The sequence below is a fragment of the Desulfovibrio biadhensis genome, from assembly GCF_055388615.1.
Genome location: NZ_AP042477.1, coordinates 2,524,144 through 2,581,814, shown reverse-complemented (window position 1 = coordinate 2,581,814; position 57,671 = coordinate 2,524,144). Strand labels below are relative to the sequence as shown.

General features: G+C 55.5%; 47 protein-coding genes and 1 tRNA gene (2 of these 48 only partly in view). 36 read left to right on the top strand and 12 right to left on the bottom strand.

All coding sequences use genetic code 11. The annotated features are described in order from the left end of the window. Both ACZ5EH_RS11300 and ACZ5EH_RS11295 read right to left on the bottom strand, forming a co-directional pair. Positions 1-103, bottom strand: the start of a protein-coding gene (locus ACZ5EH_RS11300) for a hypothetical protein (RefSeq protein ID WP_464278232.1). It extends 146 nt beyond the left edge of the window; the window shows 103 of its 249 coding nt (coding positions 1-103); it begins with the start codon at positions 101-103; the stop codon falls past the left edge of the window. Positions 104-394: 291 nt separating this feature from the next. Then, the gene (locus tag ACZ5EH_RS11295) at positions 395-916 is read right to left on the bottom strand and encodes a DUF6790 family protein (RefSeq protein ID WP_464278231.1); all 522 of its coding nucleotides are present in this window, start codon (positions 914-916) and stop codon (positions 395-397) included. Between the two features lie 453 nt (positions 917-1,369). Here ACZ5EH_RS11295 and ACZ5EH_RS11290 point away from each other — a divergent pair, with 453 nt between their 5' ends. Next, on the top strand, positions 1,370-2,371 hold the full coding sequence (locus ACZ5EH_RS11290) for an ABC transporter substrate-binding protein (protein WP_464278230.1): 1,002 nt from the start codon (positions 1,370-1,372) through the stop codon (positions 2,369-2,371). Then, entirely contained in the window at positions 2,352-4,307 is a 1,956-nt protein-coding gene (locus tag ACZ5EH_RS11285) for a SpoIIE family protein phosphatase (protein WP_464278229.1), read from the top strand. The genes ACZ5EH_RS11290 and ACZ5EH_RS11285 overlap by 20 nt, the downstream gene beginning before the upstream one ends. 37 nt (positions 4,308-4,344) lie before the next feature. On the opposite strand, the gene ACZ5EH_RS11280 is transcribed toward ACZ5EH_RS11285, so the two are convergent. Continuing rightward, complete coding sequence (locus tag ACZ5EH_RS11280) at positions 4,345-4,659, bottom strand: hypothetical protein (protein ID WP_464278228.1); 315 nt, start codon at positions 4,657-4,659, stop codon at positions 4,345-4,347. A 237-nt stretch (positions 4,660-4,896) separates the two neighbouring features. Here ACZ5EH_RS11280 and ACZ5EH_RS11275 point away from each other — a divergent pair, with 237 nt between their 5' ends. From ACZ5EH_RS11275 to ACZ5EH_RS11265, 3 genes are read left to right on the top strand one after another with little or no spacing between them, the layout of a single operon-like run. Beyond that, on the top strand, positions 4,897-5,292 hold the full coding sequence (locus tag ACZ5EH_RS11275; RefSeq protein ID WP_464278227.1) for a hypothetical protein: 396 nt from the start codon (positions 4,897-4,899) through the stop codon (positions 5,290-5,292). A 17-nt stretch (positions 5,293-5,309) separates the two neighbouring features. Next, entirely contained in the window at positions 5,310-6,773 is a 1,464-nt protein-coding gene (locus tag ACZ5EH_RS11270) for a TrkH family potassium uptake protein (protein WP_464278226.1), read from the top strand. Positions 6,774-6,775: 2 nt separating this feature from the next. Further along, complete coding sequence (locus ACZ5EH_RS11265) at positions 6,776-7,417, top strand: potassium channel family protein (protein WP_464278225.1); 642 nt, start codon at positions 6,776-6,778, stop codon at positions 7,415-7,417. Between the two features lie 61 nt (positions 7,418-7,478). Here the strand turns inward: ACZ5EH_RS11265 and ACZ5EH_RS11260 are convergent, their stop codons facing one another. Beyond that, the gene (locus ACZ5EH_RS11260) at positions 7,479-8,117 is read right to left on the bottom strand and encodes a hypothetical protein (RefSeq protein WP_464278224.1); all 639 of its coding nucleotides are present in this window, start codon (positions 8,115-8,117) and stop codon (positions 7,479-7,481) included. A 232-nt stretch (positions 8,118-8,349) separates the two neighbouring features. On the opposite strand from ACZ5EH_RS11260, the gene ACZ5EH_RS11255 reads away from it, so the two are divergent. The 18 genes from ACZ5EH_RS11255 (at position 8,350) to ACZ5EH_RS11170 (ending at position 32,756) form a co-directional block, all read left to right on the top strand. Beyond that, positions 8,350-9,438 (top strand): AI-2E family transporter, encoded by a 1,089-nt coding sequence (locus tag ACZ5EH_RS11255; protein WP_464278223.1) that lies wholly within the window; start codon positions 8,350-8,352, stop codon positions 9,436-9,438. A 30-nt stretch (positions 9,439-9,468) separates the two neighbouring features. Continuing rightward, the gene (locus ACZ5EH_RS11250; RefSeq protein WP_464278222.1) at positions 9,469-10,275 is read left to right on the top strand and encodes a Mut7-C RNAse domain-containing protein; all 807 of its coding nucleotides are present in this window, start codon (positions 9,469-9,471) and stop codon (positions 10,273-10,275) included. Between the two features lie 311 nt (positions 10,276-10,586). Beyond that, positions 10,587-13,325, top strand: a complete 2,739-nt coding sequence (locus tag ACZ5EH_RS11245) for a PAS domain S-box protein (protein WP_464278221.1) — start codon at positions 10,587-10,589, stop codon at positions 13,323-13,325. Positions 13,326-13,471: 146 nt separating this feature from the next. Further along, positions 13,472-15,241, top strand: coding sequence for a sigma 54-interacting transcriptional regulator (locus tag ACZ5EH_RS11240; protein ID WP_464278220.1), 1,770 nt, complete (start codon positions 13,472-13,474; stop codon positions 15,239-15,241). 385 nt (positions 15,242-15,626) lie between these two features. Further along, positions 15,627-16,448, top strand: coding sequence for an ABC transporter permease (locus ACZ5EH_RS11235; protein ID WP_464278219.1), 822 nt, complete (start codon positions 15,627-15,629; stop codon positions 16,446-16,448). A 2-nt stretch (positions 16,449-16,450) separates the two neighbouring features. Beyond that, complete coding sequence (locus tag ACZ5EH_RS11230; RefSeq protein WP_464278218.1) at positions 16,451-17,239, top strand: ABC transporter permease; 789 nt, start codon at positions 16,451-16,453, stop codon at positions 17,237-17,239. 45 nt (positions 17,240-17,284) lie between these two features. Further along, the gene (locus tag ACZ5EH_RS11225; protein ID WP_464278217.1) at positions 17,285-18,430 is read left to right on the top strand and encodes an extracellular solute-binding protein; all 1,146 of its coding nucleotides are present in this window, start codon (positions 17,285-17,287) and stop codon (positions 18,428-18,430) included. A 180-nt stretch (positions 18,431-18,610) separates the two neighbouring features. Beyond that, complete coding sequence (locus ACZ5EH_RS11220; RefSeq protein WP_464278216.1) at positions 18,611-19,711, top strand: ABC transporter ATP-binding protein; 1,101 nt, start codon at positions 18,611-18,613, stop codon at positions 19,709-19,711. 19 nt (positions 19,712-19,730) lie between these two features. Then, positions 19,731-20,765 (top strand): proline racemase family protein, encoded by a 1,035-nt coding sequence (locus ACZ5EH_RS11215; RefSeq protein WP_464278215.1) that lies wholly within the window; start codon positions 19,731-19,733, stop codon positions 20,763-20,765. Next, on the top strand, positions 20,762-22,396 hold the full coding sequence (locus tag ACZ5EH_RS11210) for an amidohydrolase (RefSeq protein ID WP_464278214.1): 1,635 nt from the start codon (positions 20,762-20,764) through the stop codon (positions 22,394-22,396). Before ACZ5EH_RS11215 ends, ACZ5EH_RS11210 begins: the two co-directional genes overlap by 4 nt. 31 nt (positions 22,397-22,427) lie before the next feature. Then, positions 22,428-23,747 (top strand): 4-aminobutyrate--2-oxoglutarate transaminase, encoded by a 1,320-nt coding sequence (gene gabT / locus ACZ5EH_RS11205; protein WP_464278213.1) that lies wholly within the window; start codon positions 22,428-22,430, stop codon positions 23,745-23,747. 149 nt (positions 23,748-23,896) lie between these two features. Continuing rightward, on the top strand, positions 23,897-25,249 hold the full coding sequence (locus ACZ5EH_RS11200) for an aminotransferase family protein (protein ID WP_464278212.1): 1,353 nt from the start codon (positions 23,897-23,899) through the stop codon (positions 25,247-25,249). Between the two features lie 14 nt (positions 25,250-25,263). Continuing rightward, on the top strand, positions 25,264-25,968 hold the full coding sequence (locus ACZ5EH_RS11195) for a CoA transferase subunit A (RefSeq protein WP_464278211.1): 705 nt from the start codon (positions 25,264-25,266) through the stop codon (positions 25,966-25,968). Next, entirely contained in the window at positions 25,952-26,602 is a 651-nt protein-coding gene (locus ACZ5EH_RS11190; RefSeq protein WP_464278210.1) for a 3-oxoacid CoA-transferase subunit B, read from the top strand. Before ACZ5EH_RS11195 ends, ACZ5EH_RS11190 begins: the two co-directional genes overlap by 17 nt. Before the next feature lie 21 nt (positions 26,603-26,623). Continuing rightward, positions 26,624-27,925, top strand: coding sequence for an ArgE/DapE family deacylase (locus ACZ5EH_RS11185; RefSeq protein WP_464278209.1), 1,302 nt, complete (start codon positions 26,624-26,626; stop codon positions 27,923-27,925). 65 nt (positions 27,926-27,990) lie between these two features. Continuing rightward, positions 27,991-29,202, top strand: coding sequence for an acetyl-CoA C-acetyltransferase (locus ACZ5EH_RS11180; protein WP_464278208.1), 1,212 nt, complete (start codon positions 27,991-27,993; stop codon positions 29,200-29,202). A gap of 194 nt (positions 29,203-29,396) precedes the next feature. Then, the gene (gene ablB, locus ACZ5EH_RS11175; RefSeq protein WP_464278207.1) at positions 29,397-30,263 is read left to right on the top strand and encodes a putative beta-lysine N-acetyltransferase; all 867 of its coding nucleotides are present in this window, start codon (positions 29,397-29,399) and stop codon (positions 30,261-30,263) included. A gap of 15 nt (positions 30,264-30,278) precedes the next feature. Next, positions 30,279-32,756: a radical SAM protein gene (locus tag ACZ5EH_RS11170; RefSeq protein ID WP_464278206.1), complete on the top strand. Its 2,478-nt coding sequence runs from the start codon at positions 30,279-30,281 to the stop codon at positions 32,754-32,756. Positions 32,757-32,780: 24 nt separating this feature from the next. On the opposite strand, the gene ACZ5EH_RS11165 is transcribed toward ACZ5EH_RS11170, so the two are convergent. Then, on the bottom strand, positions 32,781-35,063 hold the full coding sequence (locus tag ACZ5EH_RS11165; protein WP_464278205.1) for a PAS domain-containing protein: 2,283 nt from the start codon (positions 35,061-35,063) through the stop codon (positions 32,781-32,783). A gap of 629 nt (positions 35,064-35,692) precedes the next feature. On the opposite strand from ACZ5EH_RS11165, the gene ACZ5EH_RS11160 reads away from it, so the two are divergent. After that, positions 35,693-36,910, top strand: a complete 1,218-nt coding sequence (locus tag ACZ5EH_RS11160; protein WP_464278204.1) for an ABC transporter substrate-binding protein — start codon at positions 35,693-35,695, stop codon at positions 36,908-36,910. Beyond that, on the top strand, positions 36,900-39,155 hold the full coding sequence (locus ACZ5EH_RS11155; RefSeq protein WP_464278203.1) for a PAS domain-containing hybrid sensor histidine kinase/response regulator: 2,256 nt from the start codon (positions 36,900-36,902) through the stop codon (positions 39,153-39,155). The genes ACZ5EH_RS11160 and ACZ5EH_RS11155 overlap by 11 nt, the downstream gene beginning before the upstream one ends. Before the next feature lie 109 nt (positions 39,156-39,264). Here ACZ5EH_RS11155 and ACZ5EH_RS11150 read toward each other — a convergent pair whose 3' ends face one another. The 3 genes from ACZ5EH_RS11150 to ACZ5EH_RS11140 are packed head-to-tail and all read right to left on the bottom strand — an operon-like array spanning position 39,265 to position 43,807. Continuing rightward, positions 39,265-41,313, bottom strand: coding sequence for a response regulator (locus ACZ5EH_RS11150; protein WP_464278202.1), 2,049 nt, complete (start codon positions 41,311-41,313; stop codon positions 39,265-39,267). Next, the gene (locus ACZ5EH_RS11145) at positions 41,313-41,681 is read right to left on the bottom strand and encodes a response regulator (RefSeq protein WP_464278201.1); all 369 of its coding nucleotides are present in this window, start codon (positions 41,679-41,681) and stop codon (positions 41,313-41,315) included. The genes ACZ5EH_RS11150 and ACZ5EH_RS11145 overlap by 1 nt, the downstream gene beginning before the upstream one ends. After that, positions 41,678-43,807: a transporter substrate-binding domain-containing protein gene (locus ACZ5EH_RS11140; RefSeq protein WP_464278200.1), complete on the bottom strand. Its 2,130-nt coding sequence runs from the start codon at positions 43,805-43,807 to the stop codon at positions 41,678-41,680. The genes ACZ5EH_RS11145 and ACZ5EH_RS11140 overlap by 4 nt, the downstream gene beginning before the upstream one ends. A 924-nt stretch (positions 43,808-44,731) precedes the next feature. Between ACZ5EH_RS11140 and ACZ5EH_RS11135 the strand changes: the two genes are divergently transcribed. The 6 genes from ACZ5EH_RS11135 to ACZ5EH_RS11110 all read left to right on the top strand — a co-directional run bounded on the left by ACZ5EH_RS11135 (position 44,732) and on the right by ACZ5EH_RS11110 (position 49,626). Beyond that, positions 44,732-45,418: a VPLPA-CTERM sorting domain-containing protein gene (locus tag ACZ5EH_RS11135; RefSeq protein ID WP_464278199.1), complete on the top strand. Its 687-nt coding sequence runs from the start codon at positions 44,732-44,734 to the stop codon at positions 45,416-45,418. A gap of 412 nt (positions 45,419-45,830) precedes the next feature. Further along, the gene (locus tag ACZ5EH_RS11130; RefSeq protein WP_464278198.1) at positions 45,831-46,712 is read left to right on the top strand and encodes a formate/nitrite transporter family protein; all 882 of its coding nucleotides are present in this window, start codon (positions 45,831-45,833) and stop codon (positions 46,710-46,712) included. A 2-nt stretch (positions 46,713-46,714) separates the two neighbouring features. Then, positions 46,715-46,849 (top strand): hypothetical protein, encoded by a 135-nt coding sequence (locus tag ACZ5EH_RS11125; RefSeq protein ID WP_464278197.1) that lies wholly within the window; start codon positions 46,715-46,717, stop codon positions 46,847-46,849. Between the two features lie 68 nt (positions 46,850-46,917). Then, positions 46,918-48,072, top strand: coding sequence for a molybdopterin-containing oxidoreductase family protein (locus ACZ5EH_RS11120; RefSeq protein WP_464278196.1), 1,155 nt, complete (start codon positions 46,918-46,920; stop codon positions 48,070-48,072). Continuing rightward, entirely contained in the window at positions 48,069-49,034 is a 966-nt protein-coding gene (locus tag ACZ5EH_RS11115; RefSeq protein WP_464278195.1) for a molybdopterin dinucleotide binding domain-containing protein, read from the top strand. The genes ACZ5EH_RS11120 and ACZ5EH_RS11115 overlap by 4 nt, the downstream gene beginning before the upstream one ends. A gap of 10 nt (positions 49,035-49,044) precedes the next feature. Beyond that, positions 49,045-49,626 (top strand): 4Fe-4S dicluster domain-containing protein, encoded by a 582-nt coding sequence (locus ACZ5EH_RS11110; protein ID WP_464278194.1) that lies wholly within the window; start codon positions 49,045-49,047, stop codon positions 49,624-49,626. A 1,209-nt stretch (positions 49,627-50,835) separates the two neighbouring features. On the opposite strand, the gene ACZ5EH_RS11105 is transcribed toward ACZ5EH_RS11110, so the two are convergent. After that, positions 50,836-50,925: transfer RNA gene (locus ACZ5EH_RS11105), tRNA-Ser, on the bottom strand. Between the two features lie 255 nt (positions 50,926-51,180). On the opposite strand from ACZ5EH_RS11105, the gene ACZ5EH_RS11100 reads away from it, so the two are divergent. From ACZ5EH_RS11100 to ACZ5EH_RS11080, 5 genes are all read left to right on the top strand, one after another. Continuing rightward, positions 51,181-51,318 (top strand): hypothetical protein, encoded by a 138-nt coding sequence (locus ACZ5EH_RS11100; RefSeq protein WP_464278193.1) that lies wholly within the window; start codon positions 51,181-51,183, stop codon positions 51,316-51,318. A gap of 184 nt (positions 51,319-51,502) precedes the next feature. Next, the gene (metK, locus tag ACZ5EH_RS11095; RefSeq protein WP_464278192.1) at positions 51,503-52,672 is read left to right on the top strand and encodes a methionine adenosyltransferase; all 1,170 of its coding nucleotides are present in this window, start codon (positions 51,503-51,505) and stop codon (positions 52,670-52,672) included. Between the two features lie 147 nt (positions 52,673-52,819). Continuing rightward, positions 52,820-53,137, top strand: a complete 318-nt coding sequence (locus ACZ5EH_RS11090; protein ID WP_464278191.1) for an HdeA/HdeB family chaperone — start codon at positions 52,820-52,822, stop codon at positions 53,135-53,137. Next, positions 53,137-53,769, top strand: a complete 633-nt coding sequence (locus ACZ5EH_RS11085; RefSeq protein WP_464278190.1) for a hypothetical protein — start codon at positions 53,137-53,139, stop codon at positions 53,767-53,769. Before ACZ5EH_RS11090 ends, ACZ5EH_RS11085 begins: the two co-directional genes overlap by 1 nt. A 27-nt stretch (positions 53,770-53,796) precedes the next feature. Continuing rightward, positions 53,797-54,147, top strand: a complete 351-nt coding sequence (locus ACZ5EH_RS11080; RefSeq protein ID WP_464278189.1) for a hypothetical protein — start codon at positions 53,797-53,799, stop codon at positions 54,145-54,147. 47 nt (positions 54,148-54,194) lie between these two features. On the opposite strand, the gene ACZ5EH_RS11075 is transcribed toward ACZ5EH_RS11080, so the two are convergent. The 3 genes in view from ACZ5EH_RS11075 to ACZ5EH_RS11065 are tightly spaced (at most 3 nt apart) and all read right to left on the bottom strand, a layout consistent with a single transcriptional unit that may run on beyond the window. After that, positions 54,195-55,169 carry an FAD binding domain-containing protein gene (locus ACZ5EH_RS11075; RefSeq protein ID WP_464278188.1) on the bottom strand — a complete coding sequence of 325 codons (975 nt, stop codon included), beginning with the start codon at positions 55,167-55,169 and terminating at the stop codon, positions 54,195-54,197. A gap of 1 nt (position 55,170) precedes the next feature. After that, positions 55,171-57,480: a xanthine dehydrogenase family protein molybdopterin-binding subunit gene (locus ACZ5EH_RS11070; RefSeq protein WP_464278187.1), complete on the bottom strand. Its 2,310-nt coding sequence runs from the start codon at positions 57,478-57,480 to the stop codon at positions 55,171-55,173. A gap of 3 nt (positions 57,481-57,483) precedes the next feature. Then, positions 57,484-57,671: the 3' portion of a (2Fe-2S)-binding protein gene (locus ACZ5EH_RS11065; RefSeq protein ID WP_464278186.1), read on the bottom strand. The gene runs 448 nt beyond the window's last position; the window shows 188 of its 636 coding nt (coding positions 449-636); its start codon lies off the right edge, out of view — the gene reads right to left on this strand; it ends in the stop codon at positions 57,484-57,486.

Below are 57,671 nucleotides of genomic sequence, written 5' to 3'. Positions count from 1 at the left end.
CGCCGCATGCACCCTTTTTTTTGGCCATCAGTTCCATATACGCCAGCCCTTCTTCGAGCTCCACACTCTTGAAACCCGCCGTCAACAATTCGGGTTGTGACATTTATTTTCTCCTGTTTCTCACAGATGGCGCCGCTATAACCCGCCGCAGCCCAGTTACGGGGCAAGCCATCCCTTTTTTCCGGACGATGTACATCGTGCGTGCGGTCTGTCTCAAACCATCGCAACACCAAAGTTGGCGGCTCACCGCACCATGCAGGGGTAGCCTTACCACGCAACCAGACGGGGACAAAATAGAATCACCCCTGAAAGTATCTGTAACTGATCCCGGGCAAGCACCCCTTACAGTGGACGCTACGCAAGGAGGCAGGCCGTCGGAGATGTTTTACGCCCACTACTCGCCTTTTGGGGGAAAAATCCTGCCATAGCGCCATTTGAGCATGACAAATCCGATGAGCGGCACCGCAATATCGGTCCAGAACACACTCCCGGCATTTCCCGGTGCAAAGTTTCCTGCAGTGATCATTTGATAGGCGTGTCCGCAGGCAGCGCCCCAAAGGAACATGGCCGGAGCCACGATGGCCGCAAACCGTATCCCATGCCCCCCGCGAAAGGCGAACAGGCCAACCACGCTGAATCCGAGACTGGCGTACCCCACTTCTGCTTGGAACGGGCTGTTTGCCCAGCCGATGAACCGCGCCAGCGTTTCGCCATAAAATACATGGCCGACAAAATTATAGAACAAATACACGCCGATGACGATGAAACAGTACCACCCCAGGAAACGCTCTGCCACAGCATGCGATTCCCTTGATTTCGGCAGCCTTGCCACCGCGATGCCGGCAACCAGCAGCCAGATAAGGCAGCAGACAACGGGGACGTTGGAAAGCACCAACCCAATCAATTCACCGATCATTTTTCCTCCATGCTGTAAGCGCAACACTTCATGACCATTGCCTCAATCTTATACAAAACTGTCAAATACCAGAGCACCGTGGCAACAATCCACGATGACCGCATGGAAAGTGTGGTTGCTGTAGCCCACACCCACCGGCGCAACTGCCCCCTGGGGAAGCATCATGTTTTTGTTTACGATCCAATACAGGTAATGAGAAAATATGCTCATTTGATGACGGGCCAACTGCCCAAGAGCAAGCGATTTAGAACAAAATTCATCAACAATGTCCAGATAACGAACAAGTGAAGATAGTCCTATATTTCCTTACTGAAGATACATTCCCCCTTGAGCCCACTGCAGCATCCTGTTCAAGTCGCCTGAACACCCCTTTCTCTGCATCAAAGACGGCGTCTTACCTTTCTAATTCAATTGGCTCTTTTCAAGTGGCAGGATTCGTTGTAGTTGAACTCCATGGATTCTTCTCGCCTATGCCCGCATCATGTGGCGGCCGTTGTTTTGCGGCTGTGCGCGTTTTTAGTCCTGCTCGCAACAGCTTCGACGGGGCACGCCTTTGAGTTGAAGGAAGCCACCCTGATGACCCAATGGTCGCCCCAGGCGCAGTTCGCCGGCATCTATGCGGCATCGGACCTGGGGTTTTACGCCAATCACGGCGTTGATTTACGTGTTGTGCACGGCGGCCCCAACGCTTCTTCCTCCCAGAAACTTTCCACGGGAGAAGTGGATTTTGCCACCCTGTTCCTGACAACGGCGGTGAAACTGGCGTCACAGGGCGATAACGTGGTGAACCTGGCGCAACTGGTGCAACGCTCATCGCTCTTGCTTGTGGCCAAAAAATCCCGAGGCGTTCTTGCTCCCAAAGATCTGATGGGGCGCGCCATATCTTCCTGGGGGCCGGAGTTTTTCCTCCAGATCGACGAATTTCTTGGCAAACACGGGCTGCATGTGGAGGTATTTCCCCAAAGCGGCACCGTGAACCTGTTCCTCCGCGATGGAGTCTATGCGGCCTCCGCCATGCTCTACAACGAATACCACACCATTCTGAATAGTGGATTGGACGCTGACGAACTGGCGGTCTTCCATATGGCCGATTTTGGGCACAACTATCCTGAAGACGGCGTCTATTGCCTCAAATCCACCTGGGAGCGCGACCCTGAGATGGCCTGCGCCGTTGCGCAAGCCACACTCGAAGGCTGGCGCTGGGTTTTTGACAATCCCGATGCTGCCTTGAAAATGGTCATGCGCAGGGTCAACGCAGCGAACCTGCCCACCAATCTGGAGCATCAGCGCTGGATGCTTACGCACATAAAAGAGGTCATTTTACCCAAAGAAGGTGAAACCTTTGGGAGTCTGGACCGCAAAGCCTACGACGGAGTGGCGCGTTCAATGCAAGCTGCCAAGCTGATCAGCGCATACCCTGCTTACGAGGAATTCCATGCCCAGTGCCGGAAATAGTCCGAGAAAAGTCGGCCTGGCCTTCAAGCTCGCCCTTTTCATCCTCACAGGAACCGTCTGCATTTTCGCTGCAGGCTTTACCTACAACTATTACTCTTCCAAAGAAATCCTGCTGAAGAATGCGGTGCAGCAGGCCAACTACCTGACCCACTCTGCGGTGAACCGTATCGAATCCGTATTGCAGGAAGCCGGGCAGGTACCGGATTTCCTGGGCAAGGCATTTGAGAGCGCGCCTCCCGGTAAAGAGCGCCTGGAGCAATACTTGAAGGCTTTCGTCGCTTCCACACCGGTTATTTATGGCACCACTGCAGCCTTTGAGCCCTATGTATTCGACGCCCGTTTGAAGCGATACGCCCCATATGCTTTCCGCAAGGATGATGGCAGCATAGAGCTGCTGCAACTGGGGTGCGAACAATACGACTATTTTACCCAGGACTGGTACCTGGTGCCCAAAGTGCTGGACAAACCCATGTGGAGCGAGCCTTTTTATGACGAAGGCGGCGGCAACGTGGTCATGTCCACCTATAGCGTTCCCTTCAAGCGTGAACTCGCCGGCGCAAAGATATTTGGCGGCGTGGTCACAGCAGACATTTCTCTGGACTGGCTGCAGGAATTCGTTTCTGAAATCCATATTTTCGAGACTGGCAGCGCCTTTCTGCTCAGCCAGAACGGCGTCTTTGTCTCTGCTCCCAAGCGAGAGCGCATCATGCGTGACAGTATCTTCAGCATTGCCGAAAGGCTGAAAGACCCTGCAATTCGCGAGGTTGGCAAACGCATGATTGCCGGGGAATCCGGGTTTGTTGCAGTGCCTGCAACCCTCTTTGGCATGCCTTGCCGCTTGTATTACGCCCCCATGCCGTCCACAGGGTGGAGCCTGGGGGTCATCATCCCGGAAGACGAACTCTTCGCCGATCTGCACGAGCTGAGCCACAAGGTCATTTTCATCTGTACAGCCGGCGTACTGCTGCTTCTGGCCGTCATCGTGACCATTTCCACATCCATCACGCGCCCCATCAAGTTGCTGGCCTCCAAGACCAGTGAAATTGCCAGGGGGAATCTGGATGTGGATCTGCCAGCCAACAGGTCCAACGACGAGGTGGGCGACCTGACGCGCTCCTTCGACAACATGCGCGTGGCCCTCAAGGAGTATATCTCCAACCTTACCGAGACCACCAAGGCCAAGGAGCGTATGGAATCGGAGCTGAAGATCGCCAAAAGCATCCAGATGAACTTCCTGCCCAAGCAGTTCCCGCCCTTCCCGCATATCGAGTCCTTCACGCTCCATGCGGCGCTGGAACCGGCTTTGGAAGTAGGGGGCGATCTCTACGACTTTTTCCTGCTGGATGATAAGCACCTCCTCTTTTCAGTGGGAGATGTCTCGGGCAAGGGCGTGCCCGCCGCCCTGTTCATGGCAGTGACCAAGACCCTGGTCAAAGGCATTGCAGAAGATCACATGCCGCCCTCGGAAATACTGCGGCTGGTTAACCTGGAGCTTTGTCGCGACAACGAGGCAATGCTCTTCGTGACCATGTTCTGCGGCATTCTCAATGTGGAAACAGGTGAGATGGCTTTTTCCAACGCGGGACACAATCCTCCCCTGCTCATTCCAAAAGAGGGCGACATTTCCTGGTTGGAACTGCCCCCGGGCTTTTTCCTGGGCATCATGGACGAAGGCGTATACGAGACCCGCACCCTGACCATGCAGCCGGGTGACAAGATTCTGGTATTCACCGACGGTGTTACAGAAGCCATGGACGTAAACAACCAGCTTTACTCAGACGAGCGATTGAAGCAGGAAGCCGAACGCTTACGCGCCCTCGCCCCTGAGGCCATGGACGCGGCCATCATGACCTCCGTGCATGAATACGCGGGGAAGGCCCCTCAGGCGGACGACATTACTGTCCTTACCCTGGAGTACAAAGGAGGCAAGGCGTAGGGGAATTTATGCGGCGTTCGCCCCGGCGAACCGCTTCTCACATGTCTGAATCCACCACCCGGAATTGCTTCCGCAATGTGTGAACAGTGTCTTTAGAGGATGCGTAAGACACGTTGCGCAACTGCATGTCATACATTTCTATGAAATCGAGCAGCGTCTTGAATTCCCGCTCCAGCAAAAGTCCTGTGGACGCCTCATAATAACGGCACCGCACAGGCGTGGAGAGCTGGTCGATGGTGTTCCCTTTTACCGGCAACACCAGGATGTGGGGCAAGACCTCCACGGGATAGATTTTCTGGAAACCATGCTCGCCCCTTGCGGTCACATAGTCACTGAAACCGGATTTGTGCATAAAAGCCACCACTTCCATACTTCATCCCGCTCTTTCAGCCATTTATATCCTCCCTTTGGAGCAGACCTCAAACTTGTGCGGCCATTCTGACGGGCTGTGCGTATTATCCGACGCAAAATAGTGACGCCCCCTTTCGGGTATGGCGATTTACTACCATTTCAGGCTTGTAACTACTCTCCCATGCCTGTATGTTCCCTATTATCCCACTCCTACCTTCATTAACTCCGGAGGACCTGTATGACAAAACGCGTTACCCGCTTTTCTTTGACAACCGCGCTTCTTGCCGTCATGGCCCTTTTCACCGTAAGCGCATCCGCCCATGCTGCAGACGCGGTTTATATTATGGAAGGCAGATACGTAGGCAGTGAATCCGGGGACTACAGCTATCTTATCCTGGAATCCAACGGGCAGGAAGTCAGCTTTTTCTGCACCCCTATGATTACGGAATATTTGGATGCGCGCCCCCCTGCCATGCCCGTAACCATTACCTATGAAAAAGACCGCCAGTTTCTTGAAGGCACCAATGAAGAGGTCGACATGCTCATCGTCACCTCGGTTTTCATCCCTGACCAGTACGCCCCTCAATATGGCATTTCCATCATGGGGAGTGAAAAGCCCAAAGCAACCCCCTGACAGGGAGTCTCTTTTCCATGCCTGATACAGCAGGCCCTCTTTGCTACGCCGTACGTCCTAAGGTGTTGCGGTCGCTCCTTGGCCAATTCTGTTTTCTGCTGGCCATACTTGCGCTGCCGGTCGTTCTTGTGGCGGCGCTTAGTGGCGAATGGACCCCTTTTTTCGTGAATCTTTCAAGCGCCGCCACCCTTGGTCTGGCTGGCGTGATCTTCGGCAGGGGCCCATCCCCAAAGGACCTGCTACGCAACGAGGCCGTCACACTTGTTTGCCTGGTGTTCCTTCTGGGATCGCTGGCCATGGCCGTACCGCTTCTTTTTGACGGTATCAGCTTTCCAGACGCACTTTTTGAATCAATATCCGCCCTGACCACCACGGGGCTCAGCACACTGGCCACTGTGGAGGACAAATCAACCACGTTTCTCTTCTCCAGGGCCTGGCGGCAATGGTACGGAGGGCTTGGCATCGTGGTCTTTTCCCTGGCGCTGCTGCATCAATCCGGCGCTACGGCAAAGGGCCTTACGGTTCTGGAAAGCGAAGAAGACGACCTCGTCGGCGGGGTCAAGACGCACATGCGCGACCTATTGCGCATCTATGTCGTCCTCACCCTTGCCGCCATTTTGTTGATATGGCTTACCATTCCTGACTTCTTCACCGCTCTTGCCCATGCCTTGGCCGCAGTCTCCACCGGCGGTTTTTCCACCATGGACAACAGTCTTGCAGGGGGCGGTCCCTCCTTCGCCATTGCCGTTACCGTGGCAAGTGTGGCGGGCGCCTTTCCGCTGGTTTTTTTCTGGCGCAGCTACAAGCGCCAACGTCGCCATATCTTTTTATGGATTCAAGTAATCGGCGTTGTCATCCTTGGCTTGCTGGTCAGCTCCGGGCTGGCCCTCAGCCTCCACTTTCAAAGTGGAGCGGCGCCCCTTTCCTGGGGGGAGTCCATCTTTCAGGGAGCCATGATGGGCTTCTCCGCCCAATCAACTACCGGGTTCTCCACCATGCCCGTGGCCGATATGCCTGATGCCAGCAAGCTCATGCTCATTCTCGCCATGTTTGTCGGGGGCGGTGCAGGTTCTACTGCCGGCGGCGTCAAAGCTCTCAGATTCTTCATAGCCATCGCCATGCTGCATAGCATTGTCCGGCGCGCCTGCCTCACGCGTCACGCTTTTTATAAAACCAAACTGGCCGGCGTCACATTGGACAAAAATACCTTTGAAGACGCTTTGAGCCTGATATTTGTATATGTTCTGGTGCTGGCCCTATCCTGGCTGACATTTCTGGCCTACGGCTACCCCGCCCTGGACTCGCTGTTCGAAGTCACATCCGCCCTGGGCACAGCGGGAATTTCAAGCGGCCTGTGCGGCCCGGACCTGCCAATGACGCTCAAGGGCGTTCTCGCCGCCAACATGCTGCTCGGACGATTGGAAGTGATGGCCTGGCTCATATTGCTAAGCCCCTGGAATTGGACACCAAGGAGAAAATAAGCATGCGCATAGCATTCATTGGTGCCGGCGAAACCGCCATCCGCACCGTCAAGGCCCTGATCCAAGAAGGGCACGAAATCATCATGGTGGAAAAAGACGAAAAGCTTGTGAACGCACTCAGTGAAGAACTGGACTGCAGCTTTTTACAAGGCGATGGCAGCGAACCCAAAATACTGGAAGAATTAAGCCCGGAAGAAACAGAATTTCTCTTTTGCCTTTCATCCAGCGATCAGGACAACATCATCGCCTCGCTGGTGGGCAAATCCCTGGGATTCAAACGGGTCGTCACCAGCATCGAAAACACGTCCTACCTTTCCATCTGCATGGAATTGGGGCTGGAAGACACCATCGTACCCTCACAGACCATCAGCGACTATCTGGCGGATATGGTGCGCGGTCAGGAGAACCTTAAACTTTCAGCCATCACCCGCGACCAGGCAAGGTTCTTCTTTGTCACAGCGGAAAACGAAACAACGCAGCAGGATATTGCATTGCCCCAAGGAAGCAAGGTGATTTGCTTTTTCCGCGACGACACCTTCACCCTGGCCGAGGCCGATACGTCATTTAAAGCCGGTGACGAGCTTGTGGTGTTGGCCACCAGAAAGGCCTATGAAAAGTATCTGGAGCAGCAGGAAAAGGACTGAGAGCAAAGGGGCTTGCATTAATCAAGCCCCTGTCATGCCAGACGTTCGCACTAGAGCCAAATCAACGGTGCATTCGACCTCGCCCGCCAGGCCCCATGCCGTACCCCATGCCGGAACCGTGGCTGAACATGGTGTAATGCATCTCGGTTTGCAGCAGAATATAGTCCAGAATCTCGCCAGACATTTTATCCGAGGCATTGCTTATCAGCCATTCGTATTTGGGTATGAGATCAGCCTCCATGTCCATCGCCTTGCGATAGGCGTCTTCAGGAGACGCAAATGCCGTAACGGCAGGTCGCGGCGCATCCGGCTGCACGCCATACGCAGCAAACATTTCCTGAATCCATTCTATATGGTTGATCTCTTGCGGAATGACCATAAGATACGGGTGGCGTAAATTAAATTTGCGTGAATCCTTTTCGTATAGCGCTTGGGAAGATTTTTCCAATGACAATACTTCATCCAGCTTATTCAACCATTTCTGATTTTGGGGTTTTGGCAGCGTATCAGGCACCATATCCCTGGACTGATACTGCCCATTCCAATCGTGACCACACCATGGGCATTGATCCCCCCAGCGCTCATACCCCATGCCTGGCCCCATGTGTCTGCCGCCATGCATCTGCGCCAAGGCAAATCCAGAAAACAATGTAGTGGAGAGTATTACCGTGAAAAACAACATCAAATACGGGCGCCTCATACTGTCTCCCTTGAGCCTGCAACTTCAGACATCGCTTCACTGCAAAGCCTCTTCAGGCTCCACTATACTTATACATCTTCATCAATCCCATAGATACAGTGGTATTTCGGGTAGCATGGCCGCTTCCTGTGCGCAGACGCTCTAAACTAGCTCTTGAAGCACCGCCGGACTGCGGGTAAAGTGACTTCCGACCTTCCTGGTCAGTATTTTACAATACTGCAAAGAGGACCACATGCCGATCCGCCAGATATTGAAATCCTGGGGCGAGCGCTACTTTTTCGACGACGAGACAGTGTTCTTTGCCCTGCTTTTGGCTGGGCTGTTCGCCCTGGTCATCTTTTTCGGGCAAGTGCTGCTGCCCTTCCTGTTCGCCCTTGTCATCGCATTCCTGCTGCATGGCCTAGTGGAGTTGCTGACCCGTTGGAAGCTGCCGCGTCTTGCTGCGGTGCTTATCGCCTTCGGGCTCTTTCTCGGCATCGGCGCCGGCATGCTTTTATGGCTGCTGCCGCTGCTGTGGGAGCAGGTCATCGGCCTGACCCGGGAACTGCCCAACATCCTGCGCATGGTGCAGGAGTGGTTCTTCGAGCTGCAACAGCGCTATCCGCAAATTCTTTCCGAACAGTATGTGAACAACCTACTTTCCGAGGTCACACGGGAGTTGCGCCAGGCCGGGCAGTATGTTGTCAGCTTCTCCATGGCCAGCATTCCCAGCATGGTGGCCTGGATGGTCTACTTGGTGCTGGTGCCCATCTTGGTCTTTTTCATGCTCAAGGATGAACGCCAGCTCACGGGGTTTGTGTCCTCGCTGCTGCCCAAAAAACGCGTGCTTCTGAGCAAGATTTGGAAGGAAATGGACGCCCAGATCGCCAATTACGTCCGCGGCAAGGTCATCGAGATTCTTATCGTGGGCATTGTCAGCTGGATATCGTTCGCCTTCCTGGGACTGCGTTATGCAGAACTACTGGGCCTCATGGTCGGGCTGTCCGTCGTGGTCCCCTATGTGGGCGCCGCAGTGGTGACAATTCCCGTGGTGCTCGTGGCCCTGTTCCAATTCGGCTGGGGCAGCCAGTTCGCCTGGGTTGTGGGCGTGTATCTTGTTATTCAGGCGCTGGACGGCAACGTCCTGGTGCCGCTTCTCTTTTCCGAAGCAGTGAACCTGCATCCCGTGTCCATAATCCTGGCCGTGCTCATTTTTGGCGGACTTTGGGGATTCTGGGGGATATTTCTGGCCATTCCCCTGGCAACGCTATTCAAGGCCGTGTTCATTTCCTGGCCCCGGGCAAGCAATGGCGAGGCGCTGCCGTCTACCGGCCAGACGTGATGCACCTCTCCATAAGGGGGCGCACAGCCATTGCATACCGCCTTGTTCCTGCTTACCCTGCACGGTATGGACACTGATCCCGCCATAACGCGCCCCCCTGCACAAGCGGCCATCCGCTTCCACAAAGAACTTGCGCAACTGTTGCGTTGCAGGAACAACGACGGCCTCGTGCATTACGCCGTTACCCGCCGCGCCTCCATCAAGGATGTCATAGAAGCCTTGGGACCGCCCCACTCCATGGTGGGGAGCATCCACGTTAATACCCTAGAGACAGGGTTCGGTCATTTACTGCGGCCGGGTGAATCCGTTGATGTGTTTCCCCATGTCTATCCGCGGGATGTGACCCGCCCTTCCCTGCTGCGCCCTACACCTTTGCCCCAGGTTCGTTTTCTGGCCGACGCCAATGTGGGCAAGCTGGCGCAACGCATACGCCTTTTGGGGTTTGACACCGCCTATGACCGGGCTGCGGAAGACAGCATAGTTGCACTGCAGGCAGCCGAAGAAGGCCGCATCATTCTCAGCAAGGACAGAGGACTTCTGAAGCGCTCTGTAGTGGTGTTTGCACATCTGGTGCAAAGCGAGGAGCCGGACGCGCAATTGCGAGAAGTGCTCGCGGCCTTCGGGTTGCGCCCTCCCTTTGCTGTTTTCAGCCGCTGTCTGCGTTGCAACACCCTGCTGGAGCCAATCAGCAAGGAAGCGATCCTGCACAGGCTTCTGCCCCTGACAAAACGTCATTTTCAGAATTTCAAGCGTTGCCCCGGCTGTGACAAAATTTACTGGGCCGGCTCCCACCACGAAAAGCTGCACCACCGTCTGGCCGAAATGGGGGTACTCTGAATACAGGCCCTTTCCGCTGGCAATGGCATACGGCCCATGCCCCACCCGCTGGTCGACTGGACATAGCATCTCAGGTATGCTCTATTTCACACTGGTCTACATTCATATCACGCTAATATATGTGCCTATTTATTGGATTTTAACCGGAACGCCTCATATAAAATCGCGGCGATCAATAGTGCAGCTAGCATATAATAATTGCACATCAAGCCAACTATACAAAAAGTGGTATGAAATAACGTGTAAAAACACATACAGGTAGTCAGGCCGCCAGAGCAGCATTTTCCTCATCCTCTGTAACAGGATTCGCCATGCAGAAGAAAACAAATAATATGCATTGGTTAATTCCACTGGCCTATTTTGCGCTTGGCTCGCTCTGGATCCTATTTTCCGATGTTCTGCTTTTTGGTGAAAAAGTCACCCCTGAACTTGTCTCCCTTTCCACGCTCAAGGGCTTTGGATTCATCTTCGTCACCACGGTATTGTTGTACGCACTGCTTAGGCAGCAATACAAACGCCACCTTGCCCATCACGCCGCAATCTTGCAGCAAAGCGAATTTCACAGGGCGATCACCCGCGCCTCGCCCCTGGCTATTTACAGCCTGACGCCAGAAGGCAATGTCATAACATGGAACGAATCTGCGGAGCGTATCTTCGGCTGGACCAGGGAGGAAACGGTTGACGCATTCCTGCCCGTTGTCCCACAGCAGGAGATGGAAAACTTCCAGCAAATCCGCAAGCGCATTCTGGCAGGGGAGGCCTTTTCCGCCCTTGAGGTCACCCGGGTAAAAAAGGATGGCACCCCCGTACCTGTTTCCCTTTCCACCGCCCCCATAAGGGATAGCACCGGGAACACCGTCGCCATGATGGTTGTCGCAGAAGACATCTCAGATCGAAAGGAAGCTGCAAGGACCATTCACAAACTCAACCGTCTTTACCTGGTGCTCAGCAACATCAACCAGACGATCGTCCGTGTCCGCGACCTGAAGCAGCTTTATCATGAAGTGTGCAGAGTGATTGTGGAGGATGGTAAATTCACCATGGCGTGGCTGGGCGTTGTGGACGAATCTTCCAATACCCTCACCCCTGTGGCCTCTGCTGGTAAAGTTGGTCACTACCTCGACTCCCTGCGTATTGAACTGGACACATTGCCCCCAGCTGGCCCAACTGGCCCACCAGGAGAAGACGCTGCCAGGTCCCTGACGGCTGTGGAAAGCGCCTTTCTCACGGGGGAGCATGCCATCGTTGATAATGTGGCTGATGACGAGAGGATCGAACACCGTAGAGAAGAAGCCCTGGAAATGGGGTACCGCTCGTACGCCGCCTTTCCACTCATCGCCTGCGGCCAGGTAATGGGCGTTTTTTGCCTCTATTCCAACGAAACCGCTTTTTTTGATGCGAGCGAAACCCGGCTTCTGGACGAATTGGCCATGGACATCTCCCTGGCCATGGAAATCGCGGAAGAAGAACGTTTGCGCAAAAAGGCCGAATGGTCGCTCATGGAGAGTGAATCACGCTACCGTAGCATGTTTGAATACAATTTGGTCATTATGATGCTTATAGATCCGAAAAACGGCAACATCGTCGATGCCAACCCGGCGGCCTGCGCCTTTTATGGGTGGAGCAGGGAAGCCTTCAGAAAACTTTCCGTTTGGGAGCTCGACGACCGTGATCCGGAAGAAATAGAGGGAAGCCTGAACAAGGCACGCACCCTTGGCAAGAATCACTTTCTGCTCCCCCACAGGCTTGCTGACGGTACGTTGCGCAACGTGGAAGTTTTCAGCGGCCCTATCCGGCAGGGAGACAAAGAAATCCTGTATGCCATGATTTTCGACGTCACAGACCGGCTGGACGCCGAAGCAGCGCTTGTGGAAGCCAAGGAACATGCAGAAACGGCCAACAGAACCAAGAGCGAATTCCTGGCCAACATGAGCCACGAGCTGCGCACCCCCTTGAATGGCATAGCCGGCATGCTTCAGGTAATGCTGACCACGGACCTGAACAGCGACCAGAAGGAATACGCCCAGGTCGCCATCAACTCCACCAAGCGCCTGACGGTTCTTCTTTCCGACGTATTGGACCTCTCTCGCCTGGAGGCCGGCAGGATGACAGCCGCCAAGCTACCATTTGACCTGAAAAAACTCCTTTCTGACGTGGAGGAGCTGTTCAAACCCCACATCATGCAAAACAACGTGACCTTTAATCTCGAAATTGCGCCGGAATTGCCTGGCGCCGTTTCCGGAGACAGCGCCCGTCTGTTCCAGGTTCTCGCCAACCTGGTGGGGAACGCCTTCAAATTCACCGAAGAAGGGAGTGTCACACTACACGCTGCCCCGCTGCCACCCTCCGCCAGTGGCAGTCACAGGGTTCTCCTCACCATTATGGATACAGGCATTGGCATACCGGAGGACAAAATCGACGAACTCTTCGAACCGTTTACCCAGGCGAACGAAGGATTTACCCGCCAATTCCAAGGCGCGGGGCTCGGTCTGGCAATATGCCGCCGACTCACAGCGCTGATGGGAGGCTCCATCTCCATGACGAGCGAAGTGGGCAAAGGCACCACTGTCTGCGTTTCCCTTCCACTTGAAAGGGCGCCGGAGACCACCGTTGCCCCCCCTGTAGTGGCGCCCCCGTCCGGAAAGAACTCCCGTGATGACAAGCTGCGCCTCTTGCTTGCGGAAGACGACATGGTCAACCGTATCGCCATGACAAAAATCCTGGAAAAATCCGGCTGCAACGTCATGGCCGTGGAAGATGGAAGCCAGGCGCTTGAATTGCTCCAACGACACGACTTCGACGCAGTCTTCATGGACATCCAGATGCCTGTAATGGATGGGGTGGAAGCCACCCGCCACATCAGAGAAGGTGCGGCAGGCGAAGATAATAGCGACATGCCTGTGGTCGCCATCACCTCCTACGCCATGGCAGGCGACAAAGAGCGTTTCCTCGCCATGGGGCTGGACCACTACATTGCAAAACCCGTGGACCGGGATTTGCTGCTCCACATACTGCGCGACATAGCCCAAAGCACTGGCAAAACAAACTGATAGCAGACGCGCCACAGCCGCCCTCTACCGTCTTTTGCCGCCGTGTTGACGGAAACCTGGGCAAGTCCTTATTGTATCCCTATTCGTTACCCGCAGAATGAGGGCGTTTCTGAACCACACACTTCCAGACTCTTCTCCGAGACACCATGCCAGAGCACAATCAACTCCTGCTTTCCTACCTGGATGCCGTCAGCTACGCCATTGTCGCCATGGATACCGCCGGCATGGTGCTCTATGTAAACGGGCCGGCCCGCGATTTTCTAAAGCAAAGAGGGCGTGACTTTGCCACCTGCGTCGGGCGGCATGCCTCGTCCATCCTGCCCCTTGCCACCCCCATTGCGCTTAAAGCCATGACCACTGCGGACTTTGCCCAAGGCAAAGGGCGCATTGTCGACAAAGGCAAGGAGCTGTTCTTCGAGATAACGCCCCTCATGGTGCACGGAAAACTCCACGGGGCCATGGTCAGCCTGCAGCGTGAAGAACGCTTTGAAGAGGTGGCCAGCAAGCTGGAAACTTACAAGTCCCTCTTCAAGCAACTGCACGCCGTGTTCGAGTCCTCCAGCGACGGCATTTGGGTAACCGACGGTGACGGCGTTATCACCAATGTCAACAAGGCTTCCCTGGAACTCAACGGGCTCAAGGGAGAGCAGCTCATCGGCCAAAACGTCGCCACCATCGTGGCGCGTGGCGGCGTGGACCAGGCAGTGACCCTCGAGGTCATGAAGCGCAAACGGCAGATCAGCCTTATCCAGCATATAAAGAGCACAGGCCGCCAGATTCTGGCCACAGGCACCCCCGTCTTTGACGACAAGGGAGATCTCGCCCTGGTTGTGGTCAACGAGCGTGACCTCACAGAACTGAACAACCTGCGCAGAGACCTGGCCATTGCCAAGCAAAGCCAGGAAACCGTAAGCAATGAGCTCAAAAGCATACTGGTGCTGGAACAAGCCGGCAGCGGCATTGTTGCCGAGAGCAAAAGCATGCGCCAGGCACTGCACGCTACCTTGAAGCTGGCGCAGCTCAATGTCTCAGACATACTCATTACGGGTGAATCCGGCGTGGGCAAGGGCATGCTGGCCAAATTCCTGCACAACAACAGCCAGCGCAAGGACAAACCCTTCCTGAGCATAAACTGTGCGGCCCTGCCGGAAAGCCTTTTTGAAGCTGAACTTTTTGGCTATGAAAGCGGCGCGTTTACCGGTGCACGCCAAGGCGGCCGTATGGGGCTGCTGAAACTGGCCCGCAATGGCACACTTTTCCTGGATGAAATTGGCGAACTGCCCCTTTCGCAGCAGGCAAAACTGCTGACCTGTCTGGACCAGCACGAATTCATGCCCATTGGCGGCAACAAGCTTGAAAAAATGGACTGCTCCCTGGTTTTTGCCACCAACAAGGACCTGGAACACCTGGTGCGCAAAAAGCGCTTCCGCCGCGATCTCTACTACCGGCTGTCGGCCTTTACCCTGCACATTCCCCCTTTGCGGGAGCGCAGCGAAGACATTTTCGAACTGGCCCACACGTTCCTGGACAACTACAACAGGGAGTTCCACACCAAGAAATTTCTGAGCAGCGAAGCCCTGGACCTGCTCCAAGAACACCCCTTCCAGGGAAACGTGCGTGAATTACGCTCCTTGATACGCAAAGGCGTCGTCATGAGCGAGGAGGACGATCTAACAGGCTATCTGCGGCGTTGCCTGCTTCGGGAAACGCCCTCTGCCGCACAAAAAAGTGCTCCCGTAGAGAAACTGCCCGAAGCAGTGGCGCATCTAGAGCGTGAACTCTTGCTCAAAGCCAGAGCCCTGTACGCCAACACCCGCGATATGGCTGCCTATCTGGGGATCAACCAGTCCACAGTGGTCCGGAAAATGGCCAAGTACGGGTTGGGCAATGGTGAGGCGACAAATGATGCAATATAGCATCAAAAAACCCAGTACTCGCCAAAAACGATCAAACAATTTTTATGTCGAATATACAGATAAATAGAAAATAACAATGTGGAGTAAAACATCCTCTGACTGTATTGAAAAAGAACCCACCTTGCCATAAAAGACAATCCGATGCTAAAAGGCATCAAACATAATACCTTTACATTAAACACTTTTCCAACAAATAACTGATGTACAAACGCATCAAGACTTTTCCAACTCTCCCCACAAACTTCGCATTAGCCTGAAATTACTACATAAAACAATATTGGCAGATTCTTTGCCTAAAAAAGGGCTTAATCACTAACTTTTCAGAGAGTGCGCTTTCACTATGAAAAAAACCCAGTGGCAACCCTGGGCGCTCCTGGCGCCCTCCATGACCGCGGTTTTCCTTCTGCTGGTCGTTCCTGTGTGCTTTGTGGTGGTCTACAGCTTCTGGCTGCGCGCCTCCACCGGCGCCGACATCCCAGCGTTTCAAATGGGGAACTACGCCAAGTTTTTTGCGGATTTCTTCTACCCTTCCATCCTTCTGCGAACCATCCGCATTGCCCTTGAATGTGTCGCCCTGTGTCTGGTGATGGGCTACATCCCCGCCTATTTCTTTTACCGCACCACCAGCAAGTTCAAGCCCATTCTCATGCTGCTGATCATGCTGCCGTTCTGGATCAGCTTCATCATCCGCACTATGAGCTGGGTGAACATCCTGGGGGATACGGGACTTTTGAACCACATGCTGCTTTCCATAGGCATCATATCAGAACCTATTCAGCTGCTTTATAATGAGGGATCGGTGCTCATGGGGCTTATCCAGTACCTGCTGCCTTTTATGATCCTGAATATTTACGTAAGCCTGGAAGGCATCGACCGCAGCCTGCACGAGGCGGCCCGCAGCATGGGGTGCAACGAGTGGCAGGCATTCAGGGAAGTGACCCTGCCCCTTAGTCTGCCCGGGGTGAGCGCCGGGTGTCTTCTGGTTTTCGTGCTCACGGCCGGCACCTACCTGCCCCCCATGATTCTGGGTGGCCCAGGTGATGAAATGATCGCCAACATCATCTTCAAGCGTGTCATCGGTACGCTGGACTGGCCCTTTGGCTCGGCCATCAGTGTTATCCTGCTGACGCTGCTCGGGATCATTGTCTGGACCTACAACCGCTATCTCGGCATCAACACAATCTTCAAGGCCTTCAAGGGAGCGTGATCATGCTGAAAAATAGCGGCTGGTCCCTGATAAAACTGTATACGTTTCTGGTGTATGTGTTCATGTTCGCCCCCATTGTGGTGGTAATTGTCCTCTCGTTCAACCCGCAGCAGTTCGGTTGCTTCCCCATGGAAGGCTTCAGCTTCAAGTGGTATGTGAAGCTAGCCCACAACGACACCATTCTGCGAGCTTTCAAAAGCTCCCTGCTGCTCGGCTCGCTGACGGCCATCATCACCACCAGTATCGGCGTCATGGCGGCAATGGCTTTTGTGCGGTACGAGTTCCCCGGCAAAAATACGCTGAACACCCTGTTGCTCTCGCCCATCATGATTCCTGAAGTCGTGCTCGGCGTTGCGCTGCTGCTTTTCATCCGCTGGCTGCAACAGCCCAAAAGCTTTGCGCTGCTGCTCATTGGCCACGTGGTGCTAACGCTTCCCTACGTGCTGCTCATTGTGCAGGCCCGGCTTGTGGGTATCCAGCGGGTCTACGAGGAGGCCGCCCTCTCACTGGGGGCCAACCCGTTCCAGACCTTCAAGGAAGTGACACTGCCCCTTTTGATGCCTGCCATTCTTGCCGGCATGCTTTTCTCGTTCACCATTTCCTTTGATGACATTACGGCAACGCTGTTCTGGGCCACCGCTCAGAGCCAGACCGTGCCTGTTAAAATTTTCGGCATGCTCCGGAACTCGATCAGTCCGGAGATCAACGCGCTGGGTGCGGTCATGATCTTTCTGACCGTTTTCACGCCGCTGATGGCCGGATACCTGGCCCGGAAATTCGCTCGGGGATAGCGCGCGCACCCCCCACTGTCCGTTCAACCTTAGGAGGATGCATCCATGAAGAAGCAACTAGAGGCTGTGAAGGAAAAATACTCTGCCGGCGACATTTCCCGCCGTGACTTCATGAAGTATCTGGCCGTTGCAGGCGCCGTGGCCGGTCTTGCCGGTGGTCCATTCACCGCCGTACGCAAGGCAATGGCAGCAGATTCCATCCGCTTTGACGGATGGGGCGGCACCACTTCGGAGGCATTCCGCAAGTTCGCCTTCGAGCCTTTCACCAAAGCAACGGGTGTTGAAGTCATTGACGGCGAATTCGGCGACATGGACTCCTACCTCACCCGCGTCAAGGCTTCCTTTCCTCCGGGAGGCGAGTTCAACCTTGCCCACTTGAGCGGTGTTTTCGATTACGCCCGCTACGTTGGCCTGGGCTTTGCCAGCGAACTGGACGAGAGCAAGATTCCCAACCTCGCCAATGTAATGACCGCCATGGTCGAGCCGTACCGCAAGATCACCGATGGCAAGCTCTCTGCTGTTCCCTACGATCTGGGGCAGACAGGCATCGCCTACAATACCGATAAGATTTCCAAGGAAAAAGCCGAAAAGCTGGGCGCTTCCCTGCTGTGGGACGCAGAACTCAAAGGCAAGCTGGGCAGCTGGGGCGACTGGCGCACCAACATCTGGTACGCAGCCCTGCACACTGGGCAAAGCCCCAACGACATCAAGGACCTGGACGCCGTATGGAACGCCCTGCGCGAACAGGTGCCCATGATCAAAAAATACTGGGGCTCCGGCGCCGAACTCATGAGCCTGCTGGCCAATGAAGAAATCTACGCCACCGTGGCCTGGTCCGGCCGTGTTGCCCACCTGCAAAAGGAAGGACACCCCATCGGCTTCCTGGCTCCCAAGGGTTGCTACTCCTGGCAGGAGTGCATCTTCGTGCTCAAGGGCACCGACCTGGAAGTCGCCCAGGAACTGCTGAACTTCATGCTCGCTCCTGAGGCCTCCATCGCCGTGGCTGAAGGCCAGCAATATCCGCCGAGCCTGGACCCCACCAAGGTCAAAATGCCTGAGACCGTTACCAGCCTGCCCGCCTTTGACCCCACCGGCAAGCTGGATGGCTACCTGTTCGCCGACCCGGTCTACTGGAATGAAAAGCAGATCGAATGGACCGAGAAGTGGGACCGCATAAAAGCCGGCGCTTAGTTTGAACTGACATAATTTGCAAAGTGCCCGGGGGGAAACCTATCCATGGAAGGTTTCCCCCCTTTCCGGGGAATGTACCCGGAACGGAAAACGTGGCGCAAACGCGACAAGAACAACACTGAGTCTGTGATGCCTGTGTGTACAGGTAAAGGCTCACAACCGAAACAAGGAAGAGCTTTCGTGGCAAGCAAATCGACCACTCCTGCCGTGCAGCTTAAGGGCGTCTGCAAGCGCTTCGACAAGGTCGAAGCAGTACAAAAGACCGACCTGGACATCGAAGACGGCGCGCTGGTCACCCTTCTGGGGCCATCCGGCTGCGGCAAAACGACCATCTTGCGCATGGTCGCAGGTTTGGAAACCCCGAGCGAAGGCGACATCCTCATCAAGGGCAAACGTGTCAACGACATCCCCATCCATAAACGCAATCTTGGGATGATCTTCCAGAACTACGCCCTGTTTCCGCACAAGACCATCTTCGACAACGTGGCTTTTGGCCTCAAGTATCGTGACGTGGCCAAAAACGAGATCAAGCCCAAGGTCGAAAAGGCTCTGGAAGTAGTCCGTCTGCCTGGCGTTGAAAAACGCTATCCGGCGCAGCTTTCCGGAGGGCAACAGCAGCGTATCGCCCTGGCCCGGGCCATTGTCATCGAACCTGACGTGCTGCTCATGGACGAACCCCTTTCCGCCCTGGACGAAAACCTGCGCGAGGACATGCGCCGGGAAATCGACAACCTGCAGCGCATGCTGGGCGTCACCACCATCTTTGTCACCCATGACCAGCGCGAAGCCCTGAGCATGTCCGACAAGATCGTGGTCATGAAGACCGGCCAGGTATTGCAACAGGGCCCGCCGGAAGAGGTCTACAACATGCCGGCCAACAAATTCGTGGCAGACTTCCTGGGCACATCCAACTTTTTCAATGGCCAGGTGCTGGGCAAGGAAGACGACAACTATCGCGTCAAGCTTGAAACCGGAGAAGAGCTTCTGGCCCATCACCCCGGCACGTGGAAAGAGGGTGACAAGGTCGAAGTGGTTGTCCGCGCCCAGAAGTTCACCATCTATACCGAAGAAGAAGCCGCAGAAACAGTAGAGCCGAACATTCTCGAAGGCACCATCGTGGACCGCAGTTACATGGGGGGGGAAGTCAGCTATTTCATCCGCCTCAAAAGCGACCGTGAAATCCACGTTATCAGCCAGGTCAAGCTGCAGGCTCTCAAAATCGGCATGAACGTACTCGTTGAAGTGGCTCCCAGGCGTTGCGGTCTGCTGCCCCATGAGTAACAAACCCTGCGCATTTCAGATGAAACCGACCGATGCCATCCAACGTTTCCTCAAACGCTGCCCCAATCGCTGGACAACGGTGGATTCCCACACCATGGGGGAAGCCACTCGCCTTATTCTTGATATTCAGACGAATCAAGGCTTTATGGATATTCCCGGCGACACCATGCGCGAAAAGCGCGACCATTTTCAGAAGCATCTGGACCACGTCCGCAAACTGCTGACCCGTGAACCCCGCGGCCATCGCGACATGCTTGCCGCGGCAGTCACAGCGCCATGCACGCCCGGCGCTCATTTCGGTCTCATATATATGGACGCCAGGCGTTATCCCTTTCTCTGCGGCCATGCCACCATCGGCGCCGTAACCACCCTGATAGAACTTGGTCTGCTCCCCCCTCAAGAGCACATCACGGTGGATACGCCCTCCGGTCCCATGGAAACCCGCATCGAGATGGCAGAGGGGCGGGTCGCCAGCGTAGCTTTCAGTTCTGTTCCCGCCTTTGTCCATGGGCAGGGAATCCCCCTTTCCGTTCCCGGCCTCGGCGTGCTCACTGTGGATACCGTCTGTGTCGGGGGCTTTTTCGTCATGGTGGATGCAGACAAGGCAGGGCTGGACATGTCAGCGGCAAACAGGGCCTCGCTCATCCCCCTTGGTATGCGCATCATTGACGAAGCCAACCGCCAGATCAATGTTTCCCATCCGGAGCGTCCGGAAGTCTCTTCCGTGGATGTTGTTGAATTCTACACCGAACAAGACGGCGTAGGACAGGGTGTCGTGGTTTATGGCGAATCGCACATGGACCGCAGCCCCTGCGGCACCGGCACCACGGCCAAGGCAACCCTGCTGCACCGCAAGGGCAGGCTTTCTGTCAACGAACAATACGCCAATGCCGGCCCATTGGAGACCAGGTTCACCGCCCGCATCATAAAACAGACCACTGTGGGCGAGCTTCCTGCCGTGTGTGTCGAGGTTCAGGGAAGCGCCAGCATAACTGGTTGCCATACCTTCATTTTGGACAATACAGACCCCTTTTCGGAAGGATTCCTCCTATGACGAGCAAATGCGGGCGCGCATCGCTCATTCTTGAGAACGCCGACGTGCGCACCATGGACACCGTTACGCCCCGCGCCAGCGCCGTGGCCATCAGCGAAGGGCGCATCATTGCCGTGGGTGACACAAAAGACCTGGCCAGCCTGGCCACCCCTGAAACAAAGCGCGTCGATCTTGAAGGCAAATTGCTGCTGCCTGGATTCATGGATTCCCATTTCCACTACTTCCAATGGGCAATGGGGCGCTCTCAAATGAATCTGGACAAGGCCCAAAACTTTCCTGAATGCATGGCCATGATTGCGGAACGCGCCGCCAAGGCCGCCCCGGGAGAATGGCTGGTGGGACAGGGCTTCAATGAGTCCGACTGGCCAGAAAACCGCATGCCCCTGCGCGGGGACCTGGACAAGGTCGCGCCAGACAACCCATTGATAATCTGGCGCTGCGACCTGCATCTGGCCGTTGCCAACACCGTGGCCCTGAACCTCGGCAACGTGAGCGACACCACGCCCTCACCAGCCGGGGGCGCCATTGATCGTGAAGAACACGGTCGCCCTACAGGGGTGCTCAGGGAAGCCGCCATCAATCTGGTGCGCCACTCCATCCCAATGGTTTCCCTGGACGATCTGACCCGGATCATGGACGAAGCCCAGACGGCCGCCCACGCCATGGGGTTCACCAGCCTGCACGATGTGCGCCTGAGCGGCGTACAGCGCGAGGCCGCCCTGACACTGCAAGCCTGGCAACGCCTGCGCGACCAAAACCGCCTGCACCTGCGCTGCTGGACCTGCCTGCCGGGGGAATGTCGCGCCCAGGCGCAGGAACTGGGGCTGCGCAGCGGCTTTGGCGATGACTATCTGCGCATAGGGCACCTCAAATATTTCTTTGACGGCGGCATGGGCGCACGTACCGCATGGATGATCGACCCTTATGAAGACACGGGCGAGACGGGGCTCTGCGTTCACCCGCCTGAGGATCTTTTTCATGAAATGTGCGAGGCCCACGAAGCCGGCCTGGCCGTCATGGTCCACGCCATTGGCGACCGCGCCTCCCGGGAGTTGGTAACGCTTTACGAGCGTTTGCTCACGCCGGAGCGCAGGAGTATGGCGTACGCCCCTTCCATCAGCCACCGCATCGAGCATGCCCAGGTCATCCGGCAGGAAGACATCGTCAGGCTGGGCAAGCTTGACGTGCCTGTATCCATGATGCCGGCCAACCTGGTGCTGGACATCAACATGATCGAGCAATGCGCACCCAGGGTGGCGGGCTCGGCCTACCCCTTCCGCCCCATGCTGGATGCCGGCATCCAGGTCATGTTCAGCGCGGATTGCCCTGTCTGCGATCCCGACCCGTTGGTGAACATTCAGGGCGCCGTCACCAGGCAGCGTGAAGACGGCACGCCAGAAGGCGGATGGCATCCCGAGCTGCGGGTAAGCGTAGAGGAAGCCGTAAGGGCCTACACCTCCACCCCTGCTGTTGCCTACGGACAACAAGACGTAAGCGGCACCGTCACCCCCGGCAAACGCGCCGACCTGGTGGTGCTGGAGCGCAATATTTTCGAAATCGACCCGCTCGAGATCGTAAAGGCCAAAGCCGCCCTGACTGTGTTCGACGGCCGCATCGTGCACCAGGCCTGAGACTCGAGCAAACCAGAGAAGAGAATGGAAAATGAGTGCGAGTAACAAGTTATTGGCGGAACGCCGAGAAAAGGTTGTTGCGAAGGGCGTTTCCAACACTGCACCGTTCTTTGTGCAGCAAGCGTCCAACGCAACCATCACGGATGTGGAGGGCAACGAGCTCATCGATTTCACCAGCGGCATAGGCGTGGTCAATGTTGGGCACGCCCACCCAAAGGTGGCGGCAGCCGTTTCGGACCAGGTGAAAAAGCTGGTACACAGTTGTTTTCACATCGCAATGTATGAACAATACGTAGAACTGGCCGAAAAGCTGACCCAGGCGACCCCGGGCGATTTTTCCAAAAAGTGCGTTCTGCTGAACAGCGGCGCCGAGGCAGTGGAAAACGCCATCAAGATTGCGCGCCACGCAACGGGGCGCTCTGGCGTCATCGCCTTTGAAAACGGCTTCCATGGCCGCACCTTGCTGACCATGAGCCTGACCAGCAAGGTCAAGCCCTACAAGTTTGGTTTCGGACCTTTTGCGCCCGAAATCTACCGTATGATCTACCCCTACTGCTACCGCTGCCCCATGGGGCTTACGTACCCCTCCTGCAGCGTGGCCTGCGCTGATAAGCTGCGAGACTTTTTCATCAATCAAGTGGCTGCGGAAAACGTGGCCTGCCTCATCGTGGAGCCCATTGCCGGTGAAGGCGGTTTTCTTACGCCACCCCCGGAATATTTTCCCAAACTGCAGGAAATCTGCAAGGAACACGGCATCATCTTCATTGCGGACGAAGTCCAGGCAGGATTCGGCCGCACGGGCAAGATGTTTGCCATGGAGCACTGGGGCGTGGAGCCCGACATCGTGACCATGGCCAAAGGTATGGGCGGGGGTATGCCCATCTCGGCAGTGGTCGGCAAAAGCGAAATAATGGACCACCCGCAAGTGGGCGGTCTTGGCGGCACCTATGGCGGCAACCCTGTGTGCTGCGCCTCGGCCCTGGCTGTTATGGACATCTTCAAGGAAGAGAAGGTCCTGGACCAGGCCCAAGCTGCTGGGGAACGCCTGCGCGAAACCTTTGCCGGCTGGCAGGAGCGCTTTGAGATCGTGGGCGACGCCCGTGGCCTGGGCGCCATGCGCGCCATAGAGCTTGTGCAGGACAAGGCCAGCAAAACCCCTGCTCCGGAACTGGCCAAGGAACTGGTCGCCTACGCCAGGGAGCGCGGCCTAATCATCCTCTCCTGTGGCAACTACGGCAACGTTATCCGCGTGCTTGCCCCCCTGACCATAGACGACGCCTCCCTGAACAAGGGGCTGGAAATCATGGAACAGGGGCTGGAGGCCATTTCCGCAAAAGGCGGGGGCCGCTAGCGGTCCGTCATCGTTTTGGATTGCCATTCCCTGTGGCGCATTGCTCAGGGAATGGCGCAAGAATAGCCGATTTTTACCGCCTGCGCGGCCGGGACGCAGCATGCGTGCCGCCGGCCCCCTCCGGGCGCTGCATGAAATATGGAGCGAACATGGTACAGCCTTTTTACTCACCCTACCTCTACTACCAGACCTCTATGTCCAACCCCTTTGTTTCCAAAGGAGAGGGCGTTTACCTGTGGGATCATAATGGCAAGCAATATTTGGACGGCGCCTCGGGCGCTGTTATCTGCAATATCGGGCATGGCGACCCGCGCGTGCTTGAAGCCATAACCGAACAGGCCAAGCAGACATTCTTCTGCTACCGTACCCAGTTTGAAAACGAGCCTGCCCATAATCTGGCCAAGAAGCTGGTGGACAACTCGGCCGCGCATCTGAACAGGGTATTTTACGTCTCCAGTGGATCAGAAGCCGTGGAAGCGGCGCTCAAGCTCTGCCAGCAGTATTTTTACGCCAGGGGTGATTCCCGCAACCTGATCATCTCGCGCTTTCCCAGCTACCATGGCGCTACCCTGGGCGCGCTGTCCCTGACCTCATACGCGGTGCTGGAAAACCCCTACCGACAACTTTTGCGCGCCCATCCGCGCATTCCGGCGCCCTACTGCTATCGCTGCGAATACAATGAAACCTATCCCGAATGCGGGCTGCGCTGCGCCTGGGCGCTGGAGCAATGCATCCAGGATTACGGCAAGCGCAACATTGCGGCCTTCATCGCCGAACCAGTGACCGGAGCAAGCGGCGGCGCCCTGGTGCCCCCGCCCGAATACTTCGACATCATCCAGAGCATCTGCCGCAAGTACGACATTCTCTTCATCCTGGACGAGGTAATGACGGGGTACGGGCGCACAGGCAAGCTCTTTGCCTACGAGCACTGGAACGTACAGGCCGACATCGTGGCCCTTTCCAAGGGCATGGGGTCCGGCTACTTCCCCCTGGCCGCCACCATCAGCCGCCGGGAAATCGTGGACGCGGTAATGTCCGACGGCGGCTTCAAGCACGGACACACCAATGCCGGCGCGCCCATGGCTTGTGCAGTGGGTGAAAAGGTGCTGGACATCATCATGGAAGACAACCTTGCCGAAAACGCGGCCGCCATGGGCGAAGTCCTTGGAACAGGACTGCGCCAACTCATGGACAAGCATGAAATCATCGGGGACGTGCGCGGCATAGGGCTTCTGTGGGCCGTGGAATTTGTTGCGGACAGAAAAAGCAAGGCGCCCTTCCCTGCTGAATTGACAGTTGCCCAGGCGCTGACGGCCGAAGCCTTTGACGAAGGGCTCATCGTCTACCCCAGGCGCTCCATCAACGGGCACCGCGGCGACCATGTGCTGGTAACGCCTCCGCTCATCATCAATGAAGAACAGGTGGGCGAGCTGCTCGACAAGTTCGAACGCGCCCTTGTCCGGTTGGAAGAGCGCCTTTTTGCACGCCCTGCCGAGGTATAGCGAGGATATGTCAGATGCTGGATAAGACAGTGCCCCTGGATAGCGCCCTTGAAGGCATAAACGACGGCGCCGTCATCATGGTCGGCGGCTTCGGCATGCCCGGCACGCCCGCTACGTTGATTGCAAAGCTTCTTGAACGCGGGGTCAGGGACCTGACCATCATCAAGAATGAAGCTAACGAGCCCGGCATGGGCATCTCGCTGCTGGCCGAAGCCGGGCTCGTTTCCAAGATAGTGCTCTCCCATCTGGGACTGAATGGCGTTGTCATAGAGATGATGCACAAGGGCGACATTGAAGTGGAATTCCACCCGCAAGGCATTCTGGCGGAAAAAATCCGCTGCGGCGGCGCCGGTCTGCCCGGATTTCTCACCGACATTGGGGTGGACACCATCATTTGCGAAAGCCGTCAGACCATGGAATTTCAGGGGCAGAAGGTCATCGTGGAACCCAGCCTGCGCGCCGATGTCGCCCTCATTGCGGCACACAAGGCCGACCGCTCCGGCAACCTGGTCTATGAGAAGACGGCGCGCAACTTCAATCCGCTCATGGCCATGGCCGCCGACCTGGTGATTGCCGAGGCCGTTGATGTGGTTGAAACCGGCGAACTGGACCCTGACCACATCCATACGCCCTGCGCCTATGTGGACAGGATCGTGGATTTGGGCGGCAACCCCGGCCCCGGGCACAGCATATTGGAGCACCATGTCATACAAGGATAAAATAGCTTCCAGAGCGGCGCGGGAACTCCAGCCCGGACAGATCGTCAATCTCGGCATCGGCCTGCCGGCTCTTATCATGGGCTACATCACGCCCGAAACCCAGGTGCTGGTCCATTCCGAAAACGGTGTGCTGGGCATGAAAGGCCATGTGGAGCGCAATGCGTGCGACCCCATGCTCATCGACGCCGGCGGCGGATATATTTGTACGGCTGCGGGGGCTTCCTTCTTCGATAGTGCAACATCCTTTTCCATAGTCCGGGGAGGTCGGCTGGACATCGCCTTTTTAGGCACACTCGAAGTGGCCGCCAATGGCGATCTGGCCAACTGGATAATTCCTGGCAAATACGCCCCTGGCATTGGCGGGGGCATGGAACTGGCGCAAAAAGCCAGACGGCTCGTGGTTATGACCACGCATACGACCCGCAAGGGCGAGCCAAAAATACTTGAACGCTGCACCCTGCCTTTAACCGCAAAGGCCTGCGTGGACCGCATCATCACGGAACTGGCCGTGCTGGACGTAACCAGTGATGGGCTGACCCTGCGCGAACTGGCCGAAGGCGTGACGCTGGAAGAAGTGCAGCAGAAAACAGGAGCAAAATTCCTGATCCCAGAGGGCGAAATCCCTCGCTTCTGAGGCCAAAACCAGGAGCTTGTTATGGAACCTGATATGGACCGGATTACAGACGGAAAAGAACGCGCTGTCGTAGAGGCCGTAGAAGCCCTTTCAGACGACATCGTGGACCTCACACGCAAGCTGGTGGCCGAACCCAGCACCCTGGAGAACGAAGCCTCCGTAGTGAATGTGATGGAAGACGCCCTGCTCGGGCTCGGCTTCGATCCCATACGCATTCCCATAGACCCCAACCGCCTCTCCAGGCATCCGGGCTTTGCGCCCGTACCCTGGGAATACGATTTGGCTGTGGGGCGCAACAACCTGGTTGCCGTTGTCAAAGGACAGAATCCCGACGCGAAAAGCGCGCTTTTCAATGGGCACCTGGACGTGGTGAGCCCCACACCGCTGGAATACTGGGACTCCGACCCCTTTACCCCCCTGGTTAAGGACGGCTGGATATACGGGCGCGGCGCCGGAGATATGAAGTCGGGCGTTGCCGCCATGGTCTTTGCCGCTAAAGCCATAGAAAAAGCAGGCTTTGGCCTTGAAGGTGACGTTATCCTGGAAACGGTCATCGAGGAAGAATGCAGCGGCAACGGCGCGCTGGCCTGCCTGGATGCCGGTTATGATGCGGACGCTGTGCTCATTCCCGAACCTTTCGGCCCCACCATCCTCAGCAGGCAGGTGGGCGTGCTCTGGTTCAAGGTGGATGTCTCCGGCCTGCCCAGCCACGTGCTGGACGCCCAGGCCGGCTCCAACGCCATTGAGAAGCTCTTCCCCATCATCAGCGCGCTGCGTGACCTGGAACGCGAGATGAACCAGGAGCCCAGGCCGGAAGGGTACGACGCCATTCCCCACCCCCTGAATCTCAACATCGGCATCATCAAAGGGGGCGACTGGCCCTCCACCGTGCCGGCCTTTGCAGAGTTGCATGGACGCTTATCCTTCTACCCGGGACAAAGTTACGAAGCCATTTGCCAGCGCATTGTGGAGCGCGTGCGGGATGCCTCCGCGGCAGACCCCTGGCTGGCAGCCAACCATCCCAAGGTGGAATTCTACGGGTTCCGCTCCAGAGGGCACGCTCTGCCTATGGACAACCCCGTGTTGGACACCCTGGGTCACGCGCATCAATCCATTTGTGGCCAGCCGCCCGAGGAATACGTGTGCACCTGCACTACGGACCTGCACGCCTTTGTTGCCTACGGCAAAGGCAATGCCACCTGCTATGGGCCGGTAGCCAAGAATATCCACGCCGCCAACGAATGCGTGAGTATTGACAGTATTGTACATACAGCAAAAACATACGCCTTGTTCCTCGCCAGATGGTGCGGGCTGGCCCAATAGAGCGAGAGGCCCCAAAATCTGTCGTTAAAACTGTTCACCAACGTGCAAGCCACAGGAAATTTGAGATGAACGACGTTGTCATTGCCGGTTATCTGCGTACGCCCTTTTCCCGCTCCAAGCCCGCCAAGCCTGAGGTGGACTGGTTTCACAAACTGCGGGCCGACGAGCTTTTGCGCCTTATTCTGCCGGAACTGCTGACGCGCTGTGGCGTTGCAGCGGAAGAAGTGCAGGATTTCATAGTGGGCAGCGCCCTGGGCGTGAACGAGCAGTGGACATACGGGGGGCGCACGCCCGTCTTTTTGGCCAACCTTTCTGCAAAGACTTCCGCCAAGTTCATCGACCAGCAGTGCGGTTCCAGCATGGCTGCGCTGCATACCGGTTTTCTGGAGATCGCTTCCGGGTTTGCCGATGTGGTTCTGGTGGCAGGCATGGAGCACATGACACGCGTGCCCATTGGCCCTGCTTTGTATGAGTCCGGCTGGGCAGATGTGCACCCGTCTCTCTTTTACACGCCCGAATACACGCACTGGGATATGCGCACCACCATGAACATGGGGCTGACAGCAGAAAAGCTCTCCACCATGCATGGCTACACCCGCGAAGAGCAGGACGCCTGGAGTGTGCGCTCGCACAAGCTTGCCGCCGCGGCCCTGGCCGATGGCTTTTTTGGTGACGAAATTCTGCCTGTGGAGGCAGAGCAGGCAGATGGCGCGAGCCTTACTGTGGCGCAGGACCAGTGCATCCGCCCCAATGCGACCCAGGAATCACTGGCCGGTCTGAAACCCGCCTTTCGCGAAGATGGCGCCGTTACGGCGGGCAATGCCTCACCACTCAACGCCGGCGCAAGCTGCATGCTGCTTATGAGTCGCCAGGCCGCGGAAGACAGGGGAATCCCAATCCGCGCCGCGCTGCGCTCCATAGGCTTTTGCGGTGTGGACCCCACCCTGATGGGCACAGGGCCGATTCCCGCCGCAACCATGGCCCTGGAAAAATACGGTCTGGGCCCCGAGGCCGTGGACTATTGGGAAATCAACGAAGCCTTTGCCGTAGTTGTGTTGCACGCCATACGCACCCTGGGGCTGGACCCCGAGCGCGTCAATATCAAAGGTGGCGCTCTTGCCCTTGGCCATGCCATGGGCGCCACGGGCATCCGCCTGGTAGGCACCCTGGCCCGCATTCTGGCAGAGAAGAAAGGACGCTACGGCTGCGCCGCCGCGTGCATTGGCGGCGGACAAGGCATCGCCACACTTGTGGAAGGACTTTCCGCTGCAGAGTAGGGATGTAACCGGGGCAGCGCGAGGGGGAATATTCTGGCAAATGGGTATCTCTCCTCGCGCTGCCCCCTGATTATCCAGTAGATTGACAACAGTTCGCATACCGTATCGGGCAGCGATTCAAAACACATAGCGGGGGGGCATATCCGTAAACGCCCCCTCTAGATACTATTGCATAGCAACAGAGGGTCCATTCCATGCAGCCTGACGCCATCGTCACCATTGGGCGCTCATTAGTGCAGCACGGCAGCCACTCCGACCGGGTGTATTTGATGCGGTTGGCGCCAGAAGACTGCCCCGCCATTATTTCCGATTTGGAGGCCCTGGCCTCGCAAAAAGGTTACGGTAAAATATTTGCCAAGATCCCGGAATCGCTTACTAAAGAGTTTCTGGACGCGGGTTATGTTGCGGAAGCCATGGTCCCGGGGTTCTTTCCCGCGCTCACAGGGCAGGGGCGCGAAAACGGTTTTTTCCTGGCCCGCTACCTGGATGCAACACGCAGCATAGAGCCTGACCCGGCTCGTGTGCTGGATGTGCTGCGCAACGCCAAGGTACGCAAGCTGGTCTCCAAACCGCGTCGGGAGCAACAGCAATGGAATGTGGCCGCCATGACGCCCGATGACGCCCCTGCCATGGCGGCGCTCTACGCCCGTGTATTTGCCACCTACCCTTTTCCCATCACCGATCCGGAGTTCATACGCACCACCATGGACTCCCACGTGCTGTATTTCGCGCTCAAGGCGCAAGGTGAAATCGTGGCTTTAGCCTCCTGCGAAACAGAAGCGGAACACAACGTGGTGGAAATGACCGACTTCGCCACACTGCCGCAAATGCGGGGTGCTGGAGCGGCCTTTCATCTGCTGGGGCACATGGAGCGCAAAATGTGTGATCTGGGGTACCACACCGCTTTCACCATTGCGCGCGCCACCTCTTACGGAATGAACATCAGTTTTTCGCGCCACGGCTACCGCTATGCCGGCACCTTGACGCGCAACACGCAGATATCGGGGACGCTTGAATCCATGAATGTCTGGTACAAGCCGCTTTCCAACACAAAAACCTAAGGCACAGGCGCGACAATGACGACGACCAGCACCATTGAAATGCGTTTCGCCCATTCCGGCGAAACCGTGCTCGTAGACCAGGACCAACTGCACCAGGCAGTCACCAACTTTCTTGATTCCTATGGCGATGCCGCCTTTCTGGGCCAGGACTTTGGCGACGCCATTGGTCAGGGGACAGGAGAGGAAAAACTCGCAAGCCTTCTCACGCATTGCGACATGGATGAGCAGGCCTTTTTGAAAACCGTGCTCAAACAGCTGGAAACCGCCAACCACCATAGCGACACGCCGATCGTCGTCTCTGGATTGACGCTGCCCATGAATTTTCTGATGGCCATTCTGGAAGTCGTCATTCCTGGGAGCGGCTTTGCCACAGTCAAGGACGTGGCGCAGTACGAGCATTTGACCAACACTGCGGTGCCCCCGGAACAGCGAGACGACTTGCAACAGGTCATCGAGATGTATCCCGTGCGGCTTTCCAAACATGTGGTGCGCCAGTCCAGGCTTTCCAGCCGGGTTGCTTATCAGTTCATGCCCTTTGTGGAGGAACTGGACGAATCCGGCCACAAAAATACCTGGATCGGACAGTTCCACCAGGGGCTGCTCGAACAGATGTACCAGAACCGCCCCATCTTTGTGCTGCACATGAGCTGTCCGGTGTACTGCCGGTTCTGTTTCCGCAAGCATAAGGACTGCCGCAACCTGCCCACCCCCACGGTGGAGGACGTGGAAAAAGCTCTGCAATACATCCAGGGCGCCACCGACCTGAAAGAGATCGTGCTAACAGGGGGCGAACCCCTGATGAACAAAGATACGCTGCTCTGCGCCGTGGAAGGTCTGGGGGACATGCCCCACATTCAGACCATCCGTATCGCTTCGCGCTGCATCTCCTATTATCCGAACATGTTCTACAAGGAAGACGCCTTCTGGCTGCGCTACCTCATCGAAAAGAACAAGGACCTGGCCTCCCGCGGGAAACGGCTGGAGGTCGCCACGCACTTCATCCATCCGGATGAAGTCTCTTGCTACAGCCTGGACATCATCTCCCGTCTTGTACAAGGAGGCCTTCAGGTTTACACGCAAACGCCCTTTCTGAAGAACTGCAACGAAAGCGGCAAGGAGCTGGTGGAGCTTTACCGCCAGTTGCGCGGTGCGGGATCGGAGATGCACTACATCTACATCCCCTGCAGCCCCATCCAGGGGAACAACGTCTACTGGACGGAAATAGCCGAGGGCCATGCAGCGGCCGCCTATTTGCGGGCGCACCTTTCCGACCGCGCCATCCCTATCATCTGCACCGCCACCAAAATCGGCAAGATAGACTGGAACACCAGCGGCTGGGCCGTGCAGAAAAGTGCGGACGCCCCTGATGATATATGGATCCGTACGCCTTACAGCGAAGACTACTTCAAGAAATTCGCGCCCAATTTCACCTTGATGAGTGCGGAAGCCAACAAGAACGGGACGCTGGACGTGCCCTTCATGGCCAAGATAGGCGATGATTCCCTGTTTTTGGGGCACCTGGAAGATGCGGAAGAGACAGCGCCCCCGTTTGATGCTGACCGGCTGCGCAAAGCCCAGGAGACGTTGCTTGCAGACCAGCGCATCCCGCAAAGCATTGTAGCCACCGGGCTCGACTCCCTGTGGCGCATCCACGCCACCCGCGTGGAGCTCGACGCCGGCGCCCCCCAGGATTTGGAAAAGCAGTTAGCCTACATCGCAAAAGATCCCCGCATAACGGACGTTGTACTTTCCGCCAAAGACGGGTTGCTGGACAGGCTCGATACTGTGGCGACCATCGCCTCTCGCCTGGAAGACATCCGCCACGTCAATGCCCTGCGTTTGCGCAGCGTGGAATTCACCTACGCCCCGGAGCATTTCACATCCGCAGTCATCGAGCGGGTTGCCGCACTCAACGGGCTGCGCGTGGTCAACCCGCTGCGCCTGGAGATCGAAGCCCAATTCCTCCACTCCTCGGAATTCAACGATACGCACAGGGAGATCATTGCGGCTTTTCTCAGCAAAGGGGTCACGGTCTACAACAATATCATCCTGCTGGCGGGCGTGAATGACACCCCGGAAGAGATGAAAGCCATGTGCTACAAGTGCCGGCAGATAGGAATCGAGCTCTACCATTTGTACGCTGCCGGGTTGCCGCTGCAAATCGTCATGAACGGGGAGCGCCCTGTTTCCGCAACGGACGTGATCATCATCGCCACCCATTTGCGGCGGCATGAAAGCGGCCGCGAAATCCCGCTTTATGTGGTGCGTACGCCCCTTGGGGATGCCGATTTCAACCTCACCGCCATTGCGGCGCGGGCGGCAAAGAACGCAACGGCCTTCACGCTCAAGCCCTATTCGCTCGAATACTACCAGGCCCTTGACCCGGCATTTGCGTTTCCCGCCGGTGTGGAGACAGATGCCCAGGGGCACCCCATTGTGGAAGTGCCCGGCATTTCCGTAACGCGGAACAAGGAATTCTTTTTGCGGGGGTAAATACGCCGGATAAGGCGGCAGGCGTCAGTTTCCGGACAGGGAGCTTTCGCCTGCCGCATTGGCTGCAGGGCCGCGCTTACGGCTTCTTCCCGTCTCGGGGTTCCCCCCGTTTTTTGGCAGCAATACAGTAAACTGTGCGCTTTCATCCTTTTGGCTGAAGTCCAGAAAGCCATCCACATTTTTCAGCATACGGTAGCTCACGGCCAGATTCAGCCCCCCTTCTTCCATGTCAAAAGGCATGAGCATGCGTTCCTGACTGGGCAACGTGATTTTGAGCGGAGACAGCCGAATGTCGATGCCGATATGTTTGAGCGTTTCATAGGTGGAGATATGCATGGTACCGCCCTGCCCTATGGCGGACATGCCGTTGGAAAGCAGATTCATGAAAACCTGCGAAAGAACGTCCGGGTCCGAGTGGATAATGGGGACATCTTGATCGGTATCCACCACCAGATTGACAACCTGGCGCGACATGGCGCCGGCCAGCAAATCGGCGCTAAAGTTTAGCAGCACATCCACCTTGCATGGTTTGCGCGTCACGGAAACAGGCTCCAGGTAGCGGCGGATACGGTCCAGCAGCTTTTCCAGCCGCACGGCTTCTTCCAGAATTATGCCAGCTTCCACCAGCTCGGGCTGTTTGGAATGCAACCGCCTGGCATACCCGCCCAGGGCAAAGAGCGGGTTGCGGATTTCATGTGCCAATTCATCGGACATGGCGCCCAAGGTATTGAGCCGCTCCCGTTGCGCCAGCATCTTGTCCAGAACGCTGCGCTCGGTAACGTCCATGATAATGCCTTCCACCCTGTCCCAGGCGCCCGAAGAAGGGCGGCGTCCTGCCTGAATGGGGCGGGCCAGCAGATTGACCAGATACCCTTTGCGATGCTGAAACCGGAATTCCACTGAAGGGGTGCGCTCTTCCCTGTTCAACCGGCCTGAAAACATGATTTCCCGCACCCGCTCCCGGTCTTCGGGATGCACATGATCAAAAAACCAGCCCGGCTCTGTCAGTCCCTCTTCGGGGGTGTAGCCGAGCATTGTCTTGCACGTGTCATTTATGAAGACGAGCTCAAAATTATAATCCAGGGCGAAAATGATGATCGGCAGATTCTGGATCAGGTTGTAGTAGCGCTTCTCGGCATGGCGCAACATGGTGACATCGGCGCCCACGGCCTGGAATTCAACCAGCTCCCCATGCCCGTCGTGTATGCCCCGGATATTCCAGCGCAGCCAGCAATCTTCCTTGCCTTCAAACCATACGCGAAATTCCAGAGTCGTGGCGTTCTCCAGGGCTTCGCCACTGGAGACGGAATCCGACAGGCTCTCAAGGACAAGGAGATCATCATCCACTATGCCGGGAAAAAAGCGTTCACCTATCAAATCCTGGGGCCTCAGCCCGAAAAAGCGGCAAAACGCGCCATTGACGAAGTTGATCATCAAATCCGGAGAAAAGCGGCAGATCAGTTCGGTTTGATCTTCCACCACGGCCCTGAACCTGGTTTCCGACTCCCTGAGTTCCAGCGTGCGCTCCATAACGCGCTGCTCCAGTTCATCATGAGAGCGCCTGAGCACAATTTCCGCCTGCTTGCGCGCGGTTATGTCCATCCCGTGCAGTATAACCTGGAGCGTGCCCTCCGCATCGGTCATAGGGTGCGTATAGATGCGATAAAATTCGCCGCTTTCCGCTTTCCACTCCCATTCCAAAGGCGCTCCACAAAAAATATCCTGAAAAGCGGGGATATCGCCGAGTACGCTTGCATCGTCATAGCGTTGGAAAAACGCATTGCACTCGAAATTTTTGCCAAAAAACTTGCGGAATTGCCGGTTACTATAGGTAATTTGTCTGTCTTCGCCCACAATGAGCAAAAAGCCAGGCAGGGCTTCCATGAGAAAAATGTGGCGCTGGCGCTCCCTTCGCAATTCCTCATCCGTACGGCGTTCCTCTGTTATATCCCGCAATGGCAGCAAAATAGCTGCGCCCGTGCTGGTCTTTTTCTTCAAAAACACGCAGCGGCACGCATACACGCTCCCGCCTCGTTCAATCTCAAAAGAGACAGATCTTCCTTTGCGCAAATCATCCATGGTCTCCAAACAACTGCGTTCGCTCATATCTTCCTGGAGCATGAAGGACAGATCCTTTCCCACCACACCAGACGCATCCACACCGAGGATGGCGGCGGTTGCAGCGTCCATATGCACAATCCGCCCCTTGGTGTCCAAGGTCACCAGGGCCAGGCCGAGAGCGCTTGTGACACCACCCAGCGTTTCCAGACATGCAGCAGATAAGACCGATGCTTCTTTTTTAGACAAGTGTCCCCCCTTGCAAATGACACTTTCAAGTATCCTGCTTGTACATGAAATTTACCGTCAACGCCAACCTAAGAAAAAGAGCAAAGACAGAATAGGCAAAAAATGGTCGCTGCCTGGACTGCCTTCGCTTAAAATTCGTCTTTCCAAATCCTTACAGGTCACGACAGAATATTATTGCTGTCAGAATCCACAACACAAGTCAGCAAAGGCCATAGAACAGGGCTGTCCCATCCAACACAGACTACAGTCCATCTATACATATAAACCTGTTAGCCTCATGCGTGCTTTCAGGATACTAACGAAAAGCAAATATACACATGTCAAACAGCTGTACCCTTTGCATCACAACATTAACACCACGCAAGAAAACGACACACTCTGTATAATTGCGATATTATATATGACAGTTTTATTTACAACCGAACAAACTTTGCCAATGGTCATCGCCACCTTTTCCGCATGATCAATTTATACATAATGTACATGTGCTATCGTTACGGTTAATTTTTCCAACGTCGTGTACATCAGTTTTACTATCCAATTGTTCTTGAGCTTCACCCTTTCATAGTGTTATCCTACCTTTTCACAGGTATCTTTATCGTCAAATTGCGACTTTTGGGGATTACATCTTGTATCAAAAAATGGTGTTTGCCTCGTCGCTGCAGGGGGGCTTTTTTTCCTCCATATTACGTGCAGCGCTCCTGACAACCATATTCGTGTTCGTGTTCACGGTGCGTCCAGTATGGTCACAAAGCACTTCCCCATGTCTGAACACGGGAAGCAAATGGCGCATTGCCTATTACGAAGGCGGCCACTGGCCCGACTACAAGACCACGCTCCTGGCTACCATTAGCGCGCTCATGAAAATGGGGTGGATCGAGCACGCTCCCTTGCCCCAATCCGATGACCAGACGGATACCGCTGAGATATGGAACTGGCTGGCCACACACGCGCGCAGCGATTACCTCATATTCCCCGCAACGGGGTACTACTCCGCCGGGTGGGATGAGGACCAACGACAGAAGAATCAAACCCGCCTCATCCAGGAACTAGCACAAGGGCGTTACGACCTGGTGTGGGCTCTGGGCACCTGGGCCGGGCTGGACATGGTCAATGACAAACACCACGTACCAACCATGGTCATGTCCACCTCCAACCCCGTTACGGCCGGAATAATTCCCAGCCCTGAAGATTCAGGGTTCGATCATGTCCACGTACGCACCGACCCTACGCGCGTATTGCGGCAGGTTCTTTTGTTTCACGATATTTTTGCTTTCTCACGGCTTGGGATTATTTACCAGGACTCTAACTACGGCAGGGGGTACGCCTACCTGGACGAAGTAAAAGACGCGGCTGCACAGGCAGATTTTGAACTTGTGACCTGCGAAGCCACCAATGCAGAAGGCGCTACGAATTACGAGGAGTCCGTTGCGGAATATGTGTCCTGTGCAAAAAAACTGGCCCCTGTCGTTGACGCCTTCCTTTATGACGACCACACCTGCGCGGTTTCCAAAGAAGTGGGGCGCACACTCCCCATTTTCATCAAATCCCGCATACCCACATGGTCTATCCGGGGCAGTTCCCTGGTGCAGCGCGGTGTCCTCATGTCCACCGCCAAAAAGGATTTTATCCTTACCGGCCAATTTTACGCAGACACAATGGCGCGTATCCTGAACGGAGCATCCCCTGGTGATATTGAACAGGTATTTAGAGAAAGCTTTCGCCTGGCTTTGAACCTGAAGACCGCCGAACTGATAGGTTATACTCCACCGCCAAACCTGCTCATGGTTACGGACGATCTTTATACGACCATCTCGCCGCAGTTGGGGACAACAAATGAGCAGTAGGACATCCAGACGCCATATTGGCCTGATCTGTTTTGGCGGCGCCCTTTTTACGGGGGTGCTCTTCTGGGTGATAGACTCAGTGCTTGATTACGCGTTCTTCCACGAGAATTTGCGTTTTCTCCTGCTGGAAGGCCCCCAGAACCTGTTTGAAGCCCTTTTCACCAAAATCTCACTGGACAATCTGATCGACAGGCTTACTTTTCTGGCCTTTTGTGTGGCTCTGGGAGCCATGACCTATGTCTTTATCAATCGTAATGAAAAATCCAGGCAAATTCTCGCTGAAAAGGAAGACCAACAGACAATTGCCATGGAAATGTCGCGCATGGCGCCTTGGGAATTTGACCTGACCACCCACATCTTCACCTTTGGCGATCGCTTCTACGCCCTTTACGGAACAACCACAGAAGCAGAGGGCGGTCCTTTCATGTCCGCCGAGGTCTACGCACAGAGATTCCTGCTTCCTGAAGACGCCGGCATGGTAGCCACTGAGACAAACAGGTTTTTGGCAGGTGAAAACACAGGCTCGCCTGCGCAGGTCGAACACCGCATCCTTAGAAAAGATGGCGAAATCCGGCACATTGTCGTCCGGTTCGTCGTCATCAAGGATGAGGCAGGCAGGTTCGTAAAAAGCATTGGCGTCAACCAGGACATAACTGAACGCAAACGGCGTGAAGATGCGCTCAAAGAAAGCGAAATCAGGTTCAAGGCCCTGCATAACGCCTCTTTTGGCGGCATCACCATCCACGACAAGGGGCGCATCCTGGACTGCAACCAGGGGCTATGCGACATAACCGGCTACACCATGGAAGAACTCATCGGCATGGATGGACTTTTGCTCATTACCGAGCAAACCCGCGATCTGGTCCGCGGCAACATATACGCAGGGTACGAAGAACCCTATGAAGCCCGTGGGATCCGGAAAAATGGCGAAGAATACCCACTGCGCCTGCAGGCCAAGAACATTCCCTACAGGGGGAAGCAGGTCAGGGTTGTAGAATTCCGGGACATTACCGAGCAAAAAAGCGCTGAAGAAGCGCTGATCGAGGCCAAGGAAAAAGCCGAGGAGGCAAACAAGGCCAAAAGCGAATTCCTGGCCAACATGAGCCATGAAATCCGCACGCCCATGAACGGCATTCTCGGGATGCTCCAGTTGCTTCGCTCCACTGAAGATGCCCAGGAGCGTGATGATTTCATACACCAGGCCATACTCTCTTCTCAACGCCTGAGCCGTCTGCTTTCCGACATACTGGATCTCTCCAAAGTGGAGGCAGGGAAGTACACAATCACTATGGAAGACTTTGATTTTAAGGATTCCATACACGCTGTTGTGCAACTTTTTGCGCCATCTGCAAAAGAAAAAGGTCTTGAATTGCGTGTAGACATCAATCCCGAAATACCCACCGTATTGAAAGGGGACTGCACACGACTGCAACAAGTACTCATCAACCTTGTGGGCAATGCCCTAAAATTTACCAATACAGGGCATATTGCGATTATCGCCCATCCACTGGCCACAAATAAGGCGAATGAGTGCCGCATACTCTTTACAGTCACGGACACGGGGATTGGCATCAGTGACACTGTGCTGAACAAACTGTTCTCCCCGTTTATACAGGCAGAAAGCCACTATAAGCGCAGATTTCAAGGGGCCGGACTGGGATTGGCCATATCCAAACGCATGGTCTCATTGATGGGCGGCACCATTTCCGTCGAAAGTGAAGAAGGCAGTGGTTCTTCATTTCATTTCAGCATCCCCTTTGCCCTTTCCGATGCAACGGCTGCAATGCAACCGGCTGAGCAGGAAGCGCCCCACGCTGGCAGCCTTAACGTGTTGTTGGCTGAAGACGACAAGATTTCCAAGATGGTGGCGTTGAAGCTTCTTGAAAAACTCGGGCACCGGGCATTGGGCGTGGATGATGGGCGTCAGGCGATTGAAAAAATGCAGGAGAATTCCTTCGACCTGGTGCTCATGGACATTCAGATGCCGATTCTTGACGGCATGGAAGCCACAAAGATCATCCGCGCCGGTGAAGCTGGAGCAACGAACAGGGATGTCCCCATCATAGCCATGACCGCCTACGCCATGGATGGCGACAAAACAACTTTTCTTGAAGGGGGGATGAACGGCTATGTTGTCAAGCCTGTAGACCTCAACAGCCTGCAAGCGGAAATAAAAAGGGTGAAGGATATGGGCACGCAGCCCCACGGGCAATCCTGCACCACGGGCAGGAACTCATCCGTCTGATTGCAACGCACGCAACATCAGAAGAAAGACGCAGACCAATGAAAGCGGTTTGCGGCTGTCATCCGCGTTGTGCAGCCAAAAACACCGCCTGTAACCATGAGCGGCTGCCCTACTGCCTGGCGGCAAGCACCTTGTTCATTTCTTCTTGGATATCTTCAATTTCTACAGGCTTTGCCACGTATCCATCCATGCCGGCATCCAAGAACGTGTCCCTATCGCCCGTCATTGCATATGCTGTAATGGCAATGATGGGAATATTCATGTTCTCCGCCCCGGCATCACCCTTTCTGATCGCTTTAGTAGCTTCAACACCGTCTAGGATGGGCATTTGCACATCCATGAACACCAGATCAAAGGGCTTTTCCCGGAGTTTGGCTAGCGCTTTTTCACCATCGTTCACTTCCATGACATGATGCCCGAGCTTTTCCAGCTGTTTTCCAATGGCAATTCTGGAGAACACGGAATCGTCTGCAAGCAGCAATTGCAGCCCGGTTGCAACGGGCTCTTGCAAGCGTCTCTTGGGTTGGGGTGTTTCTGAAGCAGCTTTCTTGAAAGGAATACTGAAATAAAATGTCGCCCCTTCTCCTTCTTCGCTCACAACAGCCAAGGCCCCGCCCATGAACTCCACTATTCTTTTGGAGATGGCCAGTCCCAGCCCAGCCCCCTGAAACTTCCGCCTGTAGCTTCCTTCCGCCTGGGTAAACGGGGTAAAAAGTCGCTGGATCAGCGCATCAGACATGCCTATGCCCGTATCGGAGACAGAAAACAGCACACGGTACTCCCCTTCTTTTCCAGAAGGGAGCGGGTGTGCTTCAATTTCCACTCGCCCTTCGCTGGTAAACTTGATGGCGTTGCCCACCAGATTGTTCAGCACCTGTTGCAGGCGTGTTGTATCCCCGATTATCGATGCCGGGATTTCAGGATTGAAGTGCACTAGCAGATCAAGCCCCTTTTCCATGGCCACCGGTGAAAAAAGCTGGAACACACTGTCAATGGCGTCCTTCAAATCAAAGGGCTCCATAATGATGCTCATCTTGCCGGCTTCTACCGTGGAAATATCAAGGATATCCGAAAGAAGGCGTGTCAGCCGCTTGCTCGAAAGCAAAGCGATATCAATGTATTTTTGCTGCTCGGCGCTCAGTCCCGTTGTTTCCATCAACCGCAGCATACCTACCAGGCCATTGAGCGGCGTCCTTATCTCATGGCTCATGTTGGCAAGAAACGCAGACTTTGCGTTGCTGGCTTCCTCCGCGCTTTCCTTCGCATCAAGCAGGCTCTTTTCCGCACGTTTGCGAACCGAAATATCGCTGACAAAATCTTCGTAGCAGACTACCTTGCCCGCCTCATCCAGAAGGACGCGAGAACTCACTTCCACCCATAGGGCGCTGCCGTCCGCACGCCTGAAGACGCACTCCTCATTGCGTAATTCACCACGCTCGCCCAGCTTGTCGATGAGCCTTTTTCTATCCTGAGGATCGAAAAAAACATTCTGCACGCAATCTTCACAGCGCGCCTGCATATCCTCCGGCGAGGCATAGCCCAGTATCTCGGACATTCGCTCGTTCACGGTCTCAAGCCTGCCATCCGGGGATATGCGCATTATCCCGATGGTAGCGAACTCCACCAGTTTGCGATAGGTTTCTTCGCTCACTTCCGCACGCCGTCTTTCCAGGTTCACTTCCTGAACCTTCTTTTCCAGCTTTTTCCCTAGAATCGTGGAGTAGTCGGCATTCAGCTCGTTCCTGGGCTTGGCGACTTCAGACTTCACCTCCAGCCTGTTTTCACGGTATTGCTCCAGAACGATACGGATTTCCCTCAAAAAATCGTCCACTTCCATGGGTTTGACAATAAATTTCGAGGCGCCGACATCAAGCGCGTGCTGCTCATCCTCGGGGTTTGTATAGGTCGCCGTGTAAAACACAAAAGGAATGTTTTTATACCGCGGGTCGGACTTGCAATACCGGCACAAGGCATATCCATCCATTTCCGGCATCAGGATGTCCGAAATAATCAAGTCCACGTCATGACTGTGCAACAGCTCCACAGCTTCCTTGCCATGCGCCGCGGAGAGCACCTCATACCCCTGGCTGGTAAGCATTGCCTGCTGCAGCAGCCTGGAGTTCTCGTCGTCTTCGACAACCAATACCAGCGTAGGCATCACAGCTTCTCTAAAATTTGTTGAATTTGCTCCATAACCAGCAGGGGGTCGATGGGCTTTTCTATGTAGCCATCGCAGCCGGCAGCCAACAAACGCTCCCTGTCTCCAGCCATGGCGTATGAAGTTACCGCGATGACGGGGATGGTCGCGGTTTCCTTTTGCTCTCGGAGCCGCCTGAGCACTTCTGTGCCAGGAATATCAGGCAGTTGGATATCCAGCAGAATAAAATCCGGCAACTCCAGCAAGGCAGTTTCCACGCCTGCCTCGCCGTGTGTTGCGCTCAGGCAGGCATAACCGTTCGCTTTCAGAATAAAAGAGATAAGCTCAAGGTTGTTCTCGTTGTCTTCTATAATCAAGGCGCGTTTCATGCCTTTTCCTCCGGTCTGACGTCCTCATTCTTCCTGGCTTTTTCCAAATCCACAGGAATACACAAGCCGAACGTACTGCCCCGTCCAAGTTCACTTTCAACGAGAACGTCCCCGCGTAGCAGATCAGTCACCAGTTTGCTCGTCAAATACAGCCCCAAGCCTGTGCCCCCCGCTTTAACCTTCAGGTGCGAGTCGAACCGCTCAAAGGCATGAAAAAGTCTGGGCAGATCCTTTGCATCGATGCCGATGCCGGTATCTGTCACCCTAATCTCGACAAACTCTTGTTTTTTAACCACATCAAGTGTTATCTCTCCCTGTTCTGTATACTTCACTGCATTGGATAGCAAATTGATCAGACACTGCAAAACGCGCTTGCGATCTGTGCGCAATGCAACATCTCCATCCATATTCAGATGCAAGTCCAGACTTTTTTTCCTGATTTGCGATTCCACTGTGGTTACCGCCTCTTCAATAACCTCACCAAGGGAAAATTCCTGTACGTAAACGTCAATGCGCCCTGATTCTATCTTCGAGATATCAATGACGTCAGTGATAAGTTCCAGCAGGTGCCTGGATGCTTGCTGCACCCTTGTAAGCTGGTCCTTTTGCGTCGGATTCAAATCTCCCGCCAGCCCCTGCAACATAACTCCCGTAAATCCAATAATGGAGTTGAGTGGCGTGCGGAGCTCGTGGGACATGGACGCGATGAACATGGATTTCAGGCGATCCAGGTCTTGCAGGCTGTCATTTGCCTGCTGCAATTCAGAGGTATAGCGCTCCAGAGCGTCTTCGTAGCTTTTGCGCATGAGCGCGTTGGAGGAGTTTTTTTGCACAGCCACACGCAAGCCGGCTATGTCCTCGAGACCAGTAATAAACGGCGCATTACTCCGTGTGATGATCACGCGGTGGAATTGCGAATAGGGGCGGGAAAAAAGCAAGTAATCCTGCCGTTCTTCGGTCTTGCCAACACAAGGGAGAACATCAAGTTCTCCTTGCTTGATCTTTTTTGCAACGTCGACCCATTGTAGATCGGGCACACGTTGAAACTCTACGCCCAGACGCTCCGACAGCAGCTTCACGTAGTCTGAGACAATTCCGTTGTAGGAGCCATCCGCCCCCAGAAATTCATACGGTACGAATTCAGGATCAATGGCGTAACGGATAACCGGGTGATCTTTTACCCAAGCCCGTTCCTCATCGGTAAGGGCAACCTTTTTGCCCCCTCTGTCTGCGCGGTTTGGAGCGTGCGGCACGGAGCCAATGCTCAAATAACGATCCAGCGATTGATAATATATTGAATTATTGTCTTTTTTAAGTTCCCGTAGCCCATTGTCTATGGCCGCCTTGAGAACGGGCGTGCGTGGACTGTCCAAGGGAAAGGCAAAATGCAACTGTCTGGGGTTAAAAATGATGGGGGTCTTCTCAACGTTGTAGTCCATGGCGAACACAGCACCGAAAATCCTGTTCACCACGCCGGCGTCGGCCTGTTCGGTATCGAGCAGACCAAAGACTTCCTTGTAGCCGGCAACCTCAATGTATTCTTTCGGTTTTACACTGAATCGATCCAGAATGTTCTTGATGCCCTGCTCGCCCGAGGTGTGGATACTTCCCTGCATCACCGCCACACGCAGCCCCTGGAGGTCTGTCAGCCCTTCCACATTCAGACCGCCGCGCGTATACACCACACCCCAGTTGATGAACGTGCTTTCATCGCTGAAGGCAAATCGTCTGGCCCGTTGTTGAGAGTAGGCGACATCCACCATGACATCGATTTCTCTGGATTCCAGACGTTCGAGACACTCTGACCAGGTGCAGGGAACGTACTGGATTTCCCAGCCTTCCTTTGCGGCTATGGCGGAAACAATGTCAGGGAAAATACCGGCGTAGTTGCCTGAATCGTCTTTGAAAACCTTGGGGTAGTTCTCGTAGGCCCCCACTTTGACTACAACCGGGGCATTGCCATCGGCAGTGCTCCTTGCCTCACTGGAAGCAGGCAGGACCCAAAACGCACTTCCCCAGACAAAAACGGCGATCAACATGGAGAGCGCAAGCAACCGCTTTTTCCTTCCGGCTCGCAACAGTGCAGTCAGAATCTGCTTGCTATACGTGGCTTGCACTTCTTTCATGCCGCCCTTCCCCTCAGCAAATCCAGTTTAAACGACCTCACCAAAAAACGCCATTCTTGCAGGTGTGGCTTCTCGCATATTGGACGTATTTTCTCGAGCAGATCATGTCCATATTACAAGTACTTGCTCATGACAATCAGGCAACTGGATATTTGAACCCGATGTCTATTCAGGAGTATTATCCTGTCCACTGTATTCCACACCAGGAATCTTGCTTGTATTGTGACATTTCATACCAGGAATACATGCTGCCCTTTTGAACGACAACTATAAACAGCATGTTCTTTCGCCTCGAAAAGAACACTTCCTTGTTACTACAAGCTGCTTCGATTTCACAATATCTACCCTATGCCAAATCACTCCAGGTCAGCACTTCCGTAAAATCATTGCATGACACACAATGAGATACCTTATTGTTGCTGGAGCACGACCAGGAGTTCGCTATTTCTGAACCTCATCTGCCCATGCAGGCTCATTCCATCAAGCATTTGGTGCTTGCAGGTGAAACGTATCGAGTCCATGCGCAGGCATGTATAGACATAGCGCTTTGATTTTTCCATTTTTTCCAGACAATTACCGATCCATATATATTTCTTTTAAAAAAACACGTAATGTATCGAAAAAATAGATATATTCATTTTCTGCGTGAATTTACCAATTGGCGAGGGGGGGCAGACAATCAAACTAGTTTTTTTTAAGCATCTGTTTTGAAGAACAAAAATACATGAATCTGAAAAGGTAGCAGCGCCCACGAATTCTCCATGAGTCCTGTTTTTCCGGAAAAATGCATTCCCCCAAAATGGACCTCATAATAAAAACCGCTCAACTTATTGATGTTTAATAATCAGGTTCCATTTTTGCACATTATGCTGGACGGCAAATGGCAATTGAAGTTTCAATTTTCAATTGAGGAGGGCAGTGACCATGAGATTTTCCAGGGTTTTCTATGGGTTGGTAGCGCTATGCCTGGTTGGCGTTCTGGCAGGACATGCCAGCGCGTTGACCATCCAGGATGGCTACCTGGCTGGGACCGAGGATGGCGGGACACTTCGGTTCAAAAACCTTAAAGTTGGCGGATCATTCCCAAATACCGACATCTATCTCTTTGGAACAAATGTTGGTGACCGTACGAATGCTGAGTATAACTACCCCAGCATTACGTATTTTGATTTTTCCTATAACGTGAACACTGGATTGATTTGGGCTGGTTATGGCAACAGTGCCAATCCACAGGACATGACCTGGATGTCCTATGACATCATTGACCGTGATGACTATAACTACATGCAATTTTCCATGCGCGCCTATGATGTGGGGACATCCGTCGCGCTGAACGGGCTTGTCCTCAACGGGCAGTCCCTGGGGGATATCGGTGTTACATACGGAGATGGCTGGGTGGACTGGTTTCTTCAAGGCGTGAACTTGAGCGCTGGCTTCTCCATGCAAGGCATGCTCTCCATCGCTGGGGATTTTGTGCGCGGAGATGAATACAGTAAGGCGCAAATATCTTTTGGTCATAATCCATCCGCCACACCAATTCCTGGCGCCGTGTGGCTGCTCGGGTCCGGCCTTGCCGGCCTTATTGGATTTCGCCGCAAAATGAAACAGTAGTCCTTTCTTTCCCTGCCATAAAAGCCATGTCGGCCCCTGTTGTTTTGCTGTACAAGCAGTGAGACAGAACCAAAGGGGCTGGCATGGCCTTTTTCGTTCCGTTTACCTCACCCTTTTTTGCCTTTCCCTTGGTAACTTTTGTAGGGCAGCCACACATCAAACCGCGTTTGCATCCATGCACAGTACGAAAAACGTCCATAAAAACAATACACACCGCAAATGCCCATAAACACCAGACGTAAATTCAAAATAATCCATTGACTATTTATGTCGCCAGCAGGTACCTCTACATTTAGATATTCATTATAGGGAAATTCAATCCCGTTCATGCGATCAAGTCTGTTCCAGACTTAATATATATTGTTCTACAAAGTCTGTTCCTTGTTTTCCGACCAGGTTTATGGAGGTGGAAATGCCCGCAACCATTGATGACCTTGTCGTCCGCGTTGCTGACATCTGTAGTTACAAATGGGAAATGGTCAGAAACCGGCCATTAGCCTACCTGACTTCTGCGTTTATCGGAGGGGCCATGGTCGTGTTCGGCGCGACCCTGGCCCTTTCCGTTTCTGCAGGAGTTGGTGAAAACCTGGCGCCAGGCCTGGCCAATCTGCTCATGGGGCTCGTCTTCATGTTCTCCCTGGTGATCATCATGATGAGCGGCATGACCCTGGTAACCGCAGACATGTATATCGGCGTCATCGGCGTGTTCCACCGACGTATTGGTTGGGGCAGCTTTATATGGGGCATAACCCTGGGCTATATCGGCAACTTCCTGGGCAGCATGTTCTTCATGTGGCTGATCAGCAAAAGCGGCTCATACGCGGCCTGGCCGTGGCTGGCCAAGTCCCACGCCATCGGCGTTTCCAAAATGGGCTACACCGCCACGCAAATATTCGTCATGGGCATTGTCTGCACCTGGATGCTGCAGGTTGCGGCCATCCTTTTCGTCAAGGCAGAGGGCGACATCGCAAAAATTGCCATGGCCGCATACGGCCCCCTGGCGTTTGTGGCAGGCATGAGCGAACACTGTATCGCCAACATCGGATTTCTGGCGCTGCCACTCTTTCAGCAGGATATGTTCATGGCCCTGGCCCAGGGCAAGGGAATCGTCGACCCTGTCCTCCTGCACTGGGGCTTCGGGCAATACGGCTGGGCCCACAACCAGCTTTACACCGTGTTGGGCAACCTGGTGGGCGGCATCCTCTTTGTGGGCATCCCTTTTCAACTTGTCTCCAACCCCAAACACGTCCAGGAGATATATAATTCCAAAACCTCATACAAAATGAAGCTTTAGCCATGGAATACTCCGCGTTCAACTACACTGTCTGGGGGCTTTTCGCCGGATTCATATTGCTCACATGGGCAGCCGTGCGCCTGTTTCACAAGCGCAATCCCGGCTATCCAGGCGATATTCCAGACACGCTTGCGTAGCGTGCCTGAACCCTGTGCACATAGCGGCATACCCCATCCAGTGATGGGGGCAACGTAAGGAGGATATTATGGTACAGGATGGATGGCATCCAACAGTATGCTATCAGTGTAAGGCTGAATGCGCCATTCTTGCAAAAATCAAGGACGGCAAGGTCACCGAGGTAAAAGGCAACCCAAAATACGGGGGCAAAGCCTGCGTCAAGGGCATGGCCGGCGTGACCCTGCAATACGCCAAGGACAGGTTGACCAAACCCCTCAAACGTGTGGGCGAACGTGGCGAAGGCAAGTTCGAGGAAATATCCTGGGACGAGGCCCTGAACATCATCGAAGAAAAGCTGCGCAGTCTGTATGACCGTGGCGAGGCGCACAAATTAACCTACAGCTTTTTCCCACACTCCCTTACAGACCCGAAGTGGCACTTCCTCAACGCATACGGCGGCTACATCAATACCGGCCTGCCCCATTGCGATTCGGCAAAAATCGTCTCGGAAATCAAATGCTGGGGCGGTATCCCCAACCACCATATTCCCCCTGCCTGGTTCACCATGCCAAAGGGCGGCATCATTCTCCTGGTAGGGCGCCACGCCTTTGGATGCCTGGATGACGCCTGCGTGCCCAAAGACATAATGGAAGCCAAGGAACGCGGCGCAAAACTCATCGTGGTGGACCCCATCTTCAGCCCGGATGCTGCCAAGGCGGACTGGTGGATTCCCATCCGCCCCTCAGGTGATACGGCCCTGTTTTTGGGAATGATCAACCACATCATTGCAAACGACCTCTACGACAAAAAATTCGTGGAAGAATGGGTGCGCGAGGGCGATTTTGAAAAGGTCAAAGCCCACGTAAAAGACATGACCCCCGAGGCCATGAGTAAAATCTGCGACATTCCGGCAGAAGACATTAAAAAGCTGGCCACCCTCTGCGCAGAGGCCCCTGCCGTGGGTGTCGACGGCTTCAAGTCCATCATGCTCGGCCAGGCCTTGGACTTCGGCCACGCCTGGTCCATCTTCCTGACCATCACCGGCAACCTGGACAACCCCGGCGGCCAACCTCTGCCGCAGCTGACCCCCATGAGTCCTGTGGAGCCCCTGCCCCCCGGCCCGCCGCCATTGCAGGAAAAAGGCTTTATCGGGAGGCATTCAGAAACTACAGCTTCATACTGGAGCCCACCTGGTATGAAACGCAAGCCATCAAGGACGGCAGCCTCAAAATCCTGCTGGTGACCGAGGCCAACCCCGCGCTCACCGAAATGGGCAACAAGGAATGGCAGAAAGCCGTGTGCATGAAGGACGAAAACGGCGACTACCTCCTGGAATTCCTGCTCAATACAGACATTATGATGTCCGAAACGGGCAAATACGCCGACCTGGTGCTGCCCGACCGCACGCACTTTGAACGCTACGAGCTTCTCTACATGCCCTGGTGGTACAACTTTGGCCACGGTGTCCTGTTGCGCCAGCCCCTGGTGGAAGCTCCGGGCGAAGCGCGCCACTCCAACCTGGTGTTCATCGAGCTGGGCAAGCGCATGTTCCCAGAGTATTTCACGTTCAAGGATGACGTGGAATACTATGACATTCAGCTCAAGGGGCTGGGGCTGTCCGTTGAAAAGCTCAAACAGATGGGCGGCAAGTGGTCTCCCGGCACCATGGGATTTTACAAGTATAAGGACGGCGGCTTCGGCACGCCCACGGGAAAAGTCCACCTGTACTGGGAAGACCTGGAGGACGTCGGGCAGCAGCTCCCCCGCACAATTCTTGCCCCGGAATACGACGCCAATGCCCAGGACTACCCCTTTGTCATGATCAGCTACCGGCGCATCCACATAAATGGCACGGGCCCATGGTCCTGCAACAACGCGCAGCTCCGCGACCCGGCTTCTGGGCAGTATGACAATCCGGCCATCTTGAACCCGGCAGCCGCAAATAAGCTGGGCATCTCTGATGGCGACACCATAACGGTCAGCTCGCGCACCGGGGAGGTCAAGATCCCGGTCAAACTCACGGAGCATATCCGGCCTGATTGCGTCGGCATCATGCACGGATTTGGCGCCACTGTGGGACGCGTGGCCGCCGGCGCAGGCGTTTGTGACAATGAACTCATCCCGGACGCCGGTTCCCACCTCCAGTGGCAGGACCTCATCGGCGGCGAAGCCCACGTATCCACCCGTGTGCGGATAAGCAAATAAGGAGGCAGCCATGACACAGCTCGGTTTGATGATAGACATGGACAAGTGCATTGGCTGCAAAACCTGCGTGGTGGCCTGTCGTAATCATCACGGCATAGTGGACCACGAAAACTGCATGCCCCATGAAATCCCCTTTTACCTGCGCGTGGAATCCGAGACCGCGGGGGTGTACCCCATGCTCAGCGAGCATAGCTGGGTGGTGCCCTGCCAGCATTGCAAGAACCCGCCCTGCATGAAAGCGTGCAAGGCAGAGGCAATAACCAAGGACCCGCAAAACGGCATCGTACGTATCGATCCGGACAAGTGCAGCGGCTCCAAGGCCTGCATCGAAGCCTGCCCCTGGGGGGTCATCCAATTTAACAAGACGACCCAAAAAGCCCACAAGTGCAATCTGTGCTATGACCGCGTGGTTGCGGGCGAAGTGCCTGTCTGTGCGGAAGTGTGCATGACCGACGCCATCATCTTTGGCGAAAAGGAAATGCTCAAGCAACAAGCACAGGACATGGGGCGTGAAATCGACAAGAAAATGAGCGCCATGTCTGTTGTCTACCTGAAACCCACACCTAAAAACACCATGGCGGGGGGCATATAAATCCCTGATCCGGACATACCATTGACAAAACAGACCGGGACCTGGGCGTGGCAACACCTCGGGTCCCGCTTTTATGTCCACGTTCATGGTGCGATGTAGACCTTGCGCTGCAGCGCGACGCAAGATGCGCTAGCCGACAACTCATTGTATTGATATGTCTTCCATTGATCTCCAGGCTGCGAATAAAACACAAAATACTGGATTCCCGCCTGCGCGGCAATGACAAGGGGGGGCTGATAGAGAAGCATCGCATACGTCCGCCCCTCCAAGCACTAGCAGCAGGAATACAACAAGTCATAGCCTGTGCAACAATGCAATCGCTTACGCACTGTCATCCCCGAGAAATCGGGGATCAAGGTGTAACGTGATCCATTGATCTTCAGGCTGCGAATAAAACACAAAGTACTGGATTCCCGCCGGCGCGGGAATGACAAGGGGGCTGGTAGAAAAGCATCGCATAAGACCGCCCCCCCCAAGTACCAGCAGCAGGAATACAACAAGTCATAGCCTGTGCAACAATGCAATCGCTTACGCACTGTCATCCCCGAGAAATCGGGGATTCAGGTGTAACGTGATCCATTGATCTCCAGGCTGCGAATAAATCACAAAATACTGGATTCCCGCCTGCGCGGGAATGACAAGGTGGGTTGGTGGAGAAGTATCGCATACGTCCGCCCCCCCCAAGCACCGGCAGCAGGAATACAACAAGTTACATCATGTGCAACAATGCAAGCACTTACGCACTGTCATCCCCGAGAAATCGGGGATCCAGGTGTAACGTATTCCATTGATCTTCAGACTGCACATGAAGCACAAAATACTGGATTAACGCCTGCGCGGGAATGACAGGGGGGGCTGGTGGAGAAGTATCGCATACGTCCGCCCCCCCAAGTACCAGCAGAAGAAATACAACAAGCCGTAGCCTGTGCAACAATTCAATCGCTTACACACTGTCACCCCCGAGAAATCGGGGATCCAGGTGTAACGTGATCCATTGATCTTCAGACTGCACATGAAGCACAAAATACTGGATTCCCGCCGGCGCGGGAATGACAGGGGGGGCGAAACTGAACCAGTCTCACCAATCCATCTATCCCAACGTCTCTTGATGCAGCCCTAGACACGCTTATCCACGCCAAAAGGGAAGGATTGACCTGCAGGCTATTTTTTCTGATTTTCGGGCGAGCTGAAAGGAGGCGGGATATAAAATGGCGGAGGGAGAGGGATTCGAACCCCCGGACGAGTCACCCCGTCAGTGGTTTTCAAGACCACCGCCTTCAACCACTCGGCCATCCCTCCGCAGAGAGTGCTCCATACTCCATGCCGCCTTATGGAGCAAGGGTTAAGCGAGTACTTTTCCTAAATACACTCCACCCAGCTCATTGGCAATGAAGGCCTCCGGAAGCTGGGGACAATTTTTGTCGCCAAACTATATCAGTATATCTTGATAAGTTGACATTAACTGCAAGACCATGTAGCACTCCCCTTGTCGCTGCGGTTTCGACCGCCGCTATTCCGGCCGAGACAAGGCCTGACGCCATGACAGGGAAAGCCATGTCTGCGCAAGCAAACACTGGCGTTTTAGCAGCAGGCGCTGTCTCCACATCGGAAGAGGACATTTTTTATGTTTTTTACTGGCGCGCAGTGCTTGCGAATCTTTATTCCCAGGTGCTGCAGCTCGTGAAACTATAGTCAAACTTGCCCCGGACAAGGCCAACAACAACGTAATGACAACGCGGCATGCACAGTGGCGCCGCGGCCGGCGCCGTAAACCAACGAACCGGCCCTGGAAGACGCCAGATGTGCAGCAAATTGAACGCGTCATTAAGCCTGTCCGTGAAACCCGAACCTTCATGCGACCGGAGGAAAACCGACCATGATCGACAACAAGGGCACGTATCTCTTCGCATCCGAATCCGTTACCGAAGGCCATCCCGACAAAGTGGCTGACTCCATTTCCGACAGTGTTCTGGATACCATCCTGGCGCAGGACCCCGAAAGCAGGGTTGCCTGTGAAACACTGGTCACCACTGGTATGGCTTTTGTCGCCGGTGAAATCACCACCTCCGGCTTCGTTGATCTGAACGACGTGGTCCGTTCCACCGTACGCGATATCGGCTACTGCCATTCCGATATGGGTTTTGACTGGGAAACCTGCGCTGTCATCTCCTCTCTGGACAAGCAGTCCGCAGACATCGCCCAGGGCGTTAACAGGCAGAAGCCGGAAGAACAGGGCGCTGGTGACCAGGGCATGATGTTCGGGTTTGCCTGCAACGAAACCGAGACCCTGATGCCCACGCCCATCGCGCTGGCGCATAAGCTTTCCCGCCGCCTGACCTACGTCCGCAAGGAAAACATCCTTGATTTCCTGCGCCCTGACGGCAAGACCCAGGTGGCAGTCGAGTACGTGGACGGTAAGCCCAAGCGTATCGACAACGTGGTTGTTTCCACGCAGCACAGCCCGGACGTTGACTACCAGGACCTGTGCGAAGCCATCAAAAAAGAGATCATCCGCCCCGTGCTGCCGGAAGACCTGGTGGACGACAAGCTGGAAATATACATCAACACCACTGGCCGCTTTGTCATCGGCGGTCCTCTGGGCGACTGCGGCGTCACCGGCCGCAAGATCATCCAGGACACCTACGGCGGCATGGGCAGTCACGGCGGGGGCGCTTTCTCCGGTAAAGACCCCTCCAAGGTTGACCGCTCCGGCGCCTACATGGCGCGCTACGTAGCCAAGAACGTTGTCGCCGCCGGCCTGGCCGACAAGTGCCAGGTGCAGATCGCGTACGCCATCGGCCGCGCCGCACCTGTTTCCGTGCTGGCCACCGGCATGGGAACCGGCAAGGTGCCTGACAAGGTCCTGACTGACGCCGTTAAGGAAGTCTTCGACCTGCGCCCCTACTTCATTACCAAGCGTCTGGACCTGAAGCGCCCCATCTTTGCCAAGACCACCAACTACGGGCACTTTGGCCGCGAACTCCCCGAGTTCACCTGGGAGAAGACCGACGCAGCCGCCGACCTGCGCACTGCCTGCAAAGTGTAGCGGCAAACTTAGCCATACAGCGAAAACGAGCCCCGTCCGTTACTTTACGGACGGGGCTTTTCTTATGACGCACTGTTTCGTTATTTCCGTTGCCAGAATCCTGTTTCTTGCGTAGTTCGCAAGGTATACAAACTCCAGGAGAACGCCATGATACGACTTCTGCTCGCATCCGCCATCTGCGCTATTGCCATTGTATGCCTGCTGCAGACCGTGCCTGCCCAGGCATACTCAATCAATATCAACTCGCTGACGTGCCACGACCTGCTGAGTCTGGATGATGAATCCATTGGGGCGGTGGTGGTCTGGATTGACGGTTATTACACTGCCAAGACCGGCTCCACGGAATTCGACCCCGACAGCTGGGAAGACCTGGGTGAGATGATCGGCACACTCTGCGCAGAGAATCCAGACCGCCAGGTCATTCAGGCTATCGATGACGTATTGCGCGCCATGCAGGGGTACTAGTGCCGGCAGGTAATTTTTCCGACACAGAGCCTGCCGCCTTTGTTCGCGGTAAGGATTCGCCCCCCGTTGGCGCATTTTTCATGATCTCGGCATTTTGCTGCGATACGGGGCTCATGACCTTTGCGATTCGCTCTCTGGTGGATTTCTGGGTCAGGCTTCGCCACGGAGCCAATAGCGCCACGGCCCGAAAGATCGAGCTCACATGCAGGGTGCGCCGTATAAACACCCTGCTTATGGAATCTAACAAACCAGGCAGCGATAATCTGCAACAGGCGCAAACCATGCTGCAGGAAGCCATGGACCTATTCCCTCCGGAATTGCAGGCGCCCCTGTATAGCCTGGAGGGCAAGCGGCTACTTTTTCACCAGCACCCCCCTGCCCCCTGGGAGGCTTTGGCGGCCTATGAAAAAGCCTGTTCCCTTCTCCCAAATTCTCCCTACTGCGCAAACATGGCCCAGCCGCACCACCTGCTTTTTGGCGCGGCCATGGCGGCTGTCATCTGCAAAAAAGCCAGCACCGCCAGGCAATATTACGAGCGCTACCAGGCCTTCATAGCAAAATTTCCCAAGCGAAGCTGGGGCGCAGACGTTGAGCAGGACCTGGAAAAACGCCTGCAAGCCCTGGAGAAATAGACCGCATCTTATTGGGAGGAAAACACCATGACGTTACGCATCTCCTTTTTGCTTCTGCTGCCCCTGCTGCTCCTTGCGCAGCCTGCCACGGCGCGGGGCGAAGCCTATGGCTCCCTGCACGACTACACCATCGACACCGTATCCGTGGAAAAGGATATGGAGGGCAAACCCCAGGTAAAAATCATGGTGGAGTACGGACAGGAGATTTTCTGCCCTGCACAGAGTGCGGATGCAGCAAAACGCATTGCCGCTACCTTGCAGCAACTCGGCAAGGGGCAACGCATAGATGTGCGCTACGAACCCCTTGGCGAGGGTATGATGGACGCGCTGACAATAAGCGCCCCAGATGTGCATGTGGATTGCGAGCGCAGACATTAAAGGGGCGCCCTGCATTTCACTGCAAAGCGCCCCCTTTCCTAATACTTTTACGCTTCAGCCGCCTTGGTCAGCTCCTCGCGCACCACGCCGTGCAGCAACGGAATCTTGTAAGCGTTGTGCTCCAGGGCCTTTGCGCCCTCGGAGGATACCTGCACCGCTTTGCTGATGGTATCGGCATTGAGGGACGCGCCCTGCAATACCTCTTCCACGGCTTTGGAGCGCCAGGGAATCGGCGCCACACCGGAAAACACCACACGGGCGCGTTTCACCTTGTTGCCTTCCTTGACCAGGGTCAGGGCCATGCCGGTCACGGAGAAGTCCCAGGAGCGCCGTGCGCGCACCTTGCGGTAGCTGCCATAGGCTCCTCCCGGCCAGGCGGGAAGCTCGATACGCAGCACAACCTCATCGAAATCAAGCACCGTAGCCTTTGTAGGATCGTCCGAAGGATCCATGGCAAAGCTTTCCGCCGGGATGGCGCGCTCCCCGTACGGGCCCAGGGCGATGATCTTGGCATCCAGGGCAGCAAGCGCCGGCAATGGATCCGAAGGGTGCACCATGTAGCAGTTCGCCCCCCCAAAGATACAGTGGAGCTGATTCTCCCCCTTGAAGGCGTAGCACTTCGAACCGCCCTTGCGAATACAGTCGAACTCGCCGCGGTAATACCAACAGCGTGATTTCTGGCAGACATTGCCGCCAATGGTGCCCTGGTGGCGAATTTGCGGGCTGGCAACCTCGCCCGCGGCCTGGGCAAGGGCGCGATACGCCCCCGTAAGCATTTCACTTTTTTCTATGTCGGTTATCGTGGTCATGCCGCCCACGGTAAGCCCCTTGCCGGACTTAGCAATGCCGGTCAGGTCGGGGACATCCGCCAGGCTGACCACCGTTTCCACAGGGAAGATGTGCTCCCTGAGGCAGGAGAGCAGATCTGTGCCGCCGGAATGCAGCGCGGCATTATCCCTGGACATGAGCTGTACGGCCTCCGCCGCTGTGCCAGGTCTGGCATATGCGAATGCTGGAAACATATTACGCTCCTGAACGCTGTTGCGCAGCAATACGGCCTACCAGCGTGGTCGGGTTGATGGGGGTTTCTGTCATGCGCACGCCGACGGCGTCGTATACTGCATTGGCGATGGCGGCAGCCGTGGGAACCGTTACAGGCTCGCCCAATCCTTTGGCGCCTGTGATGTTGGCCTCGTCGTCCGGCAACTGCACAGCCAGGGTTTGCAATGTCGCAGGCACGTCAAGGGCGGTGGGCAGCTTGTAATCGTGCCAATTCTTGTTCAGCAGTTTCCCCGTAGACCGGTCCAGCATGCGGGCTTCGGTCATGCCCAGCCCTACACCCATGGTGACGCCGCCGATGGTCTGGTTGCGGTAGGTCATTTCGTTCATGACGCGCCCGCTCTCGCTGACAGCAACAAATCGTTGCAGCGAAACTTCTCCTGTAAGGGTATCCACTTCCACCTCGCAGTATTGCGCGGCAAAAGGGATAACGACCTTGTTCGCAGGATTCGGCGCCTTATGGCCAATCCCCATGGCAACCTTCTGTCCGTTCAACTTGGACAGTTCAGTGATTTTTTTGCTCTTACCGCCCCCTTCTATGGTAGGCCCAGTGAAGGTCAGCTTCTCCACCGGCACATCCAGTTCCTCGGAGGCCATCTGCAGCAGTTCCTGCTTCAGGTTTATGGCTGCCTCGCGCACGGCGGGCGCTTCGGTAGGCACGGTCTTGCTGCCGCCGCTGGCGGAGGCGTATTGGGTAGCGCCCGTATCCGCATTGATGATTTCGATGGAGTCCGGGTCCACGCCCAACTCCTCTGCCGCCACCATGGCCATGATGGTCTTGGTGCCTGTGCCTATGTCGCTCGCGCCCATGTTCAGATTCACGCTGCCGTCAGGGAACATTTTGAGCACAACGGTGGAAGGCGGCCACCCGCCCCCTATGTACCAGTTGGCAGCAGCCATGCCCACGCCGCGGCGCTTCACGGCGTTTTTGTCCTGACTGGCGGTGCGTTTCTTGGCGTCTTCCCAGCCAAAGGCTTCTGCGCCCCTACGAATGCACTCTTCCAGGCCTGTGGTGGTGTATTCGGGCTGGCCTTCACGCCCTTGCGATACTTTGGGAATATTCTTCAGCCTGAATTGCACCGGACACATGCCAATGCCTTCGGCCACTTCGTCCATGGCCTGCTCCACCGCCCAGGAGCACTGGGGGTAGCCCGGCGCACGGAAGGGGCGCGCAGGGCCGGCGTTTATCAATACATCCTGCAATTTTGTACGTACGTTCGCACAGGTGTACAGGTCCTTGGCCAGCCAATCCAACAGTGACGCGCCCCCTGCGGGCCAAGCGCCGCTGGCGCCCAGGCCGGAGTATTCCATGGCTGTGATGGTGCCGTCCTTTTTGGCGCCAATCTTCATCTTCATGGTAGAAGGCGGGCGGTTGCCCATTGTCAGATAGACCTGCTCCCTGGGGAGAAAAAGCCGGACGGGACGCCCCGTGCGTTTGGCCAGAAGCGCGGCAATGACAGAGTACTTGCCGGTTTCCAGCTTACTGCCGAAACCGCCCCCTACGTATTGGCCTTCAACGCGAACGCGAGAAAGGGGCAGGTCCAGCACTTCGGCCACGCGGGATTGCACGGCGTATACGCCCTGTGTGCTCTCCCACAACGTCAGCCCTTCACCATCCCAACGCGCGGTGCAGCCATGCAGTTCGATGGGCGTCTGCATCTCGCAGGCGGTGCGGTATTCATGCTCCACCACCACATCTGCCTGAGCAAATCCAGCGTCCACATCTCCCCGCGAGTAATCACTTTCCTTCACCAGGTTGCCTTCAGCGGCCACCTTTTGGGCGCCCTCTGCAAGGGCGTCCCGCTCGTCGGAAACATGGTCCAGAACCTCATAGCCAGCCTTGATGGTGCGTACCGCGTCCCAGGCCTGGCAGGATGTCTCGGCCGCCACGGCCGCCACAACCTCGCCTTCGAACCGCAACTCTTCCGGAAAGAGCGCCCCTTTTGCAGAGGCGGCGTAGGGCCAATCATAGGCAGCATCGGCATCTTTGCCGCTTATCACGGCTTTTACGCCCGGCATGCTTGCCGCCTTGGAGATGTCCAGGCTGGTCAATTTCGCGTTGGCATGGGGCGATCCCAAAATCACGGCGTAGAGCATGCCGTGCAGCCTTACGTCAGATGGATAGACAGCCTCGCCGCAGACACGCTCCTTGGCATCCACGCGAGGGCGTGAGGTGGAAAGAACATTGGTATCCTTATAGGGAGCAGGCGCTTCCCCCTTGCCCGGCGTTGCAGGCAGGGGATGCTCGCCTTTGAAGTACATGCTTTCGGCCATGGCTTACCCCTTGCGCTTGGCCGCGTTTTCCACGGCGTTGAAGATATGTTCATAGGCGCCGCAGCGGCAGAGGTTACCGCTCATGCCACGGCGAATGGTCTCGCGATCAGGGGCCGGCGCCATCCGGAGCAGTCCTTCTGCAGCCATGACCTGCCCCGGCGTGCAGTAACCGCATTGAAAGGCGTCTTCCT

What these genes read in the sequence shown, in the direction of transcription:
- ACZ5EH_RS11295 (WP_464278231.1), bottom strand. Translation starts at nt 916, where the DNA reads ATGATCGGTGAATTGATTGGGTTGGTGCTTTCCAACGTCCCCGTTGTC.
- ACZ5EH_RS11290 (WP_464278230.1), top strand. Translation starts at nt 1,370, where the DNA reads ATGGATTCTTCTCGCCTATGCCCGCATCATGTGGCGGCCGTTGTTTTG.
- ACZ5EH_RS11285 (WP_464278229.1), top strand. Translation starts at nt 2,352, where the DNA reads ATGCCCAGTGCCGGAAATAGTCCGAGAAAAGTCGGCCTGGCCTTCAAG.
- ACZ5EH_RS11280 (WP_464278228.1), bottom strand. Translation starts at nt 4,659, where the DNA reads ATGCACAAATCCGGTTTCAGTGACTATGTGACCGCAAGGGGCGAGCAT.
- ACZ5EH_RS11275 (WP_464278227.1), top strand. Translation starts at nt 4,897, where the DNA reads ATGACAAAACGCGTTACCCGCTTTTCTTTGACAACCGCGCTTCTTGCC.
- ACZ5EH_RS11270 (WP_464278226.1), top strand. Translation starts at nt 5,310, where the DNA reads ATGCCTGATACAGCAGGCCCTCTTTGCTACGCCGTACGTCCTAAGGTG.
- ACZ5EH_RS11265 (WP_464278225.1), top strand. Translation starts at nt 6,776, where the DNA reads ATGCGCATAGCATTCATTGGTGCCGGCGAAACCGCCATCCGCACCGTC.
- ACZ5EH_RS11260 (WP_464278224.1), bottom strand. Translation starts at nt 8,117, where the DNA reads ATGAGGCGCCCGTATTTGATGTTGTTTTTCACGGTAATACTCTCCACT.
- ACZ5EH_RS11255 (WP_464278223.1), top strand. Translation starts at nt 8,350, where the DNA reads ATGCCGATCCGCCAGATATTGAAATCCTGGGGCGAGCGCTACTTTTTC.
- ACZ5EH_RS11245 (WP_464278221.1), top strand. Translation starts at nt 10,587, where the DNA reads ATGCAGAAGAAAACAAATAATATGCATTGGTTAATTCCACTGGCCTAT.
- ACZ5EH_RS11240 (WP_464278220.1), top strand. Translation starts at nt 13,472, where the DNA reads ATGCCAGAGCACAATCAACTCCTGCTTTCCTACCTGGATGCCGTCAGC.
- ACZ5EH_RS11235 (WP_464278219.1), top strand. Translation starts at nt 15,627, where the DNA reads ATGACCGCGGTTTTCCTTCTGCTGGTCGTTCCTGTGTGCTTTGTGGTG.
- ACZ5EH_RS11230 (WP_464278218.1), top strand. Translation starts at nt 16,451, where the DNA reads ATGCTGAAAAATAGCGGCTGGTCCCTGATAAAACTGTATACGTTTCTG.
- ACZ5EH_RS11225 (WP_464278217.1), top strand. Translation starts at nt 17,285, where the DNA reads ATGAAGAAGCAACTAGAGGCTGTGAAGGAAAAATACTCTGCCGGCGAC.
- ACZ5EH_RS11215 (WP_464278215.1), top strand. Translation starts at nt 19,731, where the DNA reads ATGAAACCGACCGATGCCATCCAACGTTTCCTCAAACGCTGCCCCAAT.
- ACZ5EH_RS11210 (WP_464278214.1), top strand. Translation starts at nt 20,762, where the DNA reads ATGACGAGCAAATGCGGGCGCGCATCGCTCATTCTTGAGAACGCCGAC.
- gabT (WP_464278213.1), top strand. Translation starts at nt 22,428, where the DNA reads ATGAGTGCGAGTAACAAGTTATTGGCGGAACGCCGAGAAAAGGTTGTT.
- ACZ5EH_RS11200 (WP_464278212.1), top strand. Translation starts at nt 23,897, where the DNA reads ATGGTACAGCCTTTTTACTCACCCTACCTCTACTACCAGACCTCTATG.
- ACZ5EH_RS11195 (WP_464278211.1), top strand. Translation starts at nt 25,264, where the DNA reads ATGCTGGATAAGACAGTGCCCCTGGATAGCGCCCTTGAAGGCATAAAC.
- ACZ5EH_RS11190 (WP_464278210.1), top strand. Translation starts at nt 25,952, where the DNA reads ATGTCATACAAGGATAAAATAGCTTCCAGAGCGGCGCGGGAACTCCAG.
- ACZ5EH_RS11185 (WP_464278209.1), top strand. Translation starts at nt 26,624, where the DNA reads ATGGAACCTGATATGGACCGGATTACAGACGGAAAAGAACGCGCTGTC.
- ACZ5EH_RS11180 (WP_464278208.1), top strand. Translation starts at nt 27,991, where the DNA reads ATGAACGACGTTGTCATTGCCGGTTATCTGCGTACGCCCTTTTCCCGC.
- ablB (WP_464278207.1), top strand. Translation starts at nt 29,397, where the DNA reads ATGCAGCCTGACGCCATCGTCACCATTGGGCGCTCATTAGTGCAGCAC.
- ACZ5EH_RS11170 (WP_464278206.1), top strand. Translation starts at nt 30,279, where the DNA reads ATGACGACGACCAGCACCATTGAAATGCGTTTCGCCCATTCCGGCGAA.
- ACZ5EH_RS11155 (WP_464278203.1), top strand. Translation starts at nt 36,900, where the DNA reads ATGAGCAGTAGGACATCCAGACGCCATATTGGCCTGATCTGTTTTGGC.
- ACZ5EH_RS11150 (WP_464278202.1), bottom strand. Translation starts at nt 41,313, where the DNA reads ATGCCTACGCTGGTATTGGTTGTCGAAGACGACGAGAACTCCAGGCTG.
- ACZ5EH_RS11145 (WP_464278201.1), bottom strand. Translation starts at nt 41,681, where the DNA reads ATGAAACGCGCCTTGATTATAGAAGACAACGAGAACAACCTTGAGCTT.
- ACZ5EH_RS11140 (WP_464278200.1), bottom strand. Translation starts at nt 43,807, where the DNA reads ATGAAAGAAGTGCAAGCCACGTATAGCAAGCAGATTCTGACTGCACTG.
- ACZ5EH_RS11135 (WP_464278199.1), top strand. Translation starts at nt 44,732, where the DNA reads ATGAGATTTTCCAGGGTTTTCTATGGGTTGGTAGCGCTATGCCTGGTT.
- ACZ5EH_RS11130 (WP_464278198.1), top strand. Translation starts at nt 45,831, where the DNA reads ATGCCCGCAACCATTGATGACCTTGTCGTCCGCGTTGCTGACATCTGT.
- ACZ5EH_RS11125 (WP_464278197.1), top strand. Translation starts at nt 46,715, where the DNA reads ATGGAATACTCCGCGTTCAACTACACTGTCTGGGGGCTTTTCGCCGGA.
- ACZ5EH_RS11120 (WP_464278196.1), top strand. Translation starts at nt 46,918, where the DNA reads ATGGTACAGGATGGATGGCATCCAACAGTATGCTATCAGTGTAAGGCT.
- ACZ5EH_RS11110 (WP_464278194.1), top strand. Translation starts at nt 49,045, where the DNA reads ATGACACAGCTCGGTTTGATGATAGACATGGACAAGTGCATTGGCTGC.
- ACZ5EH_RS11100 (WP_464278193.1), top strand. Translation starts at nt 51,181, where the DNA reads ATGTCTGCGCAAGCAAACACTGGCGTTTTAGCAGCAGGCGCTGTCTCC.
- metK (WP_464278192.1), top strand. Translation starts at nt 51,503, where the DNA reads ATGATCGACAACAAGGGCACGTATCTCTTCGCATCCGAATCCGTTACC.
- ACZ5EH_RS11090 (WP_464278191.1), top strand. Translation starts at nt 52,820, where the DNA reads ATGATACGACTTCTGCTCGCATCCGCCATCTGCGCTATTGCCATTGTA.
- ACZ5EH_RS11080 (WP_464278189.1), top strand. Translation starts at nt 53,797, where the DNA reads ATGACGTTACGCATCTCCTTTTTGCTTCTGCTGCCCCTGCTGCTCCTT.
- ACZ5EH_RS11075 (WP_464278188.1), bottom strand. Translation starts at nt 55,169, where the DNA reads ATGTTTCCAGCATTCGCATATGCCAGACCTGGCACAGCGGCGGAGGCC.
- ACZ5EH_RS11070 (WP_464278187.1), bottom strand. Translation starts at nt 57,480, where the DNA reads ATGGCCGAAAGCATGTACTTCAAAGGCGAGCATCCCCTGCCTGCAACG.